Origin of the sequence: Exiguobacterium alkaliphilum, assembly GCF_018138125.1 — a bacterium.
GTDB classification, from domain to species: domain Bacteria; phylum Bacillota; class Bacilli; order Exiguobacteriales; family Exiguobacteriaceae; genus Exiguobacterium; species Exiguobacterium alkaliphilum.
Genome location: NZ_CP073101.1, coordinates 2,247,842 through 2,305,022 on the forward strand (window position 1 = coordinate 2,247,842; position 57,181 = coordinate 2,305,022).

Here is a 57,181-nt window from a genome sequence, read left to right on the forward strand (position 1 = left end):
CGTCTCAACATAACGCGTCTCAATCGCGCCGATTACTTCAAGCGGCCGGGCCGCGAGGCGGATCGCCTCTTGCCAATCACTTGCACGTTCCATCAACTGCACGTTGTCGTGCGTAATCAATTCATTTAACACTGGTTGTTCCCCCTCTGACCTCATCGGGTTTTGATTCGGATTGAGCAACGCCCGAAGCTCTCGTCTCAGTTGCCGTTCATTCGTAACCGTCGCGTGCTTCTCAATCACGTGCATCACGTCATCGAGTTGGAGCGGAACCTCTTGTACGTTGTGAAAGAAGCGCTTTCCGATTTCTCGCTTCAAGGCGACTTGTTCGAGCCGTGTCGGCAACGTCGGGACGAGCATGACGTGTGCGACCTGTTGCACGTCACGCGGGAGCGGCACCGTCGTGAAGACGATGTCGACAAGTGGCGCGAACCGCTCCACGTCACGCTGTGAAATCGGTGGCAAGAATACGAACTCCGGGAACTGGTTTTTCAGGATATAATCGAGCATATGCGAGACGCTCACCCCGCTCGGACAGACGACGATGGCCTTCATCTTGTCATCTAAGTGCTGTCCTTGACGATGGAGATGCGCCGCGAAGTGAAGCGTATAGTACATCACTTCGTGTTTCGGAATCACCTTGTCGATTCGTTTGCGAAACGGCTCGAGCGACTTGTCGACGAGCACGTTCAAGACTTGATGTTCTTTCATCACATAGCGCTCAAGCTCCCGAGGCGCCTCGAGGCCGGTGTACACACGCTGGAGCGTGGCCTTCGAATGAAGGACGAGCTTCTCACATAACGCCTCACGTTCGATGATGAACGTACAGCTCAACGCCTCGAACCGTTCGATGACTTCCATCATGACGAGCGACAAATCTTGCTGGACGTTCGCGTCCATCTCCTCTTCCATTTTTGGCCCGCTCTTGACGAGCATATCGAGCGTGACCCATAAATGAGGCACTTGGTTAAAATGTTCTCGTAGCGATTCATCCGTGTTCTCGAACAATATCACGTCTTCCTCGTCATGCGCTTCCGTCCGGGCGAGTCGGCTACCGAGCAACAAAAAGTAAGCGAGCTTCTCGCGATGACTTTCGACAAAACGAAACTGGTGTAGCTGTTCATACGACTCAATCTGTTTGATTAAACGGTCGCGGTCGGTCTGCCACGTGTCGATGACGGCACTGATCAACCGCTCTTTCGTCGACAGCTCGACCAAACGTTCGACCGCCCGATACAAGTAGAGGGCAATCGTCTGCGGATGTCCGTTGACGTGATAACCAGTACGCCGCGTATAGGCGAAGTCGAGCCCGAACTGGGCGGCACTCGCCTTGACGGCGTTCAAACTCTCTTGCACCGTGAACTTCGAGACGTCGAGCAGCTGTTGATAATGGACGCCCGACAAAAACTCGTCTGTCGTCAACGTGTAAAAGATGATTAACAGTTCGCGTTCATCTTCAGAGAAGAGTAGCTCGGCCCGTTCGACCTGCTCCTGAATGCGTGGGTCGTCGAGCAGTCGAATCGACGTCCCTTCCATCTCTAGACGTGGCAAATCGCGATCGCTCAGCCACTGCTGAATCCGTTCCAATTCATATTCAATCGTCCGTTTCGAATACGGCAACATCATTGTGAGCAATGGTAACGTCACGTCGTTCTCATGCATGAGAACTTGGATAATCCGTTTGCTTTTTTCATTTAGTAACATAGTAGAGGCCTCCTACACCTTCAGTATACGAGAGAAATCAGCCCTTTATGTAAGCGTTTACGACAGGATTTCCGGGCCGACCCTTCAAAAATTCTGTCTGACCGCTAGCGGACAGAAAAAGGCGAGGGATTCCCCTCGCCTCATCGATTCATTCCGCCGCCGGTGCTTGTTCGTTTCGTCGGTAAATCGTCACACCACCATGTTTCGCTTCCCCAACGACGTGAAACAACCACCCTTTCTCGACCAATAAGGAACGCACCGTCAAAAAGTCCTCTTTCGGGACGGTCACTTCCCCGATTTCACCGTCAAGCAGACGTTGCATCTGCGTTTCCCACTCGTTCATCTCACGCTCCCCTTTCCACTTCGGCATTGGCCCAAGCGAATAATCGTTGCCCGGTCGTGACGACGTCCCCGGGTACATATACGTCTTCCGGCACGCGAGACACAGCAGTCAAATCCAACCGGCTTGCCAAGACGATCTCGTCATCAAGCATTTCTTTCAAGTATTGAAGCGCAAACCCTAGAACGTCTTCGTCCGTCGTCTTCCCACTCATCGCGAGCGCTTTTTCGTATGCCGCATCCGACTCGTTCGCTCTCAACAGCACACGTCCCCCTTGAAGCAAAGCGAAAGGCGGCAATGCGTCGACATGGAACACTTCATACGCCTTATACGCGGTCTCGTCGCATGACAACAGCGGGATGAACGCGTTAGCCGCCGTCCATTTTTTCAACTGGAACAACGTCCGCATCGGGGTGAACGAACGGGCCCTGGTCTGGTCTTTCTCCACTAAAATCGTCGGGACGGCTGCCTGATCGGCTGTCAGTTGATCCATGAACAACCAACTCTCGACTTCTGTCACAAGTATCAATTCTGTTTCCTCCTCAACCACCACTCGGAGACGACGATGACGACGATTGCCACGAACCAGCCCCCGAGGACGTCACTAAAGTAATGAACGTTTAATACGACTCGGCTGAATGAGACGAAGACGACGAGCGTCATCGCCAACAAGACGAGTACGGACGAACGATTTGCCCGATAGAGCGAATAGGCAATCAACCCGTAGAGGGCGAGCGACCCTGAAGCGTGTCCGCTTGGGAAGCTATACGTCGTCGCATCGAGAGCAGCGTCGATGAGCGGACGTTCGATGCCATAGACGAGCTTTAGCAATTGCGTCAATAGGAGCGTGCCGATGACGACGATCGGCAAGCGGAATGCCTCGCCTCGATTGCCGCGCCATAGCCAGAACAACATCCCGACGAACGAGAGCCCGATCAAGACGCGCACGCTTCCGAGCTCCGTAATATAGGCGAACGTCGGCCCGGCGAGCGGCGCAAACCGTTCATAGACGAACGTATCGATTGGTGCGGCCGCCCCTAGAACGACAATCACCGAGACGAGGGCATAGCCCAGCGTCCCGGCGAAGAGGAGCAGTTTAGCTCGACGATCCATCAATATAATCCTTTTCGTTCGCGCATCTCGTCTTCTCCGAAATCGGTCATGTCACGCAAGCGGTGCGCGAGTCGACCAGAGGCGTTCGCGGCAATCGCGCCGACGAGGTCGTCCATGAACGTATGGACTTGACCATCCTCCATCTTCGTGTCGAGCTGCTTGATGATTCCGATTTTCGCTTTATCTAAGTAACCGAACGTCGTGACCGCAATCGAACCGTACGTGTTGACGGCCCCGATCGCGATTGTCTCGTCGACCCCGAACAAACCTTCGTCCGATGCGACGATGGACAAGAGCGGCTCCGACAACTGACCGCGCTCGGCCAAGATGTCGAGTTCAGATCCGACGAGGATGGCGTGCTGCAGTTCGCGTTTATCGAGCACGGCCTCGACCGAGTCCATGCAATCTTTTAACGTCAAGTGCGGCGAATAAGGCGCCTGCATCTGATAGACGATTTCACCGATTGATTCAATCGATACGCCTCGTTCAATCAAACGGGCCCGTGCGGCCTCGCGGACGTCTCGTGAGTGCGGTACATTTTTCATAATTAGGCGGGCGCTCGTCCCGCTCCACATCCTTTCCTCTCGAGGACATGATACGTCCTCATCGTACTTCCATTCCATTATACTGAAAAATCGAAAAAAAGACTAAGCCCGCTTTGACTTCCCTCCATAAATCGTTCATCATAAATGGGAAGACCACTATTAAAGGGGGAACTGGAATGAAGATTGGGGTAGTCTTATTTCCATCAAAACAAGTTCAAGATTTCGCCAACTCGTATCGGAAGCGTTACGATACAAAGTACGCGCTCATCTCACCACACGTGACGGTTAAAGAGCGTACGGAAGTAGACGAAGCCGACTTGCCGAGAGTGCTCGAATATTTGCAGCAAGTCGCCGACGAGACGAAGCCGATCCAATTGAAGATTGATGGTGTCCGCTCGTTCGCACCGACGAATAACGTCCTCTACTTAAAAGTGTTACCGACACGCGAATTGGCGACGCTCCAACAAAAATTACATGAAGGCGTCCTCAATCAGCCGCCGAAATACGAGTTCCTGCCGCATATCACAATCGGTCAAGACTTGGCCGATGCCGAGCTGTTCGATGTGCTCGAGCGTATGCGGATGGAACAAGTCCATTTCGAAGAGACGATCACACGGATGGCCGTCATGTATGAGCTTGAAAACGAAACGTGGAACGTCTATGAGACGTTCCGGTTCCGCGGATAATATTAGACGCTCCGGTCGATAAGACGACCGGGGCTTTTCTGTTGTTCGGCTTCTAACCATTCTTCTTGCCGAGGCCGAATCCGCTGTACCCGCTTGATGCGCGTCACCGGTTCGATGCTTGCCCGTTCAGTTGGTTGGACTTGGCGATTCCCGTATTGGACGACTGTGAAATCAACCTGATAAGGACCCATGACTTCCCCTCCCTCACAGGTCCTTACCCGAAACCGTTCCACGATAATACAAAAAAGGGCGCATTGCCGCACCCTTTCCCAAACTTATAAAATATGGTAGCCGCTATCGACGTGGATGACTTCTCCCGTCACGCCGCTGCCCATGCTAGACAAGAGGAACAATGCGGTCGATGCCACTTCTTCTGCCGAGACGTTGCGACGAAGTGGTGCCTTCTGCTCAAGTTCAGACAAGATGCTGTTGAAGTCACCGACGCCTTTTGCCGAAAGCGTGCGAATCGGACCAGCTGAAATGGCGTTGACGCGGACGCCTTGAGGGCCGTATTCGTTCGCCAAGTATGTGACGCTCGAGTCGAGCGCGGCTTTCGCGACGCCCATCAAGTTGTAGTTCGGCACGACGCGTTCTCCACCGAGATACGTAAGCGTGATGACCGCGGCGTCAGCGGCGAAATATGGTTTCGCTGCTTTGACGACAGCCGTCAAGCTGTAAGCCGAGATATCGAGCGCTTGGGCGAACTGCCCGCGCGTCATCTCAGAGAATTCACCCCGGAGCGCCTCTTTGTCCGCGAACGCGATCGAGTGCGCGATTCCTTGAATCTCGCCCGCTTGTTCATGGATCGTTTTGAACGTCGTGTCAATCGCTTCGTCATTCGTCACATCACACTCGAGCAGGAGCGCGTCTCCTTTAAGTTCAGCTGCGAGTGACTCGAGTCCCGACTTGAACCGTTCCGCGGCATACGTGAGCACGAGCTTCGCTCCGGCTTCGTCTAGCGTTTTGGCAATCGCCCAGGCGATTGAACGTTTATTGGCGATCCCCATGACGACGTATGTCTTGTTCGTTAACGTTGGATAGATTGACATTGTAAACTCCCCTTTTTTAGTACCTGGTTATAATATCTGTTATAAGATTACAGAACGGTGTCTGTTTTGTCAACCGACTCAGAACGTATTGCGATTTTTTTTAGTTAATGTAAGATAAAATACGTATAGAAAGGGTGACACGACTCCACATGAACCGCATTCAATCTTATTTTAAAAGTTTGGACACGACGCTGTTGACCATCGTCTTCATTTTGATGGTGATTAGCCTCGGAGCCATCTACACGGCCCAGCCGATGCTCCCTGTCCGCCTGCAAGGCATCAACTTTGCCGTCCAACAAGCCACTTGGTATGTCATCGGGTTCGTGGCGATGCTTGTCGTCATGACGATCGAATATGAACAGCTTCGAAAGATTCATTGGTTTTTATATGCGTTCGGTCTGATTTTACTCGGTGGGCTCATCCCGCTCCGCGACACGACGCTCGTCCCGAACATCAACGGGGCGTACGGCTGGTATAACTTGCCGGGATTCAGCTTCCAACCGGCAGAGTTCATGAAGTTGTTCTTATTGATCACGATGTCGACCATCATCTATGACCATAACAAACGATTCGGCACATCGCAGCTCGACACGTGGCTGTTGACGAAACTCGTGCTCGTGACGTTGCCGCCGCTCGGGCTCATCGTGACACAGCCTGACCTCGGGATTGGACTCGTCTTGATCACGATGCTCGGTGCGGTCATCATCGTCTCCGGGATCGGTTGGAAGTGGCTCCTCGGCCTGTTCACAGCGGCCGGAATCGCCATCGGCGGATTCATGTATCTGTTCTTCTTCCAGTTCGAGACGCTCTCGAAGATTTTCCCTGGTCACGCGCTCAACCGTTTTCAGGCCTGGATTTATCCGTACGAGTATTCGGACGATTTGGCGTTCCAGCTCATCAAATCGCTCCAAGCGATCGGCTCGGGACAAATGTTTGGGGCCGGTTACGGCCAAGGGCTCGTCTATTTGCCCGAATCCCAAACCGATTTTATCTTTGCCGTCATCGCCGAGCACTACGGCTTTATCGGTGCCGCGATCGTCATCATCGTCTTCTTCTTGTTCTTGTATCGCATGATCCATATCGCCCTCGAGTCGAGCAGCCCGTTCGGCAGCTATATCGTTACCGGCATCGTCGCCATGTTCACGTTCCAAGTGTTCCAAAACATCGGCATGACGATTGGGGTAGTTCCAATCACCGGTTTGCCACTCCCGTTCGTCAGTTACGGCGGGACGTCGTTACTCATGAACATGATTGCCGTCGGCCTCGTCATGAACGTTGCCTCGAAATCAAAAACGTATATGTTTGACGACGATTGACCAACAGCCCCGGACGCTCATTGCGCCGGGGCTGTTTTTATATGAGGAGCTGTCGAAAGTCCTCTGGTATCGGAGCTGTCACGGTCAGCAGTTCGTCCGTCAGCGGATGATGGAACGTGGCATCGAGGCTGTGGAGCGCATGCCGCGGAAGTCGCGTGTTGCCCCCGTACATCGTGTCCCCGATTAACGGATACCCGAGGTGCCGCAGATGCACTCGGATTTGATGTGTTCGTCCGGTCTCAAGCTGAATCGTCAAGGCGGATACGTCCCCGTGCGAGACGGTCTGTCGAACGTGGGTCACCGCACGCTGCCCGTCCGGTGTGACGACCCGTTCCATGATGGAATGTTCGGCTCGACCGATCGGAGCGTCAATCGTCTGCGGCTCGATTTCCCCTTCGATGAGCGCCGTGTACGTCCGGGTCAAACCGCCTTGTTTTTGCAACTCGCTAAAACGGTGGTGAACGTACGCGTACTTCGCGAACAAGACGACACCGCTCGTGTCCCGGTCGAGTCGATTGATGACGTGAATCGCCGAATCGAGCTGAATCGCTTGATAATAGCCGAGCACGGCGTTCGCGAGCGTATCGATTGGATGAAGCCGTGACGGGATCGTCGCGATTCCTGCCGGTTTATCGACGGCTAGCATCCATTCATCCTCATATAAGACTGTAAGCGGACGGCTTGAACGCACCATCGTCTCGGACGGCTGTTCGGAAGGGAAATGAACCGTCACTTCGTCACCGACCGATACCGTGTAGCGGACGGTCTTGGGCTCTCCGTTCACGAGGATGAGCCCCGCTTGCTTCACTTGGGCCAGCATCTTCCGCGAGATGCCGCAATCTATCATTAAAAAATCGCGAAGCAAGGCACTTGTCCCTACGACGCGACGCAACGTCAATCCATACATCGGTTACTTTCCTTCCTCGATAAACGATTCACGCACCCGCCGCCAAAACGGGAACGGCCGGAAGCGCGCGAACGTCACTTTTTCTTTCGCGACCGCACAACGGAGCGAGCGCACGTTTGACCATGACCCTGCCTCTTGATGGTCAAACGCGAGCTCGAATTCCGTCTTCGTATGCGGCGCGATCTTCACTTGGTGGTGTTTCGGCAACAACAGCGGCGAGCCGATCGTGCGATAGACGAGATTGTTGATCGACGCCATCTCGGTCACTTGAATCGCCTCGATTGACGGGTGAACGATCGCCCCGCCGAGCGCCTTGTTATAGGCCGTCGAGCCGGAAGGCGTCGAGATACAGAGCCCATCCCCGCGGAACGTCTCGAAATAATCGTCGCGAATCGACAAGTCACAGACGAGCGTCCGCTTATAGTTTTTAATCGTACATTCGTTCATGGCAAGATGGCGCTCTGTCGTTCCGTCCTCATAATCAATGAGCACCTCGACGAGCGGATACGATACCGGTTCGAACGCTTCGCTCGTAATCATATCCGTCAACTCGTCAAGTTCATCCGGTTGCCAGTCCGCATAAAAACCGAGATGTCCCGTATGAATCCCGACAAGGAGCACGTCATCGAGCCGGTCGCTGTATTCATGGAACGCTTGGAGCATCGTCCCGTCACCCCCGACGGAGACGACGATACGCGGCGCGATTGATTCCGTATGGCCGACTGTCGTCAATTTATCCGTCAACTCACGTGCGATTTCTGCGGATCGCGCGTCTCCCCTTGATACAATCGCAAACTGCATGGTCTATGCCCCCTAGTCTTGGTCCGTCTGGACGTTCATTTCTTTGTCGCGGAACACTTGCTGCGCGTCTTGAATCTCGACGCGGAGCTGACTCATCTCGGCATCGAGCAAGAAGGCCGCCTCGGCCGCTCGGCGCAGCCGTTCTTGCACTTCTTTAGGCATGTCCCCGTCATACTTATAGTTGAGTGAATGTTCAATCGTCGCCCAGAAGTTCATCGCGAGCGTCCGCACTTGGACTTCGACGAGCGTCGGGAATTCACCGTGAATCGTCTGGACCGGATACTCGATGATGATATGGTAAGACCGATAGCCCGACTCTTTTTGATGTGTGATGTAGTTTCGTTCCTCGACGATTTTGAAATCTGTCCGATGATGGAGCAACTCGAGGACATGAACGATGTCATCGACGAATTGGCACATAATCCGTAGACCCGCGATATCTTGCATCTCGGTCGCCAAGTTTTCGTAAGAAATTTGCTTTCGCTTCGCCTTCTCGAGGATACTTCCCATCGGTTTGACCCGTCCCGTCACGAACTCAATCGGGGAATGGTCATTTTGGGCGTTGAACTGCTTCCGAATCGCTTTAAACTTCACTTTCAGCTCTTCGACTGCGATTTGGTAAGGCACTAAAAATTGATCCCAATCCATCGGTTGCATAGGCTGTCACCACTTTCGTTCGTTTCGGAAAATCATGCTTTTTTCCGTATGTATCCGATAGTATGGTATCATAAACCAACAATTGTTCATAGAATGGAGCGACAACTTATGACCCAAGAAGTGGAAATTGAATTTAAATCGATGCTGACGAAAGAAGAATATGAGACGCTTCTCAGCGAGTACCGTCTCGCCGATCACATCAAGTGGCAAGCGAACGACTACTTCGACACGGCAACGTTTGAGCTTAAGAAACACGGCGCGGCGCTACGGATCCGCGAAACGAAAAAAGGACAAGTGTTGACGTTGAAGCAACCACACAATGTCGGCCTGCTCGAGACACATGCGGTCATCACCGAAGAGGAAGCCGAGAACTTGTTCAAATACGGTATCATCCGCGATGAGCAAATGCTTGCCGCGCTCGCCTCGTTTGACTTGACCGGACCGCTCGAACATCTCGGTCGCCTCGAGACGCGCCGGGCTGAAAAAGAGACGCCAGATGGCCTGCTCGTCCTTGACGAAAGTCATTATTTGGAGAAACGGGATTATGAAATAGAATTTGAAGTGACCGACGAGACAGCGGGCCGCATCGCTTTTGAACGGCTGTTGGCCGGACACGACATCCCGCTTCGTCCAGCAAAAAATAAAATCGTCCGATTCATGGAAGAAAAAATGAGCCGGAGTGAAGGTTGAGCAGATACATTGCCAACCTTTTTTTTTCGTTGCTACAATGAGCATACGATATATTTGATTTTTGTTTACGAGAGGAGGCGACACAATGGAACTAGAACAATGTAATGAGTCATCCTGTTCACTGGAAGAAATTCCTATTCAAGTCACATATAAACCATTAGAGTTATTCTATTTCGTGGACATATCGGACCCGGACGGTCTTCATGTGATGACACTCATTAAAAAGCTCGAGCTCGAATACGGACATATGATTCGTTTTCGGATGGTCTCGACAGTTCCAAGTTGTGTTGGCGGATGTCAAGAAGAGGTTCGCCTTCTCACGATGATTAAGGCTATGGAATTGCAAGGGAAGCGTCATGCGATGCGGTTTTTACGTCATCTGCATATTAACGACATCTTTTTGAATAACGAAGCGAATGAGACGGATCTTTGGGAGATTGCACGGTCGTTCACCGGGTACGGGCTCGACCTCGACGAGTTGGCAGCGGATATCCAGTCCAACCAATTGCTCAGCGCACTCGCCGTCGATCATCAAATTTTGAAAGATTGGGAGATTGAGTCGTTACCGGCCTTGACGTTCGTCACACGCGACGAAGCACTCAAGATTGAAGGCGTCTATCCGTACGACGTCTATCAGGCAGTCATGACCGAGCTGCTCGGCTACGTGCCGAACCGAGAGACGGACTGGACGGTCGAGAAAGTGCTTAGCCGTTACGACGCGTCAACAATCACCGAGCTCGCGTTCATTCTGGAGCTAGGCAAGCCAATAATCGAACGAGAACTGAAAAAACTGTCGCTCCAACAACGTTGCCGCCCCGTACCAGGGTGTAGCGGTGAAGCATGGGCGACAAAAAAACAAGGATAACAAAAAGCCCACGGCCGGGGAGCCGTGGGCTTTTGACGTCTCAAGCGGGGACAAGAGACATCGGACTCGACACCTGGGGAAGGCATCGAGATGGGAGAAAGTTTACGGTCAATAAAGGGGTTTGTGATTGATTTCACACTTATAATATACCGAGCATCCTTTCGGTTGACAAGCTGTTTGTGCATGATGTCACATAATGTTCACGCGTCGTGACGATTATGCGAACAGGAGCGACTCCATCTCATCGAGGACGGTTTCGAACTGGTCGAGCGCGGCGAGAACCGGAGCTTTCGTCGTCATGTCAACGCCTGCTGCTTTCAATACTTCAATCGGATAGTCACTCGACCCTGCTTTCAAGAAGCGATCGATGTAACGGCGGACGGCCGGCTCCCCTTCTTCCATGATCTGTTGTGACAAAGCGGCCGACGCCGAGATGCCCGTCGCATACTGATAGACGTAATAGTTGTAATAGAAGTGCGGGATACGGGCCCATTCGTAAGCGATTTCTTCATCGATGACGATGTCTTCTCCGAAGTACCGCTTGTTCAGCTCCAAATACGTCTCGTTCAAGTATTCAGGTGTGAGCGAGACGCCGTCTTGGGCCGCACGGTGAATCAAATGTTCGAACTCGGCGAACATCGTCTGCCGGAACAACGTCCCGCGGAACGTCTCGAGCTGGTTGTTCAGAAGATAGAGCCGCTCCGCCTTATCCGTCCGTGTCTTCAACAAATGATCGTTCAACAGCGCCTCGTTCGTCGTCGACGCGACTTCCGCGACGAAAATCGAATAGTCGCCATACGGATACGGTTGTGACGCCCGCGTATAGTGGCTATGGACCGAGTGGCCGAACTCATGGGCTAGCGTGAACAAGTTGTTGACGTTGTCTTGCCAGTTCATCAAGATGAACGGCTGTGTGTCGTACGCTCCAGAAGAGTAGGCACCACTTCGCTTCCCACGCGTCTCACGGACATCGACCCAACGCGAATCAAGACCGTCTTTGACGATTTGGACGTACTCGTCGCCGAGTGGGGCCAACCCGTCGACCATCAATTGCTTCGCTTCTTCATACGAGATGGTCATCTCGACGTCTTGAACGAGCGGTGTATACAAGTCATACATATGAAGTTCATCTACGCCGAGGGCACGTTTTCGCAGTGCGACGTAGCGATGGAGCAAGTCAAGCCGCTCGTTCACGGCCTCGATGAGCCCGTCATACACCGTCTCCGGGATCGCATTGTGATGCAAGGCCGCCTGACGGGCACTTTCAAACTTGCGGACCGTCGCGTAGAAGTTATCTTTTTTCACGCTGCCTGAAAGCGTCGAGGCGAACGTGTTCAAATATTGTTTGTACGTCCCGTACATCGCTTTGAACGCCGTCTCCCGGACGTCGCGGTTGCTCGACTCGAGGAACGTGATATAGCGGCCGTGCGTCAGTTCGACGTCTTCCCCTTTTTCGTTCTTCACTTTCGGGAACTTGAGATCGGCGTTGTTCAACATCCCAAACGTAGAACTCGATTGCCCGAGCACGTCGCCTGCCTGGGCGAGGAGCGACTCTTCAGCTTCCGTTAACACGTGCGGCCGCTCTTTCGCCAACTCGTCGAAGGCATGACGATAAACCGTCAGCTTTTCGTGTTGCGCCATGAACGATTCGATACGGCTCTCGTCGATCGCGAGCAACTCCGGTGTCATGAAAGCGAGTTGGGCCGACACTTGGGCAGCGAGTGATCCGGCGCGGTCGTTCAACGCCTGATAATGGCTGTTCGCCGTGTCCTCATCGTAGCGCATGTGCGCGTATGTATAGAGCTTATGAAGCTGGCGTGATAAGTCGTCACGTAAGCTGAGCGCGGCGAATAGCGTCTCCGCGTCCTCACCAAGCTTTCCTTTGTATGCCATCAAGTTCGGCACGTTTCCTTTGAGCGCCTCGAAATCGGCTTCCCAGGCTTGGTCATCGGCATAGATTGACTCTAGGCTCCATGTCTCCTCGACCGGAACTTGTTGTCGTGTAAGTACGTCTGACATATGTCCACTTCCTTTTCTTAGGTTATATACGATTTCGCCATGAATCGCTGAAACCCTTGAAACATTCGACGGTCATACTGAAGGGCGTCCTCGAGCGTCTTTGGGACCGTCCAGAGCCGCACCTTGCATGGCACGTCAAATACGTTCAAGAGCTGTTTCCATTGTACTTCAAAAGCTTGGACAAAGTCGCTCGTCGGGGTCACCCCGAACTGGCGACACGTCTTAACGACACTCCACGAGATTGAATCTGCCGGATGCATCCGGCGATTCAAGTACAGCACGACTTGAAAGTCGAGCGGATGGATGTGCACGCCCCAAAACACTGGCATCGGCAAATAGCACATCGTCGGCAACAGCGACGGCAACACGCCGAGCGGGTACAAGCGATTCAATATGAGACGACGATAGTCTTTCGTCGGATAAGGCGGGGTCATGCGACGACGGCGCACGAGCTGGCCCCACGCGTGGGCGTCGAATCGAAAGAACGGCTCAAACGGTGACACCGTCAAATCGTCGACTTTCACCCAACGGCCTTGTCCATATCGTAGTGAAGTCGGAAATCCGACGAAGCGATAAAGCGAACCATCGACAGGAATGAATAAGGCGTGACATCTCGCCAGCTCGGCTCGCATCCACGGGGTAAACCGAGGGATTGGGTCAGGACGGATTCCGCTCGACAACCAGACGACCGGATGGCCAAGCGCCTCATAGTGGGCGGTCCGTTCGTGGTACGTCTCCACATCGAGCGGTGAGGCTTGAATCTCGATGACGATCGACGACCCACCCTTTGACGCGACGAGGTCGGCCCGACGTCCGTCGAGCAAAACTTCTTGGTCGACGCGATAGCCGCGCCGTTGCAACCATTGCCGGACGTCCCATTTGTCCCGTTGATGCCCCGTCGACTCCCCGCGCCCGCACGCATGTCGATGAGCGAAGTGCAACCGTCGCTTTGTTCCTTGCTTCAACAGGACCGGACCGTGGCAATCCGGGCACGAAAATGGGGCAAACGTCTCAAGTTGCTTCCGGTTCAATGATTGGGTATCGACATAGTCCCCTGCCCGACCGATCGCAAATCGCATGACGTTTCCTCCTCATAATAGTGGTGAGAACATTCGAGCCAACGACTCGACTAACTTGATGAGAAATGGACGTTCCGAGAAAACGGCCAAATCCAATTCGTGTGAGCCTTCAAAGTCTTTGTACAAGTCTTGTTTCAGTTGATGCACCGAGTTCGTGTTGTAGAGGAGCGCGTTCACTTCGAAGTTCAAATGGAAGCTGCGGAAGTCCATGTTCGCCGTCCCGATTGTCGCGAGCCCGTCATCGACGACGATGACTTTCGAATGCATGAACCCTTCCTCGTATAAATAAATTTTGACGCCGGCGCTGAGCAACTCCTCATAATAGGAGCGGCTCGCGTAAAAGACGATCTTATGGTCAGGATAACTCGGCAAGACGATTCGGACATCGACCCCTGAGAGCGAGGCCGTCTTGAGCGCGCTCATGATATCTTCGTCCGGGATGAGGTACGGGGACGAGATATAAACCGACTTCTTCGCCGCGTTAATCAACGCGAAGTAGATCGACTTCATCGTCTCATATGGCTCATCCGGTCCGCTCGCCACGATTTGAACCCCCCCGCTCGCACTCCGGACCGTCTCGAGCGGCTCGAGATAAAACGGTGTGAACAGTCGCTCACCCGTCATATAATACCAGTCTTGGAGAAAGATGAGCTGCAGCTCCGACACCCCTTCCCCCCTGACGTATAGGTGGGTGTCCCGCCAAAAGCCGAACTTCGTATGCTCCCCCAGATATTCGTCGCCGACGTTCAGACCGCCTGTGAACGCTTCTGTGCCATCGATGACGACAATCTTTCGGTGGTTCCGGTAATTCGTCTTGCTCGAGACGAGCGGCAAGACGACGGGGAAGAACGCTTTGACCTGAACGCCGGCCTGACGCAACTCATCAAAGAAGGCCCCGCTCGTATGAATCGAGCCGACGGCGTCATATAAGAACCGCACCTCGACCCCGGCGCGCGCCTTATCCATCAAGATGCGTTGGATTTCCCGAGAAATACGATCTTCCCGGAAAATGTAATACTCAAGATGGATATGCCTCGTCGCCCCACGCAACGCCGGCAACAGCTTCGAGAACTTCTCTTGCCCGTTCGTCAAGATTTGCGTATACGTATTCGACGAAACCGGCAATTGGTTTAAAGATGACGTCAAATGCATGAGCTTCTCATAGTCGTCATGCGGGAACATAAGCGATGGCGAGTGTGTCATCGCCTTTTGCCGGTAAGCGAGGTACGTCTCTTCATCGAGCATCGCCTTCTCTTTGAACATGCGCTTGCGGCGATAGTTTTGGCCGAAGACGAAATAAGCGAACAAGCCGACGACGGGAAACCCGATCATCACGATTGCCCAGATGAGCGTCCGTTGCGGATTTCGGTTTTCGAGCAAAATGACGAGCAAGATGCTGAACGTCGTCAAGAAGACGAGAATCGAGAATAGGCCGATGACTTGTGAGCTCCAGTAATACGATAATACGGCAATGAGCCCTGCGAGCAAAATGAGGGATAAAAGAACTTGTATGCGTCGCAACATATTATAACCTGACCCCGTTTCTGTCATGTATTATCATTAATTATACAACGTAACGACATCTTTTAGAGGGGAGCGAATCAATTATGGGTACATTTCTCATCACAGGGGCAACGAGCGGCATCGGTCGGGCCGTCACAATACGGTTAGCTGAGGAAGGGCACGACGTTTACGGCATCGGACGAGACGAGGGACGCGGTGCGGACATCGAGGCCGCCTCGCCGCGCATCACGTTCATAAAGTGCGACCTTTCAAAAGACGAAGAGCTCGAGGCGGTGATGGACCGACTGAAAGCGATGGACGTCACGTTAGACGGACTATTCAATAATGCCGCCACGTTCGGACGGCCGGGGACACCGGAACGTCTGCCCTCGTCAGCGTTCGACGACGTGTTCGAGTTGAATCTGCTCGCGGCGAACCGGCTCATCCAACTGGCTGTTCCGTTGCTAACGAACGGGGCGAGCGTCGTCAATAACGCGGCAATCGTCGGGCACGTCAAATTTCCGCCGATGCTCGGGCCATACGCCGCATCGAAAGCGGCACTCATCGCCTTGACGAAGACGTTCGCCCATCGCATGAAAGGAAAAGTCCGCTTCAATGCCGTCTGCTTCGGCCCCGTCGACACACCGCTCAGCCATAAGCTATATGGCGGCGAGGCGAAGTTCCACGAGGCGATGTCGCATCATTTCCGGGGGAACGCAGCCAAGCCCGAGGAAGTCGCGCCGGTCGTCACGTTCTTATTGTCTGACTTGTCGAGCTACGTGAACGGCCAAGCGATCACGATTGACGGCGGCTATAGCCTATCTTAAATGGAAAAGCGACCACACGGGTCGCTTTTATGCTGTCTTTACCTTTTTCGCCTGCATCAATTTGTTCTCTAAAAAGGCGCGTTCTCGTTCTTGCAAGTCGTCCCAATCAATGACGTCCTCAAAGTAGCCTAGGATGCCCTCGTATGCCTCGAACGAGGACGGATGCGCCTCGAGCCGGGCGATCCGGATTGCTTCAAATACCGAGCCGATGACGAATATATCATGGCTTGCATACGTTTTAATCGGGGCGAACGCCTCGAACATTGTCGTCTCAAGGCTTTTCCGTTTGACGTGCCAATCCGATGAGCGGTTCGAGAACAGAAAGTCGCCTTCAGGCATCCGACTCAGTTCCCGTAAGATGTCGCCGATGTAATGGATGGCATGGATGGCCGTGTTCGGGTCGTTGATTCCCGGGGAAATTCCTTTTAGCGCAATCTCGCTCAGCTTCTCGATCGCGAAGGCCGGGTCTTGAATCGACGACCGCACTTCCCCGATTTGAAACGGTTCGATGTCCGCGTCGACCTCCTCACTCCAATAACCGAGTAAGTCCCCTTTGGCGACGAAGTCTCCGACGGCCACGACCGATTCAAAATGACAGGAATCCGACTCTTGTTTCTCGCTTGCGAACAGTTGGACATAGCCGGTACGCGGTGCATACACCGCATGCCCTTCGAACGGATGGACCGGGCGCTTCGGCACGATTTGGACTTCGTCTTTTTCGAGCGCGTCTTGTTGACTTTTGATGACGGAGAGTGCTTCCCGGTGTAGCGCCGACAAGAGGCGTTCGGCTTGAATGGAGACGCTAATCGTTTGAATAAATTTGACGAACGCCCAAATCGACCCGACGACGAGGAGGACGCTCACACCTGAGGCGAGCACAGCGTCATCATCTGCCGTCCGAATCAAAAACAAGTTCGTGATGCCGTACACGGTCGTCAGGATGAATAAGCCGAGCGTATGTTTCGCCGCAGCGTTCGTTAAGAAGTTGTTCACCGTCCGTGGCGAGAACTGTGACGAATACGTCGTGAGGACGACGAGAATCGTCGAGAAACTGAACGTCATCATCGTCATCAGGCTCGTGAAGGATGAGGACAATACGGTCGCCGCTGAATCTTTCTCCAAATATAGCACTTCCGGCAAAATCTCACGGAAGAACCCTCCAAAATATTGCGTCAAAAACGTCAACACGACGCCGCCGAACCCGTACAAGAACGGGATGAACCAAGCGCTGTCTGCTAACATCAACTGTATTCGTTTGAGCATCTCGTCACCTCATCTAATATGTATGCTAAAAAAATCGCCTGTCCGCAAGAACAGGCGATTTCAGTTTAAAAGTAGTGGCGTATTTTTCCGAAGACGTCGCCATCGAGGATAAGTTTGCCGTACTCTTCTAGCATCGCGAGTGTTTGCGTACTGAACGACAAGTACTCCGCGAGTAGACTCAAGGCATTCTCTTCTTCTTCTGGTTCCATTTCATCCGGGAAATCGATCCACAAGTAATAGCGGTTATCGTAATGGAAAAGTTTCAATGTTACGTTATGAAGCGTATCGCCGACTCGTTTACTGAGGGCAATCATCGATTCGAAATCATTCGTTTCCATCGCGAGTGGAGCCCACGCCTCCGTCTCAGCGTCAAGTTCATCGAGTTCACTCAATTGGTCGAGGACAGATTGTTGATCCCGGGCTTCGTCAATGGCTGAGCGAAGAAGCGAACCGAGTTCCGAATCATCTTCGGCATCAATCACATTCTTCGCGATTGTGACGGTCACTTCGAGACCTTTCTCAAAAGCTTGTACTTGTATCCATAGTGGACCATCAAACGAGATATCTTCCCGTTCGTGCGCCTCGTCCATCATTTGCCAGAACAGCTGCTCACCACGTTCACGGTTGTACCAGATTTCATCCCGGGCGAAACCGCGTTTCTCGATATCGACATAGGTGATGAAAAATTTGACGGTGTTGTCATTGATGCGCTCAATTTTCACGATTGTCCACTCCCTTCTCACCTCACTCCTACTTCGTACGTCAAGGAGGAGAGGGGAAATTGTCTTGTAATAATAGTACCCTCTTTTCAATGTGTCAATCTTATGATGATGGGGTTGTTACCACTATTTTATCGGAAAAACGGGATAATAAAAAGCACACTGCTTAGACAGTATGCTTCCTCATTCGTTGACAAGCCGTTGGGCTTCTTGAAGTTGGAACGTCCGGACCTTGCGCGGCAAGAAGCGACGAATCTCATCTTCGTTGTACCCGACTTGTAAACGTTTTTCATCAATCAAAATCGGACGGCGTAACAGCCCTGGATACTCTTGAATCAAATCGTAAAGTTGCTGGAGTGAGAGCGCGTCGACCGATACGTCAATTTTAGAGAAAACTTTTGAGCGGGTCGAAATGATTTCATCGGTCCCGTCTTCTGTCATACGTAAAATTTGTTTAATCTCGTTAAGTGAGAGCGGCTCTGAAAATATATTCCGTTCCGTGAAGGGGATATCATGTTCTTCGAGCCAAGCTCGCGCTTTACGGCACGATGTGCAGCTCGGAGACGTATAAAGTGTGACCATGTTCGTTCCTCCCTGATCAAATGTTCGTTCATCTTTTTCAAGTGACTCTATCTGTATACCCAAAAATGCGTTCACTTAATTATAATAATTCTTATTTATTCAAACATCAATGATATTCTTTCTCATTGAGGTAAGAAAAGAGGACGCACCTGTGAGAAAGATGCGACCTTGATCGACGTTCTAGGAAGCCGGTATTCGAGAAACCGGTTGTGACACCGTTTCTTTGCCAGGCTTCACTTGCAAGTCTTTCAATTTTTTCTTCAATACTTCTTTCAATAACTTTTTCTTTTGTTGCAACACTTTGTCACGCTCTTTCATGGTCTCTCACCCCCATCGCCATAAGGAAAAACCGACCATTACCGAATCTAAAAATCTTGAAATCGCACTAAATCTACACTTAAATTATAGCATATCTATATGAATAATGTTGCACATTCTCCAATTAAATTTATATTTCACACGTTACAAATTTGCTTTTCCTTTTCAATTCCCGTATAGTTAATAGAAATAACCTTTGAAATCACCAAGGAGGAGAGCGATCATGAGAATCACGTTAGAAACGATTATGCAGCACCCCGTCACCCAAAAATATTTGACGCGATCAGGCTTAAAACACGCGGTCGACGTCTGTGAGCGCGCTCTCGAATTGGCGACGCGACGAGGGCTTGACACGGATTTGGCGACGAAAGCCGCCCTACTTCACGATATCGGTCACTACGAGTGGTATACAGAAGGCAAGTGGAACTACGACCTATACCGTCAAAACGACATTCATGCCATTAAAGGGGCAGAACGCGCCCATAAGCTGTTGATTCGACTCGGCGAGAACCCTGCCCGAGCCAAAGAAATCACGGTCATGATTTTACTTCACACTGATTCGTATTTACCGCCGAGCCACATTCAGCGTACGCCGCTCCAGCAGCTCGTGCATGACGCCGATACGTTCGTCGAACAGCCGGGCGGATTGCATCACTATGAGACGATGGAAATCGAAGATGCGCTAAGCCGCGTCCGCGCCATCGATTCAGTTGTGGACCGGCTCTCGAACTTACCGCGCATCTCAAACGCCTGACACCCCGGAACGTTCCGGCGGTGTTTTTTTTGCGCAAAAAACACCCTGAACCGTGAAGTTCAGGGTGAATCGATTATACGAGTTGCGCTTTATACGCTTCGTATTCTGCATCCGTCAACGAGACAAAATGTCCTGGCTCGACTTCGCGGAGCGGTGGGATGCTTGAATCTTCATCCGAACGTCCGACGGCACCGAGTGACTTCGACTCGTAAATGATGCGTTTACGCGTCCGCTCGTGCTCTGGGTCCGGAAGCGGGATCGCAGAGAGGAGTGACTTCGTATACGCGTGAATCGGGTTTTCATAAAGTCGATCTGCCGGCGCGAGCTCGACGATATGACCTTGATACATAACGCCGATGCGGTCCGAGATGTACTTGACCATCGACAAGTCGTGAGCGATGAACAAGTACGTGAGATCGCGGTCACGTTGTAATTCTTTCATCAAGTTGACGACCTGAGCTTGAATCGATACGTCGAGTGCCGAGATCGGCTCATCGGCGATGATGAAGTCTGGCTCAACGGCGAGCGCGCGGGCAATCCCAATCCGCTGGCGTTGTCCGCCAGAGAATTCGTGCGGGTAACGGCTCGCGTGTTCTTTTGTGAGACCGACCGTCTCGAGAAGGTCGTAGACGCGGTTCATCCGGTCTTCTTTCGTCTTCGCGAGGCCGTGGATGTCAATCCCTTCGGCGATAATGTCAGCGACCGTCATCCGCGGGTTGAGCGAGGCGTATGGATCTTGGAAGATCATCTGCATCGCTCGGTTGAATTTCAACTTTTCCGCTTTTGATTTCTTGTCGTGGACGTTCTCGCCTTTGAAGATGACGTCTCCGTCTGTCGCATCGTAAAGACCGATAATCGTACGTCCAGTCGTCGACTTCCCACAACCAGACTCACCTACGAGACCGAGTACCTCACCTTTATAAATATCAAACGAGATGCCGTCGACCGCTTTGACGACGCGGCCTCGTCCGATTTTAAAGTGCTGCTTTAAGTCCCGTACTTCTAATAATTTTTCACGTTCCATTATTCAGCACCACCTTTCCCAATCGATTTCGCGAACGCGCTATCCGGACGATATTTGAGCGCGAGATCGATGATTGCCGATGGCGGCGTGACTTGCGGCGCTTGCGGGTGCAACAACCAGGTTGCTGCGTAGTGCGTGTCGCTAATTTGGAACATCGGTGGCTCTTTCTCAAAATCAATCTTCATCGCGTAAGGGTTACGCGCCGCGAACGCATCGCCTTTCGGCGGGTTCAACAAGTTCGGCGGTGTACCCGGGATAGCCGGGAGCGCCTGGTTCGGGTCATCCGTCGGACGCGGCATCGAGCCGAGCAGTCCCCATGCATACGGGTGGCGTGGCTCATAGAAGATCTCATCGACCGTCCCTTTTTCCACGATTTTCCCAGCGTACATGACGGCAACACGGTCAGCCATGTTCGCGACGACACCGAGGTCGTGCGTGATGAAGATAATCGCTGTGCCGGTCTTTTGTTGAATGTCTTTCAACAACTCAAGGATTTGGGCTTGAATCGTCACGTCAAGTGCCGTCGTCGGCTCATCGGCGATCAACACCTTCGGGTTACAGGCTAGCGCGATGGCGATGACGATCCGCTGACGCATCCCACCAGATAATTGGTGCGGATACTGTTTGAGACGAGCTTCAGGGTTCGGGATGCCGACGAGTGTGAGCAATTCGAGCGCACGCTTCTTCGCATCTTCTCCTCTGAGTCCTTGGTGTTGCTTCAAACCTTCAGCGATTTGTTTATAAATTGTCATCGTTGGGTTGAGCGACGTCATCGGATCTTGAAAAATCATCGCGATGTCGCGACCACGAATTTTAAGCATTTCTTTTTCTGAAAGCTTAGCCAAGTCTTTCCCATCAAACAAGATTTCTCCGTTTGTAATCTCACCTGGCGGGTTCGGGATGAGACGCATAATCGCTTTAGATGTGACGGATTTACCAGAACCCGACTCTCCAACGATTGCGAGCGTCTCGCCTTTTTTCAAATCAAACGATACATTGCGAACGGCTTGAACCGTTCCAGCATACGTATGGAACGAGACCGCTAAGTCTCGGACAGATAAAATCGTTTCCATGCACGAGTCCCCCTCTTTCTAAATTATTTACGCATTTTCGGGTCGAACGCATCACGCAAGCCGTCGGCGAGCAAGTTGAAGCTGACCATGAGCAAGACGATGATGGTCGACGGGACGACGAGGAGGTACGGGAACGTACGCAACTCTTTGTATCCATCGTTAATCAACGTACCGAGTGATGCTTGTGGTGGTTGAAGTCCGATCCCGATGAAGCTGAGGAACGCCTCGAAGAAGATGGCAGATGGAATCGTGAACATGAGCGTGATGATAATCGCACCGAGCGTGTTCGGAATCAAGTGTTTGAAAATCAAACGGTTACTTGACGCCCCGAGTGTACGCGCAGCCAAAACAAACTCTTGGTTTTTCAATTTCAAAATCTGACCGCGGACGAGTCGACTCATCCCAATCCAACCGGTAATCGTCATCGCCAAGATGATGGTGAACACCCCAGGGTCAAAGATCAAGATGAACAAGATAATCAAGATCAAGTTTGGTACACCTGTCAAAATCTCGACAATCCGTTGCATGATGTTATCGACACGGCCACCGAAGTAAGCCGAGACCCCACCATAGGCGACACCAATAACTGTGTCAATGATGGCGGCAACAAGCCCGATGAAGAGTGAAATGCGCGTCCCTTCCCAAACACGTGACCATAGATCACGGCCAAGATAGTCCGTTCCGAACCAGAAGTTCTCTTCGACGTTCTTTTGATCGTAGAAATCGATGTCACGGCCACCTAACGTCGCCATCCCGTCAAATCCTGCCCATTCGAGTCCTGTCACTTTTGGTGGAAGTTTTGCTTGCGCGATGTTTTGCGAGTAGGCATCACGGCCCGACAACATCGGTCCGAATAAAGCGAGCAATACTAAAATCAAAATAATTGAAAGCGAGAGGATGGCGGCTTTGTTTTTCTTTAGGCGCATCCATGCATCTTGCCAGAAGTTCAAACTTTTCCCTGCAATCCGTTCTGCGAGCTGTTCGTTCATTTCAACCGGTTGGAACATGTATTGGTCGAACTGCTCGTAATTCTTTTTATTTTCAATCATCAGTTATCCCCCCCAAGACGAATACGTGGGTCAACAACTCCGTAGAGCAAGTCGACAAGCAAAATAATCAAAATGAAGATCGCCGAGAAGAAGAGGGTCGTCCCCATGATGACCGAATAGTCATTCAACGTAATCGACGTTACGAACAATTCACCGAGTCCAGGAACGGCAAAAATTTTCTCAATTACAAATGTACCTGTCAACAACGCAGCCGTCATCGGTCCAAGGATTGTGATGGCTGGAATAATCGCATTACGCACCATGTGCTTCCAAACGATTGCATTCCCAGTCAACCCTTTTGCTTTCGCTAACGTGACGTAGTCTTGTCCGGTGACTTCAAGCATCTCTGTACGGACAAAACGGGCAATCGAAGCCGTTACACCGAGCGATAACGCAATCGTTGGTAAAATCGTATGGGCTGGCGAGTCCCAGAAGGCGACAGGCAAAACACCCCATCTAACGCCCACGTAGTACTGAAGGAGGGCCGCAAAGACGAATGATGGGACAGAAATCCCAATTACAGAGACGAACATCGCACCATAGTCCGCAATCGTGTTATGACGAATCGCTGCTAAAATACCGAGCAAGAGCCCACCGAGTGTCCCAAGAATCAACGCCTGGAGACCGAGTTGTGCCGATGGTCCGATTCGTTCCATGATCAAGTCCGTCACTGGCCGGTTGGCCGTACGGAACGACACACCGAGGTCACCTTGTACAAGGTTCCCCATGTACGTCGCATAACGAACTGGAAGCGGATCGTTAAGTCCGTAACGATCGTTTAAGATTTGGATTTGCGTTTCCGTCAGCTTTTCCTGGTTTTGATACGGTGACCCTGGTAACAGGTCCATCAGGAAAAATGTGAACGTCGCAATCAAGAAGAACGTGATGAGGCCGTAAGTCAGCCGCTGCAAAAGATAACGTCCCATAAATAAAAACCCCCTGTTTTTCTAAATATATGTCTATGCTTGCACCAACAGCATCACTATGACATATTTCCCTATTCTTGAATTCACAAAATGAAAGGAATTTTCTGAAAGAATAGGTCAAACGTCATCTCAAGGCTCTTAGTACAGCACATGAAAACCCAAAATATCAAACTTTGTGAAGTATTCTGAATTTTCACTGTTACTACATTATACTTTACCAACAAAACATTTGAATAGTGTTTTCTCTCAATTCCGATTTTTTTTTAGAAAACGGGGGACATGCGTTTGCATGCCCCCACGTTCTTTAATTGATGTCGACGTATTTGTACTGATAGTCAGCACCGAATAGTTGACGGTTGAAGTTTTCAACGTTTGGACGAATCAAGTACGCGACGCCGGCTTGATAAATCGGCATGATCGCTTGGTCTTGCTCGATCAAGAGTTGTTCTGCTTCTTTGAACTTGTCGTAACGTGCATCGATTGACGTTTCAGCTGATGCTTCGTCGATGAGACGGTCGTAATCGGCTGAGCTGTAGTTTATGTCGTTTTGACCGTTGTTCGACGTGAAGATGCCGAGGTTTGTAAGCGGATCTTGGTAGTCAGGTCCCCAAAGGGCGAATGACATCTGGTAGTCCCCGCTCGCTTCGCGCTCCAACTTGTTGTTGAACGGCTGTTGCGCGATCGTGACCGTCACGCCTGGCAAGTTCGTCTCGATTTGGTCTTTAATGTACTCCGAGATCTGTTTTGAAACTTCTGAGTCGAATGAAAGCAGTTCAATCGTCATCTCTTCGCCGCCAGTCGCTTCTTCCCAAAGTGATGCCGCTTCGTCTGTATTCGTTTCGAAGTATTGAAGCCCTTCCGTGTAATCCGTGCCGTCTTCATATTTGATGAAGTCTTTCGGGATGAACGACGTCGTGGCAATCGAACCGTTGTTCAAGAGCTGATCGATAATCCCAGTCGGATCAACGGCACGCGCGACCGCTTTACGGGCGTTCACATCAGCGAATACTTCGTCCTCATGGTTGAACTTGAAGTAGCCGACTGCCGAACGGAGTCCCGTGTTGAAGTCTTCACTGTCTTGGAAAGCCGCGACTTGTTCAGAAGCGAGGCCAGCGTAATCGACTTCCCCTGCTTCGTACAAGTTGACGACGGTTGATGTCTCTTTGACGACACGGACGTCGACCTTGTCGAGCGCGACGTTGGCGTTATCCCAATACGTATCGTTTTTCGTTAAAACGTAACCTTGTTCACGGTTCCATTCAGACCATGTGAACGGACCGTTGTAAAGGAGGTTGTCGACGTTCGTCGCGAAGTTTTCACCTTGTTCAGTCGCGAACGCTTCGTTGATTGGCGTGAACGTACCGAACGACGTGAGCGAGATGAACGATGGGTCTGGACGCTCAAGTGTGACTTCAAGCGTCTTCTCATCAATTGCTTGCACACCGAGATCTTCTTTTGGAAGGTCGCCGGCGTTAATCGCCTCTGCATTTTTAATCGTGTTCATGATGTAGGCGTACTGTGACCCTGTCTCCGGGTCGACGGCGCGCTGCCAAGCGTAAACGAAGTCGTTCGCTGTGACCGGCTCACCGTTTGACCACTCCGCATCGCGAAGTGTGAACGTGTAAACTGTCTCGTCTTCATTCAATTCCGGCTCGCCTGCTGCCATCGCTGGTACGGCTTGACCGTCTTTGTCTAAGCGGTAGAGGCCCTCCATCGTGTTGGCGATCAAATTGAATGCGACCGCATCCGTTGCCAAGGCCGGGTCGGCCGTCGTGATGTCAGACGTATCCGTCAAACGAAGTACTTTTTCTCCGTTCGAAGACGAACCGCCGTCAGAGTCTCCGCCAGTCGAGCAGGCGGCGAGTACTGAACCGAGTGCCAAGATGAGCGTCATCATGAGCAAAATCGATTTTTTCTTCATCGTAATTGTCCCCTTTCAGAATCTATGTAGTTAGCGTATCGCCGGATGCAACATCTTATTTTTTCTTTTATTTTCTGAATATTTCATAAAGTATCCGACGAAAGAACGTTAGGGCTATTGTAAAAAATTTTTAATCTAACTGTCAACTAATTGATGAAACATAATATTTTTCTGAACTTCACTCTCGCCATAACGTCACATCAACAGGTATCATAGAGCCATGTAGGGTGAAGTCGTGTTCGACGCTTCACGTTGAAAGGAGTTTGACACATTGAAAAAGTTTAGAGCGATATTAATCGTTTTGGGAATTGTCACAATCGGCTATACGATTTGGTCGTATGCATCGTATTATCGACCGGAGACGTTTTTGTTCCACATCAGTGGCGGGCTGTTCGTCGGTGGGATGATCGTCTTCGCGATCGGCATGTTCTCTGAGATGGGGGCATCCGGTTTATTCGACGGGTTCATGTACGGGTTCAAACGAAATCGTCGGGCCAAACTGAAAGAAATCGACCCTGACTATGAGGAAGACGAGGAAGTGACACCAGAAGAACGGACCGAGCGGAAACAGAGCGCCCGACGTTGGATCTTGGTCGGGGTCGCCGCCGTCATCTTGTCGTATGTCCTATCGTTCGTTTGACCTTCCCGTCTTTTCAACCTTATGCTAAACTGAAGACATCATCTAGAAAAACATGATGAAGAAGACAAGTAAATCGAACCCCCTTCCCCCAGAGAGTCTACGTTGCTGCGAGTAGATGGAAGTGATTCGGTTGAATGGACTTTGGAATGGTTCGCCTGAAATTTGAGTATGGCGAGACGGCTCACGCCCGTTAACGCGTTCAAGTGGCATGGAAGCATGCAAATTTGGGTGGCACCGCGGTTATTCGTCCCGATTATTCGGGCGGGAGACCGCGGTTTTTTATATTCTTTGGAGGTGCAATCATGGCAAAAATCTTTTCAGGCATTAAACCGACCGGCGTCGTGACGCTCGGGAACTACTTAGGGGCGATGAAACAGTTCGTCGATCTTCAAGACGAGCACGATGCATTTTACTGCGTCGTCGATCTTCACTCCATCACCGTCCCGCTTGACCGTCTTGAACTGATGGACAACACACGGAAACTCGCAGCGCTTTATCTCGCGTGCGGGCTCGACCCTGAGAAAGCGACGATTTTCGTTCAATCAGAAGTGAAAGCGCACGCCCAGCTCGGCTGGATGTTGACATGTATTTCTGGCATGGGCGAACTCGGACGAATGACGCAATATAAAGACAAATCGCAAGGCGGCGATAACGTCGGGGCTGGTCTGTTCATCTATCCGACACTCATGGCAGCGGACATCCTCCTGTATGGCACCGAGCTCGTCCCGGTCGGCGATGATCAAAAGCAGCATGTCGAGCTGACGCGCGATTTGGCGGAGCGGTTCAATAAACGCTACTATGAGACGTTCACGATTCCGGAGCCGCTCATTCAAAAAGAAGGCGCCCGCATCATGAGCTTGACGAATCCTGTGAAGAAGATGTCGAAGTCCGATGCGAACGCAAAAGGCTATATCTCGATGCTCGATGAGCCGAACGTCATCCGTAAAAAAATCAAGAGTGCCGTGACCGATTCGAGCGGTGTCATTAGTTTCGACCGCGAGAACAAGCCGGGCATCTCGAACTTGCTCGAAATCTATTCGCTCTCGACGAACACACCGCTCGACGAACTCGTCGAGCGCTATAAAGACTCGAATTATGGAACGTTCAAACAAGATGTTGCTGAAGCCGTCGTCTCGTTACTCGAACCGATTCAAGCCCGTTATTATGAACTTGTCGATTCAGCCGAACTCGATGCAATCCTGGATGCTGGACGCGAGAAAGCAGAAGCGGTCGCGAACAAGAATCTCGCAAAAATCGAGAAAGCGATGGGTCTCAGCCGTAAACGCGCCAAAGTGAAGTAACCAAAACCGTCACCAACATCGTGGTGACGGTTTTTTATCGCATAAAAAAAGAGAGACAGGCGTCCCTGTCTCTCTTTTGAAAATATTTGATTATTCTTTGCCTTCGATGTAAGCCCACTTGTACGAGTAGTCAGCGCCGAACGCGTGTTCAACGATGTCTTTGACGTATGGCTTCGTAAGACGAGCCGATCCACGTTGGTAAACTGGTGAGATTGCGCTCTCTTCAAGAACGATTTTCTCTGCTGCCGCGAGGTCAGCCCAACGCTGCTCAGCATCTGTGCTTGATTTCGCAGACTCGATGAGGGCATCGAATTCTTCATTCGACCACTTACCACGGTTGTATGGTCCGTCAGTGACGAAGAGGTCAACGAACGTCATTGGATCCTGGTAGTCAGGTCCCCAACCAGCGAACGACATTTCGAATTCGCCTTTGCTTTCAAGGTCAAGTTTGTTGTTGAACGGTTGTTGCTTGATTGTGACAGAGATTCCTTCGAGGTTCTTCTCGAGTTCACCTTTAATGAACTCACCGATTTGCTTCGCAGTCTCTGAGTCATAGTTCAAGAACTCAAGTTCAACTGTGTCTGTACCGAGCTCTTCAAGACCAGCTTCCCAAAGTTGCTTCGCTTCTTCTGGGTCGTAGCCACCGATGTCTCCATTGATGTCACGGAAGTCGTTGCCGTCAGGACCTGTTACGAAGTCTTTCGGTACGAGGTAGTTCGCAGGAATCGATCCGTTCGCGAGGAGCGTCTCTGAGATTGCTGCTTTATCGTATGCGCGATCGATCGCGTTACGGATGTTTTGGTTGTCAAGCGCTTCTACAGCCGAGTTGAATTGGAGGTAGAAGAGTGTAGGTTCAACGACAGTTGAGAAGTCTTCGCTGTCTTGGAACTGGGCAACGAGCTCAGAAGTCAAGCCAGTGCGGTCAACGTCACCGTTTTCGTACAAGTTAACGCCCGTTTGGACTTCTTTAACGACGCGGAAGTTGATCTCGTCAAGTTTGACTGATTCTGCATCCCAGTACTCTTCGTTTTTAACCATTTTCCAGCCTTGTTCGCGCTCCCAGCTTTCGAGTTTGAACGGTCCGTTGTAAAGAGTTGTCTCTGCAGACGTACCGAGGTTCTCGCCTTGCTCTTGGTCGAACGACTCAAGTTTAGGCATAAATACGCCGAAGCTTGTGAGGCCGAGGAAGTAATCAGCCGGAGCTGTCAATTTAACTTCAAGTGTTTGCTCGTCGACAGCTGTGACACCGACAGCGTCACGCTCGCCTTCGCCTAAGTTGTAAGCTTCAGCGCCTTCGATGACTGACATAACGTAAGCATATTGTGAACCGTTGTCTGGGTTGAGTACTTCTTTCCAACCGTATTCGAAGTCGTTAGCCGTTACAGGCTCTCCGTTAGACCAAGTAGCGCCTTCACGGATTTTGAACGTGTACGTCAAGCCGTCTTCTGATACTTCGTGCGACTCAGCCATACCTGGTGTTGGGTTGTCTTCTTCGTCCATGCGATAAAGACCTTCCATAACGTTGTTCAATACGTTGAACGATACTGAGTCAGTAGCGAGCGTCGGGTTTAGTGAAGGAATATCTGAACCTTCGAGCAAGTTGAGGACTTGCGCTTCATCCGGCGTACCTTCTGAACCAGATCCGTTTGAACCTGTTTCGTTGTTTGTTGTATCTTCCCCACCCGAGCAAGCTGCTAGAAACGCACTCGAGATGAGCGTTACTGACGTTGCTAAAGCAAAACCTTTTTTCTTATTCATTGCGATGACCCCCTGATTTTTTTCGGTTTAACAGAATGAACGATGGTAGAAAATTCAGTCATTTTTCACTTTACAAAATTTGCTACCACAATCCCGTTGAAGCAATAATACAATATTCTGATAATTTTGCAAAGTATTTATTTTGATTTTTCTAAAAAATTTTTACCATAGTCGAAAAGCCCGCCTAAATAGACGGGCTTTTTACTCATTTTTTATATACTTTCGAAAAATGTAGGACGTACGAAGGACCGATGACTGGAAAACCGATTTCCTCATATTGGTCATCGACGGCATACGTTCTTCCAGCTTGATAGATTGGAATAACGACGGCTTGTTCAAGCAAGTGTCGTTCGGCTTGACGATACGCTTCGTCGCGTGCTTGTTTCGACTCGGTCGCCTGCGCTTCTGTCATCAGTCGGTCGAACGTGTCGTCTGCATAGCCGCTCGAATTTAACACGTTGTCCGTCTCGAACTGGGTCAAATAAGCACGGAGCGACGGATAATCTGGCTGCCACCCGGATAACGAAATCGCATAGTCCCCTGCGACTTCTTTCCTAACTTTCTCGCCGAGCGGAAGTTCGACGATGTTGACGGTGAGCTCATCGAGTTGCTCAAGATTTTGTTTGATGGACTGGGCAATTTGTCTTGCTTCATCATCGACGAAACTGAGAAGCCCAATCTCAATCGTTTCTTGCTGCAACCGTTCCTTTACGGACTCGAACGTCTCGACCGCTTCTCCATCAACGGTCGTGTTCGCTTCCGTCTCATCGATGACGAGCAAGCGTTCAGTCGTTCGTTCGGCCCGGGCGAGTTTCGGTGAAATCGCGTCCCGATCGACGGCGAGAGCAAGGCTCCGTCTAAATTCCACATCGTCGAACGGATACTCTTCGACGTTTGGCTTCAAATAGAAGATGCCGCTACGCGGGATGTCGACGAGTTTCCCTTCCCATGACTCGAGATCGGCCTCATCGGTTCCATACGGGACAGGATGCATCCCGTTCGTTTCAGTCGCGAGCGCCGTTTCCGTTCGGACGACGACGCGTTCGATCGTGACGTCCTCTGCCGCGTGATAGTTCTCATTTTTCACGAGCGTCACTTGTGCCGCGTCCATCGACTCGATATGGAACGGGCCATTGCCGTCAAGCGCAGTCCATTCGCCAACCGCCGGCTGTGGCAAGAAGGCCGGCATGGCGAGTATTTCCTCGAACCCTTCCATCGGTCGCTCGAGGGTCACTTCAAGTGTCGAATCATCGATCGCCGTCACGCCGAGCGTCTCCGGCTCTGCCGTGCCGAGGCTGACCGCTTTCCCGTTCACGACATCTTCTAAGAAGAAACTGAACGGCGAATTCGTATCATCGTCTGCGAGCGTCCGGAAATGATTGACGAACGTTTCCGCCGTGACGGCTTCTCCGCTTGACGTCTGACTGTCCTTTAACGTGAACGTATATGTCGTCCCGTCGTCCGAGCGCGCCATCGTTTCCACGAGCCCCGGCTCGATCATCCCGTCTTTCCCGAAACGATATAATCCTTCATATAAATGCGATAAAATCGTCTGCGAACTCGGGTCGATGGCGAGCAATACGTTCGGTTGCTCCGGGAGCGTCTCCCCGTGAATCCTCACGACTTGCTCTTCAGGTGGTGCTAGTTCTTTTGCCGCGTCTCGTTGTCCGTTCCAAAGAAAGAAAAAAAGGATAAGGACTGAAACTAACAAGGCGGCACCGATGAAAAATCGTTTCATCACGCATTCTCCTCTCTGTTAGTCCAACCCTTATACCCTACCCGTTTCTGTAACGAATTTCTACTATTAGTCTGTCACTTTCGCGAACGCGAGCGTCGCGTTGTGGCCCCCGAAGCCAAGTGAGTTACTAAGTGCATATTGGATGTCAAGTTCCCGATTTCCGTCTCGAACGTAGTCGAGGTCACAGTCGGGTGCAGGTGACGCACAGTTGATCGTTGGGTGAATCTTGCCTTCATGAATCGACAACGCCGTGATGACGGCCTCGACGCCGCCTGCTGCCCCGAGCAAATGCCCGATCATCGATTTCGACGAGTTGACCGCGAGGTTGTCGGCGTGTTCCCCGAACACGTTCCGAATCGCTTTCGTCTCAAGCATATCGTTGAGCGGTGTGCTCGTACCGTGAGCGTTGATGTATTGAACGTCCTCCGGGCGAATGCCCGCGTCACGAAGCGCCTCACTCATCGCTTTCGAACCGCCTTCGGCTTCTGGTGACGGTGCCGTGATGTGGTACGCGTCCGAGCTCATGCCGTAACCGACGACTTCCGCATAAATCTTCGCGCCACGCGCTTTCGCATGCTCGTATTCCTCGAGAACGAGCACGCCGGCACCCTCGCCCATGATGAAGCCGTCTCGGTTCTCATCGAACGGACGACATGCCGTCTCAGGGTCCGGGTTTGTCGACAGCGCCTTGTTCGCACAGAATCCTGCGAACGAGAGTGGCGTGATCGGTGCTTCCGCACCGCCGGCGAACATCGCGAGCGCGTCGCCGCGCTGAATGACGCGGAACGCTTCCCCAATCGAGTTCGTCCCCGACGCACATGCTGTGACCGAACAGTTGCTCGGCCCTTTCGCCCCGAGATAAATCGACACTTGGCCGCTCGCCATGTTCGGAATCATCATCGGGATGAAGAACGGGCTGATGCGGCGCGGTCCACGTTCGTGAAGGACCGTCGACTGTTTGTCGATCGTCTCGACCCCGCCAATGCCGCTCCCAATCCACGTTCCGACTTGATTCGGGATGGCCGCTACGTCGAGGCCGCTATCTTTATGGGCGGCGTCTGCTGCTAAAATCGAGTATTGAATGAACGAGTCCATCTTGCGGATCTCTTTTGGCTCCACCAAATGGCTGATGTCCCACGACTTGACCTCGGCCCCGACTTTTGCCGGATATTGGTCGATATCGATCTTTGTCAACGTGTCGACGGCGTTGTCCCCGTTCAATAACCGTCCCCACATCTCGTTGACGTCGTTGCCTAGCGGTGATACAACACCTAACCCTGTAATGACTACTCGTTTCATGTCCTAATCTCCTCCGTGATGTTAGCGTTATTCCAAGTTAAACAGCTCGCTCCCCAAGTGAGCCCGGCACCGAAGCCGGCGATGACGACCGTCTGACCGGCCGTGATTTTTCCGCTCTTCACCGCCTCGGCAAGTGCGAGCGGGATTGAGGCGGCCGACGTGTTCGCATGGTCTTGAATCGTGACGACGACTTTCTCTTCAGCTAGCCCTAACCGCTCGATCGCCGCCTCGATGATACGGCGGTTCGCTTGGTGCGGGACGAGCACGTCCATATCTTGAATCGTCTTGCCTGCTTGTTCGAGCGCCTCGACGACGATGTCTGGCATTTTACGGACGGCGAACTTGAACACTTCGCGACCGTTCATAACAATTTTGCCTTCGTCGTTCTCATATAAATACTTCCCACCCGTCCCGTCGCTGCCGAGAATGATGGAGTCGACCGAGGCGACCTCGTCCTCGCCTAAGACGACGGCACCGGCCCCGTCTCCGAACAAGACGGCCGTCGATCGATCGTCCCAATCGATGAGATTGCCCATCTTCTCGGCGCCAATGACGAGCGTCTTTTTAAAGCCTTTCGACGCCATCAAGCCTTTCGCCGTATCCATCGCGAAGATGAAGCCGCTACAAGCCGCGCTGACGTCGAAGGCGACGGCACGCTTGGCGCCAAGGTTCGCTTGGACGAGACACGCGGTCGCTGGGAATGACGGTGCTGTCGCGGTCGCACAGACGATGGCGTCGATATCTTCGATTGAGACGCCCGCGCTCTTAAGTGCACGTTCCGCTGCGTGGGTGGCCATGTCGGCTACCGTCAAATCCGAATCGGCCAAGTGTCTCGCTTCAATCCCCGTCCGGGTCCGAATCCATTCGTCGCTCGTATCCATTCGTTTTTCCAAATCGACGTTCGTGACACGGTTTGTCGGAAGGAACGAACCGATGCCGATGATCCCAATGTTCATAATGATGACCCCTATTCTTAGTATCTGGTACTAATATAAGGGAATAAAAAAGGGATGTCAACGCATCCCTCTCAATTATTCACCTTGACCGAGTCGTTTCGTCACGGCCATGACCATTTTCGCAGAGTTAATCGAAGCCGTTTCTAAAAATTCATCAAACGACAAATTCGCTTCCTCGTCAGCACTATCCGAGATGGAGCGCGTGACGACGAACGGGACACCGAACTGATAGCACGTCTGGGCGATCGGCGCGGCTTCCATCTCGACGGCGGCGACACCGTCAAAATGTCCGAGAATCTCGGCGACACGTTTCGAGTCGTTGATAAACGAATCCCCTGTGACGATGAGTCCGGTATGCACGTTCACGTCAGGCAAGTTCTCAATCACTTCTTTACAGACGTCCATGAGTCGCGCATCAGCCGGATACGCCGCTGGCATGCCTGGTACTTGTCCGTACTCGTAACCGAACGCCGTCACGTCGACGTCGTGATGTCTTACTTCTGTCGAGACGACGACGTCTCCGACTTTCATTCCTTTTTTGAAACCGCCCGCTGAGCCGGTGTTGATGACGACGTCCGGCTTGAACTTGTCGATGAGAAGCGTCGTGCCGATGGCCGCGTTCACTTTCCCGATGCCCGACTTCAAAATGACGACCTCGACGTTGCCGAGGTAGCCTTCATAGAAGTGATAGCTCGCGATCTCCGTGTCCGTACGCTCTGTCAATTCGTTACGAAGCAAGTTCACTTCTTCTTCCATTGCTCCGATAATCCCGATTTTCATGTCCATTCCTCCTCAGAAAGAGAGCGACGTCCAAATGGATGTCGCTCGTTTGCGTTACTTGATTTCTTTGATTTCGACGACCATGTCGCCGCCAGGTGTCTGTACGTTGACGACATCCCCGACCGTACGGCCAAGAAGCGCCTTCGCGATTGGTGATTCGTTCGAGATTTTGCCTGTGAACGGATCGGCCTCTGCGCCACCGACGATTGTGTACGTCTCATCTTCGTTGTCTTCTTGGATGAAGAACGTCACCGTCTTGCCGATCGCGACCATCGAGTTGTCCGCCACATCGTCTTGAATGATGACCGCGTTCCGGAGCATCTCTTCAAGTTGCGCGATTCGGCCTTCGACCATCGCTTGTTCTTCTTTTGCAGCGTCGTACTCAGCGTTCTCCGACAAATCGCCGAAGTCACGTGCGATTTTAATATTTTCAACGACTTCTTTACGGCGTACCGTCTTCAGTTCGTTCAATTCATTCTCGATTTTCGCTTTTCCGTCTAACGTCATGTAATGTTGTTTTTCAGCCATTTCTGTCACTCCTTCATTGTCTCCTAGTATATTACAGCTAGGCATAAATTGAAAACGATTTATTTATTAGGCGCGATTGCGCTCCGTGAGCACCCAACGAATCTTCGTCACGAGCAAATCGATGGCGACGAAGTTCTCGCCGCCTTCTGGGACGATGATATCCGCGTAACGCTTCGTCGGCTCGCAAAACTGCAAGTGCATCGGACGGACGACGTTCGTGTACTGGGCGACGACCGAGTCGATCGAGCGGCCCCGCTCATTCAAGTCGCGTTGCATCCGGCGTAAGATGCGGACGTCGGCATCGGTATCGACGAACACTTTAATGTCCATCAAGTCACGGAGACGGTCGTCCTCGAGCGCCAAAATCCCTTCGACGATGACGACGTCGACCGGTTCGATCAAAATCGTCTTGTCCGAGCGCGTGTGGGCCGCATAATCATATACCGGCTTCTCGATCGCTCTGTGCTCTTGTAGCTGCTGAATATGCTCAATCAATAGATCGTTGTCGAAGGCGAACGGGTGGTCATAGTTCGTCTTATACCGTTCCTCCATCGTCATCTCCGATTGATCTTTATAGTACGCGTCTTGCTCGATCATGACGACCGATTGTCCTTTGAACGCATCCACGAGCGCGCGGGCAACGGTCGTCTTTCCTGACCCGGTCCCCCCGGCCACGCCGATAATGACGGGTTTATGTTGCATCAAAGTTGAATCCTCCTCATCGTAATTTACGACTGATTGCTAGGCCATCACCAAGGGGCAAAATTGCGGTATGATAATCGGTCCGTGCCATCAATTGCTCAGTAAACTCTTTCACGAGACGGACGAGCCTGCGGCGGCGGCGGTCAAGCACCGACACGTCTTCAAGCAAGACGTCGCCTCGTAAAAATAAATTATCGCTGTAAATCGTACCACCAATCGGTACTAAAGCGCCATACCCATCGAAAAACTTTTGATACTGTCCTTTCGCCGCATCGATGAAGACGGCGTCGAACGGCCCTTCAATCGAACCGATTAACTCGACGGCATCGCCATGGATGACCGTGATTCGGTCCTTCACGTCAGAGCGACCGATGAACGATAACGCCTCTTCATGGCGACGCGCGTTCCGTTCGATCGTGACGATTTCAGCGGACGGCAACAGCTCCGCCATCCGGATGGCCGAATAGCCGATGGCCGTCCCGACCTCAAGAATCCGGACCGGACGCTGCATCGCGAGGAGCGACAACAGCACTTCCGACCCGGTCAAGTCCATGATTGGCACGTGATGGATGCGGGCGAACTCCTCCATCTCCGCTAAGAGCGGCGACCGAGGCGTGACCAACTGTTCCACATAGCCTTCATAGGATGCATGTTCCACTTTCTGACACCTCTACCTCTCTATTCATTCAAACGACCGGAAGCGAGTGCTTCCGGTCGATGCCGTCAATTGTTGTTTGCTGCTTCGAACGCTTCCCATTCCGGACGGTACTGGTTCACGTTCTGCTGGTGTTCCTCGTACGTCACTTCAAACAATACTTCGCCGTTCGGGAACCCCTCACGAGGCGGCCGTGCATAGAAATAGAAGTTTGCTGTGTCGTTCGGGTTGAGCGTCGCGGCGAACGCGTCCCGGCTGACCGATGCGATTGGACCGATCGGGATGCCGGCATACTTGTACGTGTTATAAAGCGAATCGTTTTGTAAGTCGTTGAACGATGTGAAGATCGACGTCTCTCCCGTCCCGTACCAAACGGTCGGGTCCGACTGGAGCCGCATGCCGTCCGCTAGACGGTTTTCGAACACACCGGCGATCTCTTGACGGTCTTCCGTCGAGACCGCTTCTTTTTCGACGACTGACGCGAGCGCGAGCGTCTCATGGAACGTCCGTCCCGCTGCTTCGAGCGCCGCCTTGTTCTCGTTGTAGAGCTGTTCGGTCGGCTTTAACATCTCATCGATGATCTGCGTGAGCGTGACCCCTTTATCGAACTCGTACGTTGCCGGGAACAAGTAACCTTCTAACGGATGGTAAATGCCTTCCGCTAACACTTCGTCTGTCAACATCTCGTGTTCCGCGACAAGAGAAGCGATATACTCCTTGTCACTCAATTGAGCCGAAATTTCTTCTTCTGGAATCTCAGCGACGTTCGCAAGCCGTTTGATGACTTGGTCAATCGTGAACCCTTCTGGAATTGTCAATCGGATATCTGGAACGACGATCACTTTGCCGGTCTTCAGCGTTGCGATCATCTCGTCAAGCGACTGTGACGGGGATAACGTGTACGTCCCCGCTTGGAACGATGATTCATTTTTAAACCGTGTGTAAAGACGGAAAATCGTGCTATTCCTCACGAGTCCATTCTCTTCGAGTAGTTCGCCAATGTACCCTGAGCCTGCACCGAGTGGCACCTCGACTTCGACCGTTTCAGTCGATGTCGGGTCCACGGGCTCAAGTGACCGTTTTACGAATGCGTACGAGACGGCAGCACCGGTGGCGATGACAAGAAGAAAGACAGCAAGGATAATCACCGTGATACGACGAACGATCCGGCTTCGTGCACGCTTCTCATCTGACATCGATGAATAGTTCATGCATGTTCTCCCCTGTTCTTCTTTTATGAAGATGGGCGACGAGGGTTTCCCCTAGCCGCCCGTCCACGTATTAGTCTAAACCGACTTCGTCGTTGACGATGTCGAATGCTTCCATGACTTCTTCGAAGTCGTCATCGTCTTCGACGAGCTTCAAGATGAATTCGCCATCTTCAAGTTCTTCGATTTCGAACGCGTATACTTCGATTGTATCTTCATCTTCTGTCTCCGGGTTGCCAACCGGCTCGAGAACGACAAACGTCTTCTTCGAGCGGTCGCTCGTCATCCGGAAAATTTCTGCAAATAAATGCTCGTCTCCATTTTCATCTGGAATACGGTACATTTCTTCTTCACGACGGATTTCTGCCATGAGTAATTCCTCCTTATTTCCCTGAACGATCCAGGTAGTTTTGTAAAATCATGACCGCCGCCATCTTGTCGATGACCGCTTTTCTCTTTTTGCGGCTGACGTCTGCTGAGATGAGCATCCGCTCCGCTTGCATCGTCGTCAGGCGCTCATCGACTAAAATCGTCGGTAAGCCCGTGGCCTCGGTGAGGGCAGCGGCAAACGCCTCTGACGCCTCGCCTCGCGGCCCGATCGTCCCGTTCATGTTCTTCGGGAGACCGACAACGACTTCTTTCACTTCGTACTGCTCGATGATTGGTCGGAGCAGGCGGACGGCCTCGTCAAAGTCCGGCTCGGTCCAGTAGACCGTCTCCACACCTTGTGCCGTCCAGCCCATGAGGTCGCTCACGGCGACCCCAATCGTCTTCGACCCGACATCAAGCCCCATGACTCGCTTCATATTAATCCTCTCTACGATCGTTCAAATACGATTTGACCAGCTCTTCGAGCAGTTCGTCTCGTTCGATTTTGCGAATCAAGTTTCGCGCATCGTTATGACGCGGGATGTAGGCAGGGTCACCTGACAACAAATATCCGACGATTTGATTGATCGGTTGGTAGCCTTTTTCCTCGAGCGCTTTATACACCGTGATCAGTGTCTCCCGAGTGTTGGCTCGATTATCATCTTCTGGAAAATTGAATTGCATCGTGCGATCCATTTGGCTCACAAGAATCCACCTCTTTCCGTTTGCACTTCACATTCTATTATGCCAGTGATTCGACGTAATGTGAAGCAAACTTCAATGCTTCATCGAGTTTTGTCGCATCACGGCCTCCGGCTTGCGCCATATCAGGGCGACCGCCACCGCCGCCACCGCAACGTGTCGCGACTTCTTTAATCAGTTTTCCGGCGTGGAAGCCACGGTCGTTCAAGTCTTTCGTCACACCGGCGACGAGATTGACTTTGTCGCCGTTCGCCGAGCCGAGGATGATCACGGCTGAGCCGAGCTTGCCTTTCAACTCATCGACCATGCCGCGGAGCGCGTCCATGTCTTGGCCGTCGACGCGTTTGGCAATCAACTGGACCCCTTGAATCGTTTCAAGCGCATCCGTGAGTGACGCCGCTTCGATGTTCGCGAGCTTCGCTTTGAGCGACTCGTTCGCACGTTCCACGTCTTTCAACTCGGTTTGGAGCGCCTGGACACGTGTCGGCACTTCAAGCGGTTTTGTCTTGAGCAGTTTTGCTGCCGATTCGAGCGTCTCGATTTGCTGGTTCATGACTTCGTATGCGCCCGCTCCTGTGACGGCCTCGATGCGTCGTGTACCGGCACCGATCCCTGACTCCGACAAGATTTTGAAGAGTCCGATTTCAGCCGTGTTGCCGACGTGGCAACCACCGCAAAGCTCGACCGAGTCTCCGGCCGCGACGACGCGGACGACGTCCCCATACTTCTCACCGAAGAGCGCCATCGCACCTTTCGCTTTCGCGTCGGCGATGTTCATCTCTTCGATGTCGACACCAATCGATGCCCAGATGCGTTCGTTCACTTGACGTTCAATCGCCTGAAGCTCTTCTGCCGTCACTTGACCGAAGTGCGAGAAGTCGAAGCGGAGACGATCCGCCGTCACAAGGGAACCGGCTTGGTTGACGTGCTCGCCGAGCGTGTCTTTCAAGGCACGATGCAACAAGTGTGTCGCCGTGTGGTTCTTGATAATCGCTTGACGTGCGTCTTTATCGACCGTTGCCGTCACTGCGACTTCCGCCTTAGCGATGCCCGACGTGACCGTGACCGTATGCAAGTTTTGACCGTTCGGCGCTTTCGAGACGTCTTTGACGTGAAGGACGAAGTCCGACCCGACGATTTGACCTTTGTCACCGATTTGACCGCCGCTCTCCGCATAAAATGGCGTCTGGTCGAGGATGACTTGGGCTTCCTCTCCGGCTGCGACGACGTCGACGAGCTCACCGTCATGAATCAAGCTGACGATTTTCGCCTCTGTACCGAGATTCGTATAGCCGATGAACGACGATTCGAGCGTGATGTCTGCGAGTACACCCGATTGGATTTGCATCGATTCGACGTCAGCGCGCGCCATGCGGGCCCGCTCACGCTGTGCGTTCATCGCTTGTTTGAAGCCCTCCTCGTCAACCGAGAGGTTATGGTCTTCCGCGTACTCGATCGTCAACTCGAGCGGGAAGCCGTACGTGTCGTAAAGACGGAACGCGTCTTCACCGCTAATGACGTTCGAACCTGCCGCTTTTTGCGCTTTCGCGACTTCATTCAAGATGGCAAGACCGTCATGAAGCGTCTCGTGGAACCGTTCTTCTTCGTTTTTGACGACTTTCTTGATGAAGTCTTTCTTCTCACGGACCTCAGGGTAGAAGTCGACCATGATGTCCCCAACGACGTCGACGAGCTCGTACATGAACGGACGCTCGATTCCGAGCATCTTCGCGTAACGAACGGCACGACGGAGGAGACGACGGAGCACGTAGCCACGGCCTTCGTTCGATGGAAGCGCACCATCCCCGATCGCGAACGACACAGTCCGGATATGGTCGGCTATGACTTTGAACGCCACGTCTTTACTGCTGTCAGCACGATACGTCTCGCCGCTGATTTTCTCTGTCTCGCGAATAATCGGCATAAACAGGTCTGTGTCGAAGTTCGTCGGCACGTCTTGCATGACGCTCGCCATTCGCTCAAGACCCATCCCCGTATCAATGTTTTTCCGTGGGAGCTCGGTATAGTTGCCGTGCCCGTCATGGTTGAACTGACTGAAGACGATGTTCCAAATCTCGAGGTAGCGCTCGTTCTCGCCGCCCGGGTAGAGTTCCGGGTCGGTCGGGTCGTCACCGAACGACGGGCCGCGGTCGAAGAAGATTTCCGTGTTCGGGCCAGACGGGCCTTCCCCGATTTCCCAGAAGTTTTCTTCGAGCGGGATGATGCGGTCAGCCGGAACGCCGAGCTCGATCCAGATACGTTTCGCTTCTTCGTCTTCCGGGTGAATCGTCACGGAGAGGCGGTCCGGGTCGAGTCCGTACCACTCATCGCTCGTGAGAAGTTCCCAGCCCCACTTGATCGCATCTTCACGGAAGTACTCCCCGACCGAGAAGTTTCCGAGCATCTCGAAGAACGTATGGTGACGAGCCGTCTTTCCGACGTTCTCGATGTCGTTCGTCCGAATCGACTTCTGTGCGTTGACGATTCGCGGGTTGGCTGGAATGACGCGACCATCGAAATATTTTTTAAGCGTCGCGACGCCCGAGTTGATCCAAAGCAGTGTCGGGTCCTCGACCGGTACGAGCGAAGCGCTCGGTTCGACCGAATGTCCTTTTGATTTGAAGAAATCTAAATACATTTGGCGAATCTGTGCGCCAGTTAATGGTTTGAGCGGTTTCATCAACAATTCCTCCTTATTCTGAACGAAACGAAAAAAAGCGATGTCCATCCCTATGGAAAGGGACGAAAGCATCGCTTCGTGGTACCACCCTCGTTCGCACGGCAAAGCCGTGCCTCGAACATCCGATAACGTGGATGAGGCGCCCAGGATGAGTGGGGACTCCAGACTAGCTTCGGTCGGCCGACCCCCATCTTCTCGCAGCCTAGGAAGATGTCTCTGATGAGGCGGTGACGACGTACTCGGTTCTTTCATCGTCTTTAATCGTTTCAGTTTTCTATTGGTCATTATCACACGTGTTCAAGCGTTCGTCAAGACTTGCCGCCGAGCCGTTCAACGAGCTTCGTCCGGCGCACCGGCTCTTCTTCCCGTGTCGCCGCTTCGAGTGCGCGAACGTCGCCGAAGAGGAGTAAACTCTTCTTCGCGCGCGTGACGGCCGTATAAATCAAGTTGCGCGACGAGCGGAACCCACCGTTGAAGAAGACGGGCATGAGGACGATCGGGAACTCGGACCCTTGTGACTTATGGATCGTGATGGCGTAGGCGTGGGTGAACTGGTCCCATTCGCTCCGATTGTACTCGACCTCGATTTGGTCGAAGCGGATGTAAATCTTATCGACCTTGTCGACGTTCTCTTTCGCGTAAAAGATGTTTGTGATCTCCCCGATGTCCCCATTATAGACGTTCTCCTCGGCGTTATTGACGAGCTGGAGCACTTTGTCCCCGTTCCGATACGTCCGGTTACCGTGCTTCACTTCCCTCGCCGCCGACTTCGGATTGAACACGTTTTGAAGCGCCTCGTTCAGTCCATCGATGCCGCAGACGCCACGATACGTCGGCGCAAGAATCTGGATATCAAACGGTGAATAGCCTTTTCGGAGTGCAGCCCCGGCCATCTGACAGATCGCTTGGAGCGCCGTCTCTTGGTTCGCCGTATAGAAGCGCCGGTCCGGGAGCGCCGCCAGTAAGTCGTCCGGCATCTGTTTCGCGTTGAGCGCATGCGCCAAACGGAGGATGCTCGACTCGGACGCCTGCCGATGGACGACATCGAGACGGACGACCGGGATACCGTCGGTCGACATCAAATCGGCGAGCACTTGACCAGGCCCGACCGAAGGGAGTTGGTCGCGGTCACCGACGAAAAGAATCTTCATCCCGTTCGGCACGGCCCGGAGCAGGCTCCGGAACAAGAAGATGTCAATCATCGACGCCTCGTCGACGATGAGCACTTTCCCGACGAGCGGGTTCGTGTCATCGACTTGGAACGAACTGCCATCGAACTTTAACAACCGGTGAATCGTCGAAGCCGGGAGCCCGGTCGATTCACTGAGCCGTTTCGCGGCCCGTCCGGTCGGTGCGGCGAGGACGAACGGGAACGGCTGGTTCGGTACCGGTTCAAGTTTCCAGTCGAAGACGTCGCTCAGCGCGTGAATAATCCCGCGCACGACCGTCGTCTTCCCCGTTCCCGGTCCGCCGGTAAGCACCATGAGCGGCGATTTCAACGCGAGCTCGATTGCCTCGCGCTGTTGTTTCGCGTACTCGATGGAGAACATCTCCTCGACGCGACCGACGGCATCGAAAATTGTCGCCATATCGACGTCTTCCGTCGTCGAGGTCGACATGATGCGGGCAAGTTCTTCGGCCGCTTTTCGTTCAGCCCGATACACGCGAGGATGGTAGACGACCCCATCTTCAACGATGATGCGTTCGTCTTGGGCGAGCGTCTCGAGCGCGGCCACGAGCGCATCGCCCGGGTCACCGCCAATGATACGTGGCATCTCACGGTGGAGCTGGTCCGACGTGACGAACAAGTGCCCGTTCCCTTGCTCGAGTTCGAGCACGTACAAGACGGCGGCGGCGATCCGCTCCGGATGGATGCCTTGAATGCCAAAATATGCCGCGATGGCGTCGGCCGTCTTGAAGCCGATTCCTGGCACATCGTACATGAGCGCATAAGGGTTCTTCTCGATCGTCTCCATCGCCCGTCCTTCATATTCTTTATGAATCTTCGAGGCGAGCCGTGGCGTCACGTCGAACGGGGCCAAGAACAACAGCAATTGGTCGACGCCATACAAGACGTTCAACCGTTCCGTGATGACACGGGCTTGTTTCTCTTTCAATCCGTCGACGTTCGAGAGGACGCTCGGATGTTTGACGATTTGGTCGATGCAGTCGTCACCGAGCGTGTCGGCGATCTTTTGCGCCGTCTTTTGCCCGATGCCCGGGAACGAACCGTTCGTCAAAAAGCGGACGGCCGCTCGTTTCGTCATCGGGACGACGCGGCGAATCCAATCCGCCTTCATCTGTTTGCCGAACCGTGGATGATCGACGAGACGGCCGTGCGCCTTATACGTCTCGCCCTTCTCGATTCCGACACCGACCCCGGCGATGACCATCTCGGTCTCGTCAGTCTCAAAGTTTTTTTCTTTTATACGTACAAGCGCGATCGTATGCGCTTCTTCTTCCGATTGAAACAGGACGCGGATGACTTTTCCTGTCAACTCGTAAGGTGCTGCCATCATGTGAGCCACCCCCAGCTAGTTTTCCATCCCCCATTATAGCCCGATTCGGAAGAGGAGAACAAATGGCCTAACCGAACAAGTTGAGGATGCGCTCGAGTTGGTCGAGGTTGACCCGTTCAAAGATGCGAATCAATTGGTCGATGTCGACCCGATTCAACAGCCGCTCGAGCTGGTCGATGTCGACTGTATTGAACAAGCGCTCGAGTTGGGCCACGTCGACTCGTTCGAGCAACCGTTCGAACCGTTCCAGTTCGCCTGTATTGACGTAGCCTTGTAAGCGTTCGAGCAGCTCGGTCCGCTCGACCCGGAACAGCTTTTCAAGCGAAGGGCGTTGAATGAGCAGGACGAGCCCGCTCGCTGCGATGTGAATCCCCCAGTTCAAGACGACGTGTCCGAGCCGCAACGTTTGGCCGATGAACGGGATGAGCGGAATGAACGAGAATTGCAAGACGAGTAGCCCGAGTTGGATATACGGGTTCGGGACGATCCACGCGATGATGGCGAGCGCGAGCGGGACCGTCCATCCGATGCCGACGACGCCAAGCGATTGGCGGAACGACCGAATCGTCGAAAGCAACCAATGCATAAGAAGCCCGATGACGAAAAACGTCGCAAACAAGATGAGCAACGTCGTCGTCGCCCGTTCCGATTCGATGATGACGCGATAGAACACGTTATTCGTCCATTCCCCTGCCGCCAATCGGTTGTCGATCGCGGTGAACATGCGCCCAAGCACGAACCATTCAACGACAAAAAATAAGATAACGCTTAGTAGACTGATGATTCGCATAATGTCTCTCCTCCCTATTATCCCTTATGCATTTCCCGAACATTCGGACGGCTACGCACGTTTTTCAGCTAATCAAACGGGGAACTGTTCGAGTGAACCTATGAAGGAGGAATGACACATGACAAAACGAATCCCGGTAACCGGACTATGTGAACTCGTACTAGAAGTGACCGACATGGCCGAAGCCGTAGACTTTTGGCATGGAAAGCTCGGTCTCCCAATCGTCGAACAATGGGTCGGTGACGACGCCGAACCGAGCGAGGCGCAAGAACACGCGGACGAGCCTTGGGCGACGTGGTTATACGTCGGCGGTAACACGCGTCTCGGGCTATGGTTAAAGCGCGACTTCACAGAAGAAGAAGACGCGAACCGACGACGAGACGTAACCGAATGGGAGACGTTGTATGACGAAGGAGGCGCTCACGTCCATTGCGCTTTTTATGTCCCGATGGATTCCTTTGAACAGGCGCTCGACGTATTAAACGATTCCGGTATTCCGACGAAGCTACGGACGTGGGACGAAGATGAGACCGTAAACGGGAAAGAACGTTCCGCCTACTTTAAAGATCCAAGTAAAAACGTCATCGAGCTGTATACGAAAAATATGGACGAGGCGTATGAGAAGTTCGGCGGGGAGCCGGTGAAAATCACGACGAAACAGCTATAAAATAAATAGAGGTCGAACGGGGCGCATGATATGATGAGAGAAAATGGAAAAGGTTGTGCTTCATGAGATATGTCGCTCTATCGCTTGTAATTGGTTTAGGTTTATGGACTTACTCACTTTATTTTGTAGTCTATTCATTTCCTCTACTCGATCGACCCGCTTCGTTCTTCTTTCTTACAATCATGTCTGTCATCGTTTCGCTACTTGTTTTGATTGATAGCGTGAGAAAAGCAAGTACAGGTACAACGATCTGGTGGAATGCGCTCGCCATCGTCGGGGCGGTACTCCTCTCCGCGATAAACGGTCTCGTTTTGTTCTTGGGAGGGTTGTTCGCATGACACTCATCCTACCTGAATGCATCACCGGATTCTCATACGGTGACTGCCCGGCTCCTGGATCCGAAGTAAGGTTATTTCAAACGATTTGTTTCGATTACGCTCGTCAGAAAGGTGGAACGTGTACCATCATTCTCGGAGACTCGATCACCCCGAACTACCACCAAGCGACGATCACTATCCGTGGACGCAGCATCTATGTGCTACTCAGTAGATCTTATCCCATCATCGGTATCTCAAAGTATGAACCGTTTTCGTACGAGTACATTGATGTACCCGAGTTGACTAACCTGTTTCCTACACCGTACCAAGTTCCGATAGCGGCGGAGTTGAACGAACGATTTGACGTGACGCTGCAGCCGTTTCTGAACGACGCAGAGCGTGGAGAGATTGACTATTGGGAGCCGGAGACGATTGGTAACGTCATCTTCCACTATTGGGACTAACAAAAAAGCCTTTGCGAAAAAATTGATATGCTCCCCAATAGGTAGACAGATGAAATAACAAATCTGTTTATTCTTATCGGGGAGTGTTTTTTATGGCGAGAAGTCGGCATTCGATTGAACAAAAACTGAGTGCGCTACGTATGATGGAAGAAGGGACATACACCTGGAAGGAAATCGAGGAGGCCCATCACGTCTTTGAGAATACCCTCCGGGTGTGGAAAGTGAAATTCGATACCGGTGGGATCGATGCGTTGAAGGAGTCGAAGACATGGAAACATTACACCAAGGAACAGAAGATTGCGGCCGTACGTGACTATCTCGATGGGTTCACTAAAATGGAGGTTCTCTCCAAATATCATATTAGTAGTTGGTCGGTTCTATATCGGTGGATCAAGAAGTATACTGGTCATAGCGAGTTAACAGATTCGAGAAAAGGGATGGATCGAGCTATGGCCAAAGGGAGAAAGACAACATTCGAGGAACGCATGGAGATCGTCAGGTATTGCCTGGACAACGGACGGAACTATCAAAGGACGGCCGAGATATTCGCCGTGTCGTACCAGCAGGTCTACGGCTGGACGAAAAAATATGACGCCGACGGCGTGCACGGGCTCGAGGACCGGCGCGGACGGACAAAGCAAGAAGAGGAACTGACCAACGAGGAGAAGCTCGAACGTCGCATCCAACAGATTGAACGGGAGAATGAGCGCCTTCGGGCCGAGAATCTGTTCCTAAAAAAGTTAGAGGAGATCGAGAGGAGAGGTTGATCAGCCAGATCCGGCTACAATTGCGGTACATGGCCATCAAGGAAATGTCGACAAGCGACACGTTCCCGGTCGTGCTCCTATGCGAGATCGCGCAGGTCTCACGGGCCGCCTATTATAAATGGTTAAAACGTACCGTCTCGGTACGCGAGGAAGAAAACTCGAGTCTACTGGAGGACATCCGTCTCCTCTACGACCAGGTGAATGGGACCTACGGGTATCGACGGATCACCATGACGGTCAATCGCAGACGACGCCAGCATGGCCTGCCGGCATACAACGAGAAGCGCATCTATCGTCTCATGCGCATCCATGAGATCCGTTCGGTCATCCGCCAGAAACGAAAGCGGTACAAAAAGTCGTCACCGCAGCATGTGGCCGAGAACCTGATGAACCGGGAATTCAGCGCGTCACGACCGGACGAGAAATGGTGCACCGACGTCACCGAGTTCAAATATGGCGCCGGGAGGAAGGCGTATCTGAGCGCGATTATCGACCTGTATGACGGCTCAATCGTCGCCTATCGCATCGGGAAATCCAACAACAACGCGCTCGTCTTCCAGACGATGATGCCAGCGATCGCGGGGCTCCGTACAGGAGCGAGTCCGATGATCCATAGTGACCGAGGATATCAATACACATCGAGAGGGTTCAAACGCATGGTGGAAGACGCGGGGCTGACCCACAGCATGTCCCGGGTCGGACGTTGCATCGACAACGCCCCGATCGAGGGCTTTTGGGGCACCCTGAAAGTCGAGATGTACTACCTGCGTGAGTTCCAGGCCTATAACGAACTCACATCGGCCATCGAGGCCTACATATCGTTCTACAACCATGACCGTTTCCAGAAACGGCTAAACGGCTTGAGCCCTGTCGAATACAGGACTCAAGCCGCCTAGTTTGGTTTTCATTATTTGCCCTGTCTACTTGACGGGGAGCAGTTCAAATCGCAAAGGCTTTTTTAACATTTAGTTCCCGAGCAACTCGTCCATTTTCGCTTTCGCGTCATACGCGAGCGCGTGGTCCGGTTGCAATTCGAGCACACGTTCGAGCTCGGCGTACGTCTTGTCTTGTTCACCGAGGAACGCATAGGCAATCGCCAAGTTGTAGCGCGCGTCCGTGTGGCTCGCGTCGAGGTCGAGCGTGTGCTCGAGCGCCTCGACGGCCAAATCGAGCTGTTCGTTCTGTGCGAGCGCGAGTCCGTACTGGAACGAAATCTCGACGTCTTCTGGCGACTGTGCTTGCGCTTCCTTCAGACGTGGCAAGGCGCGGACGAAGTCGCCCATCGCCTTGTACGTCAAACCGAGCATGAAGTGCAGGTCCGCGTCGTTCATCCCGGCAAGGAGCGCCTGGCGAAGTGACGCCTCGGCCAAGTCGAGCTGCTCGAGCTCATAGGCGAGTGCGCCTTTCGCATAGTGGGCCGCGCCGAACGCGTTGTCGAGTTCGAGCGCCTTGTCGTAAAAGACGACGGCCCGCTCGTGGTCCCCGATCGCTTGAAGGAGCGTCCCCATGTTGACGTAACCGGTCGGGTCCGCGGGGGCGGCTTCAATCGCAGCGTTGAACTGCTTCGCCGCTTGTTCAAACTCGCCTTGCTGCATCGCTTGGATGCCTAATTCGTTTGCGTTCATCGTCATCACCTCATCCGATATAGTCGAGTCGTTTTCCAGATCGATACGCTTCATCAATCGTCGCACCGCCGAGGCAGATATCGCCGTCATAGAAGACGACGGCCTGGCCTGGCGTGATGGCGCGTTGCGGCTCGTCGAACTTGACGAGCACTTCGCCGTTCTCGAGCGGCGCGATTGTCACCGGTACGTCTTGTTGACGGTAGCGGAACTTCGCCGTCGCCCGGAACTCCGTTGCTGGAACGGTACCCGTCCACGACAGTTTCGAGGCGAGGAGCGCGTCTGAATAGAGCGCGTCGTGATGGAACCCTTGGCCGACGTACAAAATGTTCTCCTTGACGTTCTTGCCGACGACGAACCACGGGTCCCCGTCGCCACCGATGCCGAGACCATGGCGTTGACCGAGCGTGTAATACATGAGCCCGTCGTGACGCCCTTTGACGACACCGTCGAGCGTCTGCATCTCGCCTGGTTGTGACGGCAAATACTCCGAGAGGAACTCTTTGAAGTTCCGCTCGCCGATGAAGCAGATGCCCGTCGAGTCTTTCTTCTTCGCCGTCGCGAGGCCCGCCTCTTCGGCGATGACGCGGACGTCTTTCTTGTCCATATGCCCGATTGGGAACATCGTCCGTGCGAGCTGGTCTTGGGACAACTGGTTCAAGAAGTAGGTTTGGTCTTTATTGTCGTCTTTTCCGCGCAAGAGACGGTGTTCACCGTCGACGTAGTCGACGCGTGCATAATGGCCCGTCGCGACGAAGTCGGCACCGAGGCGGAGCGCATGATCAAGGAACGCCTTGAACTTGATTTCCTTGTTACACATGACGTCCGGGTTCGGTGTCCGGCCAAGACGATACTCGGCCAAGAAATATTCGAACACGCGGTTCCAATATTCTTTCTCGAAATTGACCGCATAATACGGGATTCCGATTTGGTTCGCCACGGCGATGACGTCTTCATAGTCTTCGGTTGCGGTACACACACCGTTTTCGTCCGTGTCGTCCCAGTTTTTCATAAAGATTCCGATGACGTTGTACCCTTGCTCTTTTAAAAGATGGGCCGTCACCGATGAATCGACGCCGCCTGACATCCCGACGACGACCGTCGTCTCTCCAGGGGCTTTCGTTCGTAAATTCATTTCCTCACTCCGTTCGTGAATGTCGAGACGACATCAGCAAGCCGTTCCGCGAGTTGCTCCACGTCGTGCATCGTATTGCCTTGTCCGAAACTGATCCGGACCGATTGTTTCGTCCGCTCCGACGCGCCGAACATGGCCGTCAAGACGTGCGATGGTTCAATCGACCCGGCCGTGCAGGCGCTTCCGCTCGAGATGGCGACGCCACGCATGTCCATCATGATCAGGAACGGTTCGAGGTCGATGCCCGGTAGGTACAAGTTGACGATATGCGGCAGACGGTTCGCACCGTTCACCTCATAGTCCACCCCGAGAAGGTCGAGACGCTGAAGCAACGTCTCGGCCAACTGATGATACTCGGCCACCCGCTCTGAACGCTCGGCCATGATGAGCGCTGCTGCTGTTTTGAATCCGACGGCACCCGGAACGTTTTCCGTGCCGGCTCGACGTTTCCGTTCTTGTTGGCCACCAAAAGAACGCGTCGCTAATTTTACACCTGTTTTCATAAAAAGAAAACCGATACCTTTCGGCCCGTTGATTTTATGGGCCGAGGCCGACAATAAATCGACACCGAGCGCCTTGACGTCAATCGTTTCCGTCCCGAGTGCTTGGACGGCGTCGGTATGGAAGAGCGCTTGGTGGTCGCGTAGCACCTCACCGATTTCCACGATCGGTTGAATCGTGCCGACCTCATTGTTCCCATACATGACGGAGACGAGAATCGTATCGTCCCGTAGCGCCGCCCGAACCGCCTCGACCGAGACAGCACCCGTCGAATCGACGTCGAGATACGTCACGTCGAACCCATCGCGCTCAAGCTGTTCCATCGCATGGAGGACGGCGTGATGCTCGACTTTCGTCGTGACGAGATGCTTCCCTTTATGCGCATTCGCCTCGGCCGCACCGAACAACGCATAGTTGTCCGACTCGGTCCCACCCGACGTGAACACGATCTCGTTCGGCGTCGCCCCGATGAAACGGGCGAGCGTGCGGCGTGACTCGTCGAGCGCGGCCCGGGCCGTCCGTCCGATCCCATGGATGCTCGACGGGTTGCCGTATTGTTCTAGAAAGTATGGCGTCATCGCCTCGAGCACTTCAGGACGCATCGGGGTCGTGGCGGCGTGATCAAAGTAATTCATTTTTTTCACCTCATCCTTAAATGTAAAACATGTAGCCGTTCGTGTCTTCTTCGGCCAGATCGGCGAGCGTCGTCTCGTCGAGAACGGTCTCAATCGCCACTTTGATTTTATCCCACAGTTTGCGTTTGACGGCATCGTCCGCTTCTGAGTCTTCGACGATTGTGAGCGGTCCTTCGAGCAAACGGATAATCTCACCGGCCGTGATCTCTTCTGCCGGCTTGACGAGCTGGTAGCCGCCATAAGCGCCGCGCACGCTCTTGACAAGCCCGCCGTTACGGAGCGGTCCAATCAATTGCTCCAAATAATGCTCGGGCAGCTCGTGGCGGGTTGCGATCTTCTTCAAACTGAGCGGTTTATTGTCAGTCTCACGGGCGAGCGCAATCATAATCGTCAACCCGTAGCGACCTTTTGTAGATATTTTCATCTTCATGTCTCCTTCTGTTATACTGTTCGAACAAACGTTTGTCGAAAGGAAAGTGTGCGTATGAGTGATTTATTCCAGCAATCTAATAGCGGCCCGCTCGCCAATCGGATGCGTCCCGAGACGTTAGACGAAGTCATCGGTCAGCGGCACATCATCGGCGAAGGCAAGTTGCTACGCCGCGCCATCGAGGCCGACCGGCTCGGCACGATTATCCTCTATGGACCACCGGGCACCGGCAAGACGACGCTCGCTCGTGTCATCTCGAACTATACGAAAGCGACGTTCGTCCAATTGAACGCCGTCACGGCGAAACTCGATGAACTGAGAAGTGTCATTCGTGAAGCCGAATCGCGCTTTGACTTTGAGAATGAACGGACGATCCTCTTCCTCGACGAGATTCATCGATTCAACAAGTTGCAACAAGACGCCCTGCTCCCGGCACTTGAGGCCGGGAAGCTCGTCTTGATCGGAGCGACGACCGAAAACCCGAGTTTTGAAGTGAACGCGGCGTTACTTTCCCGCGCGACGGTGTTTCGGCTCGAACCGCCCGGACCAGACGAACTGCGCGTCGTCCTCGAACGTGCGCTCGTCGACAAGCGAGGGTTTGGCAACTATACGGTCAAGATGGACGATGCGGCTGTTGACCATTATATCAAAATGGCGGACGGTGACTACCGTGTCCTCTTGAACGGGCTCGAACTCGCCGTCTTGACGACACCCGAGGTCGATGGGGTGATTCACATCACGCTCGACGTCGCCGAAGAGTCGGTGCAACAAAAAGCGATCAAATACGATAAGACGGGCGACCGCCATTATGACGTCATCTCGGCGTTCATCAAATCGATTCGCGGCTCCGACCCGGACGCCGCCCTCTATTGGCTCGCCGTCATGATCGAGGCCGGTGAGTCACCGCGCTTCATTTTACGGCGCCTCTACGTCCATGCGGCCGAAGACATTGGCATGAGCGACCCGAACGCGTTGTTGATTGTCGATGCGGCCGCCCGGGCGAGCGAGTATGTCGGCTTCCCGGAAGCACGGATCCCAATCGCCGAGGCCGTCCTCTACTTGGCGACGGCACCGAAGTCGAACGCCGTCATCACCGCGATCGACAAGGCGCTCCATCACGTGCGGACGATTGAAGGCGGGCCAGTCCCCGTTCACTTACGGGACGCGCACAGCCCCGGGGCCCGTGAACTCGGGAACGGTGCCGGCTATAAATATCCGCATGACGAGAAGGACGGCTACGTGCCACAAAACTACTGGCCCGAAAACTTGGCCCGGAAACGTCCGAAATATTATACGCCGACACCCCGCGGCTTCGAACAGCAAGTGCAAAAGCGGCTCGACTATTGGGAAAAACGACGCTGACTCATCTGAGCCGGCGTCGTTTTTTTATTTCTGGATGCGGTTGATCTCGACACCCGCTGTCTCGAGCATTTCATTGATAACATAACCGGCTGCGACGAGCCCTGCGACCGATGGCACGAACGCGTTCGAGCTCGGTGGCATCTTCGCCTTACGAATCGGCGCGTCCTTCTTCCCGACGACTTCGTTCACGTCTTCCCGCGTGACAATCGGCGACTCGTCCGAGAAGACGACCGGCACGCCTTTATGGATTCGTTCTTTCCGGAGACGGGTCCGGACCATCTTCGCGATCGGGTCGTACGTCGTGTCTTTAATGTCGACGACCTTGATTCGCGTCGGGTCCATCTTGTTGGCCATGCCCATACTTGAGATGACCGGGATGCCGCGGCGTTTACATTCGACGATCAAGTGAATCTTATAGATGATCGTGTCCGATGCATCGATGACGAAATCGAGGTCTTGTGCGAAGAACTCTTCGAACGTCTCTTCAGTATAGAACATCTTTAGTTTGACGAGCTCAAGCTCGGGATTGATGTCGAGGAGTCGTGTCCCCATCGCTTCGACTTTCGGTTGTCCGACCGTCGAGAGGAGCGCGTGGATTTGACGGTTGACGTTCGTGATGTCGATGTCGTCCTTATCGACGAGCACGATACGACCGACGCCGCTCCGGGCGAGTGCTTCGGCTGCGAACGAGCCGACACCGCCGACGCCGAGGATGGCGACCGTCTTTCCTTTTAATGTGTCTAAACCTTCTTGCCCGATGGCCAATTCATTTCGTGAAAACTGGTGTAACATACTCTTCCTCCAAATTAATTCTATTTTCTCACACTATTTTACTCGGAATTACAAACAAAAAAAAGACGTCTAGCGACGTTTTAATAAAAAATCGATGGGGCCCGGAGTGCCGTGACGATGCCCTGCTTTTGAACCTGCTTAAGCAGGTGGGTGACCTAGCGTCCCCTTCACAAGTCCTCCTGCACGTGATGAGGCAGTTGATCCGGATGGCAGTTCGGTCTCCCGTATTCAAAGTGTTGGCTCAAAATAACGAAGGCGGCTCTCGTACACCTCAGGTATCCCATCTGTTGATTTAACTATAGCTTGTCTGTAAAAAGAAGTCAATCAGAAACCATGACTTCTCGTGACAGTTTCGTCATAACCACGTGTTACGAAACGCACCGTTCGGGTCGTACGTTTCTTGTTGGCGCGCGATATTGAAGCGGCGGTCGCGCGAGTCGTTACCGACGCCCGCCTGATACGCCCAGTTCCCATAATTGCTCGCCACGTCGTAGTCAATGAGCCGCGATTCGAAATACGCCGCCCCGTAACGCCAATCTTGTCCGAGCTCTTTCGCAAAGTAGCTCGCGACGATTTGACGCCCTCGGTTTGACATCCATCCGGTCGCGTTCAGCTCGCGCATGAAACTATCGACGAAGTCGACGCCTGTCTCTCCTCGTTGCCAGCGGGTGATCACGTCTTCCTCGACGCGCCACGACTTTTCCTTCGAGCGGATGCCTTGGGCCCGGAAAAGCCGCTTACCCTGTTCGAGGGCCACCCATTGGAAGAACTCGCGCCAAAGCAACTCAAAATAAAGCCAATACGTCGACTCGTTCGCCCCGTGCGACGCCTCGTGTCGCTCGAGCTCATGCAGGACACGACGTGGCGACAGCGACCCGTTCGCAAGGTAAGCGGATAGTTTCGACGAATCGTCGACGCCAAACCCGTTGCGCGTCTCTTTGTACGTCCGAACCGGTCCGTTTACATAATGGGCCAATCGTTTCCGCCCGGCTTGTTCCCCGCCTCGAAACGGGAACGCCGAACGTTCGTCGATTTCCATCGGCTTCACGTCGACTGGAAACGCGACGGATGGTGTTGCATGTTGAAACGCGCGTTCAATCAAACGAGCCGGCTCAGATTCCATCTCGACTTTCTTTCGAAACTCGGTGAATAAAAAAGGCATCCGCTCAAAGGGAATTTCGTCCCGCGGATAAAGTGTGAATCCATCGAACGCTTGCCACTCGCCTTGCCAAGCCGTTGTCACTTCTCGTTCAATTTGACGTTCGTTGTAACCGATTGAGGATTGGAATAGTAGTCGATCGTTTGGATCAAAGACGTCTAGCGGATACCCGACATGGACGTAAAGCGGAATACTTAACACCTTCAAGGAACCGGACAAGTCATCGAGTGTCTCTTTTAAAAATTGAAGGCGGTGTCGTCCGAGTGGGACAACCCCATACGCGTTCTCCATCAACTCGTCCGGCCGGATAAAATAATGACCTTCAATCGGGTCGTCGTATCGGAGCGCCTCCTCGAGCGGTAAGTGATCATCGACACGAAGGTCGTTTCCATACCAAATGATTGTCTTCATCGTTACACCTCCACTCTCATTATGACGCCATCGTCAAACGACGAAACGGTCAAACCTGCAACGGATATGTTTTCAATTCTGCAACTCGTGGAATATATGTCTTTAGAAGAGAAAGGGGTGCTACAACATGGCTAGAAAAGGGAAATTCGGTACATTGATTAAAGTCGCGACGGCGGTCGCACCGTTCGTCTACGATTATTATAAAAAGAACAAGGCGAAAAAATCGCCGACACCTAAAAAATAATCACGAACGTTTCAGACTTCGTCTGAGGCGTTTTTTTCTTGCCTGCCGTTCGAATGTGATATGATGATGGAACATTTTAGGGAATCGAGGCGACACACATGCAGGCGGTATGGGTTCAATCTTTACGCATCACATTGAAGTGGACATTATTCATGGGCGGCTTGTTCCTGCTCGCCCTCGGGTCATCGATGATGATCACGGCCAATCTCGGCGTGTCGACATGGGACGTGCTCCATCTCGGCCTCGCCCGTCATACCCCCATCTCGGTCGGGACGATCATTCTGCTCGTCGGGCTACTGCTCGTCTTCGTCAAATATCTGCTCGACCGCATCCGTCCGCAGTTCGGGACCCTCGTCAACGCCATCTTCGTCGGGGTGTTCATGAACCTCATCCTCGACCACCATTGGCTGCCGCGACTTGACGGCATCGCCTTGAACGTCGGGTGGCTCGTCCTCGGCATCTTCGTGATTGGGATGGGGGCCGGACTTTACGTCGCCATCGGTTATGGAGCCGGCCCGCGTGACGGGTTGACGCTTGCCTTAGCGGACCGCTTCCAAACATCGGTCCGTATGATGCGGACGTGGATGGAACTGTCGGCCTGTCTGATCGGTTGGGTGCTCGGGGGACCGGTCTTCTTCGGGACGGTGCTCTCGATTTTCTTAATCGGTCCGTTCTTTCAGTTTTGGCTCGAACAGTTTCGTCGGCTCGTCTCCTTCATCGATCGGGCAAAAGTGGATCCGGCATAATAAAGAGAGGAAATCGGCTGTCGTCCGATTTCCTCTCTTTTGGTTCGAGAATCATTACAGATTATACGAGCAGGAAAGCCCATACCGGGCATAGCCCGCCTTTAGGCATGGGATGAACGTGAGTTCGGATGTGAAAAACATCCGACATTCGGGTATATATATCCCATAGACAAGTACAAGTCTCTAAAACGCCCGTGTCCATCGCTCCTTGAGAATCGTATCCGGTTCGGTCACGAAACCATGTGACCGGTAAAACGATGCCTGTCGTCATGCAAAAGACGCTAAAACATCAGGTGGACACACCTGTAACGACCTGTGGTTGATGGTAACAGTCAATCAGCCTGAGAACCTATATGGTCTGTCTCAGGAGGGGTGATGGCACACCCTCATCTGAAGGCTTGAGTAAAACAGAAATGGACTGCGCTCGCACAAGCACTTCAGAATCCCACTGCTTTAGCTGTGGGAGTGTCAAGATCTTTGCAAACTTGCTTAAAAACGTTATAACTGTTGGCGTCTCAAAAGTCCGGCGAAGACGCCACCTTGTTCACTCAGTTCGTCATGCGTCCCGTCCTCGACGATGCCGTCTGCCGTGACGACGAGGATGCGGTCCGCGTTCTTGACCGTCGCTAATCGGTGCGCGATGATGAGCGTCGTGCGATCAGCCGCGAGTTCATTGAGCGAGTCTTGAATAATCGCTTCTGTCTCGGTATCGAGCGCCGACGTCGCTTCATCTAGAATCAAAATCGGTGGATTTTTGAGGAACATCCGGGCGATGGCAATCCGTTGTTTCTGTCCGCCAGAAAGTTTTAAGCCTCGTTCGCCGATTTGTGTATCAAGCCCATACTGTAACTCGTCAACGAGCGAGTTCAAGTGCGCCTTCTCGACCGCATGCATGATTTCCTCGTCCGTCGCGTCGAGCTTGCCGTAGGCGATATTCTCACGGAGCGTCCCGGCGAACAAGAAGACGTCTTGTTGCACGATCCCAATTTGACGGCGGAGGCTCTCTTTCGTCATGTCACGGATGTCCATGCCGTCAATCGTGATTGCACCACCCGTGACGTCATAAAAACGTGGGATGAGCGAACAAATCGTCGTCTTCCCGGCACCGCTCGTACCAACGAGGGCGACCGTCGTCCCAGCCTGAATGTCGAGGTCGATATTCGTCAACACTTGGCGGTAGTCTGAATAGCCGAACGAGACGTTTTGGAAAGCGATATCGCCTTTCAGTGTCTTCACGTCGACCGCGTCCGGACGGTTCTCGATGTCCGGCGCCTCATCCAACAGTTGCGTGAAGCGTTTGAAGCCGGCCATCCCTTTCGGATACATCTCGAGGAGCGCCGTGATCTTCTCGATCGGTTTGATGAGCAGGTTCATGTAGAGGATGAACCCGACGAGCTGTCCATAAGACAGTTGACCTTGATACGTCAAGTACGCCCCGTAGACGAGGACGAGTAACGTCATGAGTCGCGTCGTGATATAAATGCCCGCGAGCGACTTACTCATGACACGGTACGCCTCGATCTTCGAGCCGCGATAGAAGTTGTTGTCTTTTTGGAACCGGTTGATCTCGAACGTCT

57 protein-coding genes, 1 other RNA gene and 1 other annotated feature (2 of these 59 cut by a window edge) are annotated in these 57,181 nt (G+C 52.8%); of the genes, 13 read left to right on the top strand and 45 right to left on the bottom strand.

Going from position 1 to position 57,181, the window contains the following annotated elements; genetic code table 11:
- The 5 genes from KB235_RS11620 to KB235_RS11640 all read right to left on the bottom strand — a co-directional run.
- A protein-coding gene (locus KB235_RS11620) for a BglG family transcription antiterminator (protein WP_211779703.1) crosses the window boundary here: on the bottom strand, positions 1-1,701 show its 5' portion. 318 nt of this gene lie to the left of the window's left edge; the window shows 1,701 of its 2,019 coding nt (coding positions 1-1,701); it begins with the start codon at positions 1,699-1,701; the stop codon falls past the left edge of the window.
- Between the two features lie 148 nt (positions 1,702-1,849).
- Entirely contained in the window at positions 1,850-2,044 is a 195-nt protein-coding gene (locus tag KB235_RS11625; RefSeq protein WP_034818007.1) for a hypothetical protein, read from the bottom strand.
- A gap of 1 nt (position 2,045) precedes the next feature.
- Positions 2,046-2,570, bottom strand: coding sequence for a hypothetical protein (locus KB235_RS11630; RefSeq protein ID WP_211779704.1), 525 nt, complete (start codon positions 2,568-2,570; stop codon positions 2,046-2,048).
- Positions 2,567-3,154: a phosphatase PAP2 family protein gene (locus tag KB235_RS11635; protein WP_211779705.1), complete on the bottom strand. Its 588-nt coding sequence runs from the start codon at positions 3,152-3,154 to the stop codon at positions 2,567-2,569. The genes KB235_RS11630 and KB235_RS11635 overlap by 4 nt, the downstream gene beginning before the upstream one ends.
- Positions 3,154-3,699 (bottom strand): phosphatidylglycerophosphatase A family protein, encoded by a 546-nt coding sequence (locus KB235_RS11640; protein ID WP_034818033.1) that lies wholly within the window; start codon positions 3,697-3,699, stop codon positions 3,154-3,156. Before KB235_RS11640 ends, KB235_RS11635 begins: the two co-directional genes overlap by 1 nt.
- 176 nt (positions 3,700-3,875) lie before the next feature.
- Here KB235_RS11640 and KB235_RS11645 point away from each other — a divergent pair, with 176 nt between their 5' ends.
- Positions 3,876-4,385 (top strand): YjcG family protein, encoded by a 510-nt coding sequence (locus KB235_RS11645; protein WP_034818006.1) that lies wholly within the window; start codon positions 3,876-3,878, stop codon positions 4,383-4,385.
- 2 nt (positions 4,386-4,387) lie between these two features.
- Here the strand turns inward: KB235_RS11645 and KB235_RS11650 are convergent, their stop codons facing one another.
- Together KB235_RS11650 and fabI are read right to left on the bottom strand one after the other, a co-directional pair.
- Entirely contained in the window at positions 4,388-4,576 is a 189-nt protein-coding gene (locus KB235_RS11650; protein WP_211779706.1) for a hypothetical protein, read from the bottom strand.
- An 84-nt stretch (positions 4,577-4,660) separates the two neighbouring features.
- Positions 4,661-5,434, bottom strand: a complete 774-nt coding sequence (gene fabI, locus KB235_RS11655; RefSeq protein ID WP_034809575.1) for an enoyl-ACP reductase FabI — start codon at positions 5,432-5,434, stop codon at positions 4,661-4,663.
- Positions 5,435-5,583: 149 nt separating this feature from the next.
- Here fabI and KB235_RS11660 point away from each other — a divergent pair, with 149 nt between their 5' ends.
- The gene (locus KB235_RS11660) at positions 5,584-6,750 is read left to right on the top strand and encodes an FtsW/RodA/SpoVE family cell cycle protein (RefSeq protein ID WP_211779707.1); all 1,167 of its coding nucleotides are present in this window, start codon (positions 5,584-5,586) and stop codon (positions 6,748-6,750) included.
- 37 nt (positions 6,751-6,787) lie between these two features.
- Here the strand turns inward: KB235_RS11660 and KB235_RS11665 are convergent, their stop codons facing one another.
- The 3 genes from KB235_RS11665 to yjbM are packed head-to-tail and all read right to left on the bottom strand — an operon-like array spanning position 6,788 to position 9,115.
- Positions 6,788-7,657: an RluA family pseudouridine synthase gene (locus KB235_RS11665; RefSeq protein WP_051622737.1), complete on the bottom strand. Its 870-nt coding sequence runs from the start codon at positions 7,655-7,657 to the stop codon at positions 6,788-6,790.
- 3 nt (positions 7,658-7,660) lie between these two features.
- Positions 7,661-8,458, bottom strand: coding sequence for an NAD kinase (locus KB235_RS11670; protein ID WP_211779708.1), 798 nt, complete (start codon positions 8,456-8,458; stop codon positions 7,661-7,663).
- Positions 8,459-8,470: 12 nt separating this feature from the next.
- Positions 8,471-9,115, bottom strand: coding sequence for a GTP diphosphokinase (gene yjbM / locus KB235_RS11675; protein WP_034809583.1), 645 nt, complete (start codon positions 9,113-9,115; stop codon positions 8,471-8,473).
- A gap of 108 nt (positions 9,116-9,223) precedes the next feature.
- On the opposite strand from yjbM, the gene KB235_RS11680 reads away from it, so the two are divergent.
- Positions 9,224-9,805, top strand: a complete 582-nt coding sequence (locus KB235_RS11680; RefSeq protein WP_034818004.1) for a CYTH domain-containing protein — start codon at positions 9,224-9,226, stop codon at positions 9,803-9,805.
- 322 nt (positions 9,806-10,127) lie between these two features.
- The gene (locus KB235_RS11685; protein ID WP_246514196.1) at positions 10,128-10,670 is read left to right on the top strand and encodes a DsbA family protein; all 543 of its coding nucleotides are present in this window, start codon (positions 10,128-10,130) and stop codon (positions 10,668-10,670) included.
- Positions 10,671-10,886: 216 nt separating this feature from the next.
- Here the strand turns inward: KB235_RS11685 and pepF are convergent, their stop codons facing one another.
- Genes pepF through cls form a run of 3 tightly spaced genes read right to left on the bottom strand, consistent with a single transcriptional unit; the run spans position 10,887 to position 15,292 of the window.
- Positions 10,887-12,689: an oligoendopeptidase F gene (gene pepF / locus KB235_RS11690; RefSeq protein ID WP_211779710.1), complete on the bottom strand. Its 1,803-nt coding sequence runs from the start codon at positions 12,687-12,689 to the stop codon at positions 10,887-10,889.
- A gap of 17 nt (positions 12,690-12,706) precedes the next feature.
- A complete protein-coding gene (locus KB235_RS11695) occupies positions 12,707-13,768 on the bottom strand; it encodes a competence protein CoiA (protein WP_211779711.1) in 1,062 nt (353 codons plus the stop codon).
- 12 nt (positions 13,769-13,780) lie between these two features.
- The gene (gene cls, locus KB235_RS11700) at positions 13,781-15,292 is read right to left on the bottom strand and encodes a cardiolipin synthase (RefSeq protein WP_034818002.1); all 1,512 of its coding nucleotides are present in this window, start codon (positions 15,290-15,292) and stop codon (positions 13,781-13,783) included.
- A gap of 83 nt (positions 15,293-15,375) precedes the next feature.
- Between cls and KB235_RS11705 the strand changes: the two genes are divergently transcribed.
- Positions 15,376-16,098 (top strand): SDR family NAD(P)-dependent oxidoreductase, encoded by a 723-nt coding sequence (locus KB235_RS11705; protein ID WP_211779712.1) that lies wholly within the window; start codon positions 15,376-15,378, stop codon positions 16,096-16,098.
- A gap of 27 nt (positions 16,099-16,125) precedes the next feature.
- Here the strand turns inward: KB235_RS11705 and KB235_RS11710 are convergent, their stop codons facing one another.
- The 4 genes from KB235_RS11710 to KB235_RS11725 all read right to left on the bottom strand — a co-directional run bounded on the left by KB235_RS11710 (position 16,126) and on the right by KB235_RS11725 (position 18,980).
- Positions 16,126-17,361 (bottom strand): DUF2254 domain-containing protein, encoded by a 1,236-nt coding sequence (locus KB235_RS11710; protein WP_034818000.1) that lies wholly within the window; start codon positions 17,359-17,361, stop codon positions 16,126-16,128.
- Between the two features lie 65 nt (positions 17,362-17,426).
- Positions 17,427-18,083, bottom strand: a complete 657-nt coding sequence (gene mecA / locus KB235_RS11715) for an adaptor protein MecA (protein WP_034809600.1) — start codon at positions 18,081-18,083, stop codon at positions 17,427-17,429.
- A gap of 180 nt (positions 18,084-18,263) precedes the next feature.
- The gene (gene spxA / locus KB235_RS11720) at positions 18,264-18,662 is read right to left on the bottom strand and encodes a transcriptional regulator SpxA (protein ID WP_015881217.1); all 399 of its coding nucleotides are present in this window, start codon (positions 18,660-18,662) and stop codon (positions 18,264-18,266) included.
- A 180-nt stretch (positions 18,663-18,842) separates the two neighbouring features.
- Entirely contained in the window at positions 18,843-18,980 is a 138-nt protein-coding gene (locus tag KB235_RS11725; protein ID WP_167331259.1) for a hypothetical protein, read from the bottom strand.
- Between the two features lie 223 nt (positions 18,981-19,203).
- Here KB235_RS11725 and KB235_RS11730 point away from each other — a divergent pair, with 223 nt between their 5' ends.
- Positions 19,204-19,734 carry an HD domain-containing protein gene (locus KB235_RS11730; protein WP_420842144.1) on the top strand — a complete coding sequence of 177 codons (531 nt, stop codon included), beginning with the start codon at positions 19,204-19,206 and terminating at the stop codon, positions 19,732-19,734.
- 73 nt (positions 19,735-19,807) lie between these two features.
- On the opposite strand, the gene KB235_RS11735 is transcribed toward KB235_RS11730, so the two are convergent.
- The 5 genes from KB235_RS11735 to KB235_RS11755 form a co-directional block, all read right to left on the bottom strand.
- A complete protein-coding gene (locus KB235_RS11735) occupies positions 19,808-20,758 on the bottom strand; it encodes an ABC transporter ATP-binding protein (RefSeq protein WP_034809604.1) in 951 nt (316 codons plus the stop codon).
- A complete protein-coding gene (locus KB235_RS11740; protein ID WP_211779713.1) occupies positions 20,758-21,831 on the bottom strand; it encodes an ABC transporter ATP-binding protein in 1,074 nt (357 codons plus the stop codon). Before KB235_RS11740 ends, KB235_RS11735 begins: the two co-directional genes overlap by 1 nt.
- A 23-nt stretch (positions 21,832-21,854) precedes the next feature.
- Positions 21,855-22,880, bottom strand: coding sequence for an oligopeptide ABC transporter permease (gene opp3C, locus KB235_RS11745; protein WP_420842145.1), 1,026 nt, complete (start codon positions 22,878-22,880; stop codon positions 21,855-21,857).
- Positions 22,880-23,806, bottom strand: coding sequence for an oligopeptide ABC transporter permease (opp3b, locus tag KB235_RS11750; protein WP_211779714.1), 927 nt, complete (start codon positions 23,804-23,806; stop codon positions 22,880-22,882). Before opp3b ends, opp3C begins: the two co-directional genes overlap by 1 nt.
- A gap of 304 nt (positions 23,807-24,110) precedes the next feature.
- On the bottom strand, positions 24,111-25,727 hold the full coding sequence (locus KB235_RS11755; RefSeq protein ID WP_211779715.1) for a peptide ABC transporter substrate-binding protein: 1,617 nt from the start codon (positions 25,725-25,727) through the stop codon (positions 24,111-24,113).
- Positions 25,728-25,998: 271 nt separating this feature from the next.
- On the opposite strand from KB235_RS11755, the gene KB235_RS11760 reads away from it, so the two are divergent.
- Complete coding sequence (locus tag KB235_RS11760; protein WP_211779716.1) at positions 25,999-26,367, top strand: DUF3899 domain-containing protein; 369 nt, start codon at positions 25,999-26,001, stop codon at positions 26,365-26,367.
- A gap of 46 nt (positions 26,368-26,413) precedes the next feature.
- Positions 26,414-26,622, top strand: a binding site (T-box leader).
- Between the two features lie 47 nt (positions 26,623-26,669).
- Positions 26,670-27,668: a tryptophan--tRNA ligase gene (gene trpS, locus KB235_RS11765; RefSeq protein WP_211779717.1), complete on the top strand. Its 999-nt coding sequence runs from the start codon at positions 26,670-26,672 to the stop codon at positions 27,666-27,668.
- A 90-nt stretch (positions 27,669-27,758) separates the two neighbouring features.
- Here trpS and KB235_RS11770 read toward each other — a convergent pair whose 3' ends face one another.
- The 15 genes from KB235_RS11770 to KB235_RS11840 form a co-directional block, all read right to left on the bottom strand.
- Complete coding sequence (locus tag KB235_RS11770) at positions 27,759-29,426, bottom strand: peptide ABC transporter substrate-binding protein (protein ID WP_211779718.1); 1,668 nt, start codon at positions 29,424-29,426, stop codon at positions 27,759-27,761.
- A 205-nt stretch (positions 29,427-29,631) separates the two neighbouring features.
- On the bottom strand, positions 29,632-31,164 hold the full coding sequence (locus KB235_RS11775) for a peptide ABC transporter substrate-binding protein (protein ID WP_211779719.1): 1,533 nt from the start codon (positions 31,162-31,164) through the stop codon (positions 29,632-29,634).
- A gap of 66 nt (positions 31,165-31,230) precedes the next feature.
- Positions 31,231-32,463 (bottom strand): beta-ketoacyl-ACP synthase II, encoded by a 1,233-nt coding sequence (gene fabF / locus KB235_RS11780; RefSeq protein ID WP_034809614.1) that lies wholly within the window; start codon positions 32,461-32,463, stop codon positions 31,231-31,233.
- A complete protein-coding gene (locus tag KB235_RS11785) occupies positions 32,460-33,419 on the bottom strand; it encodes a beta-ketoacyl-ACP synthase III (RefSeq protein ID WP_211779720.1) in 960 nt (319 codons plus the stop codon). The genes fabF and KB235_RS11785 overlap by 4 nt, the downstream gene beginning before the upstream one ends.
- Before the next feature lie 75 nt (positions 33,420-33,494).
- A complete protein-coding gene (gene mtnN, locus KB235_RS11790; RefSeq protein ID WP_211779721.1) occupies positions 33,495-34,199 on the bottom strand; it encodes a 5'-methylthioadenosine/S-adenosylhomocysteine nucleosidase in 705 nt (234 codons plus the stop codon).
- Positions 34,200-34,253: 54 nt separating this feature from the next.
- The gene (greA, locus tag KB235_RS11795; RefSeq protein WP_029595793.1) at positions 34,254-34,727 is read right to left on the bottom strand and encodes a transcription elongation factor GreA; all 474 of its coding nucleotides are present in this window, start codon (positions 34,725-34,727) and stop codon (positions 34,254-34,256) included.
- 66 nt (positions 34,728-34,793) lie between these two features.
- A complete protein-coding gene (udk, locus tag KB235_RS11800) occupies positions 34,794-35,429 on the bottom strand; it encodes a uridine kinase (protein WP_211780965.1) in 636 nt (211 codons plus the stop codon).
- Positions 35,430-35,445: 16 nt separating this feature from the next.
- Positions 35,446-36,087 carry an O-methyltransferase gene (locus KB235_RS11805; RefSeq protein ID WP_211779722.1) on the bottom strand — a complete coding sequence of 214 codons (642 nt, stop codon included), beginning with the start codon at positions 36,085-36,087 and terminating at the stop codon, positions 35,446-35,448.
- 65 nt (positions 36,088-36,152) lie between these two features.
- Positions 36,153-37,295 carry an endolytic transglycosylase MltG gene (mltG, locus tag KB235_RS11810; protein ID WP_211779723.1) on the bottom strand — a complete coding sequence of 381 codons (1,143 nt, stop codon included), beginning with the start codon at positions 37,293-37,295 and terminating at the stop codon, positions 36,153-36,155.
- Positions 37,296-37,365: 70 nt separating this feature from the next.
- Complete coding sequence (locus KB235_RS11815; RefSeq protein WP_024369916.1) at positions 37,366-37,662, bottom strand: DUF1292 domain-containing protein; 297 nt, start codon at positions 37,660-37,662, stop codon at positions 37,366-37,368.
- Positions 37,663-37,675: 13 nt separating this feature from the next.
- Positions 37,676-38,098: a Holliday junction resolvase RuvX gene (ruvX, locus tag KB235_RS11820; RefSeq protein ID WP_024369915.1), complete on the bottom strand. Its 423-nt coding sequence runs from the start codon at positions 38,096-38,098 to the stop codon at positions 37,676-37,678.
- Position 38,099: 1 nt separating this feature from the next.
- Positions 38,100-38,366, bottom strand: a complete 267-nt coding sequence (locus KB235_RS11825; RefSeq protein WP_024369914.1) for an IreB family regulatory phosphoprotein — start codon at positions 38,364-38,366, stop codon at positions 38,100-38,102.
- Between the two features lie 37 nt (positions 38,367-38,403).
- Complete coding sequence (alaS, locus tag KB235_RS11830) at positions 38,404-41,043, bottom strand: alanine--tRNA ligase (RefSeq protein ID WP_211779724.1); 2,640 nt, start codon at positions 41,041-41,043, stop codon at positions 38,404-38,406.
- Between the two features lie 308 nt (positions 41,044-41,351).
- On the bottom strand, positions 41,352-43,562 hold the full coding sequence (recD2, locus tag KB235_RS11835) for an SF1B family DNA helicase RecD2 (RefSeq protein ID WP_211779725.1): 2,211 nt from the start codon (positions 43,560-43,562) through the stop codon (positions 41,352-41,354).
- Positions 43,563-43,629: 67 nt separating this feature from the next.
- Positions 43,630-44,352 (bottom strand): hypothetical protein, encoded by a 723-nt coding sequence (locus KB235_RS11840; protein ID WP_211779726.1) that lies wholly within the window; start codon positions 44,350-44,352, stop codon positions 43,630-43,632.
- Positions 44,353-44,470: 118 nt separating this feature from the next.
- On the opposite strand from KB235_RS11840, the gene KB235_RS11845 reads away from it, so the two are divergent.
- The 3 genes from KB235_RS11845 (at position 44,471) to KB235_RS11855 (ending at position 47,463) form a co-directional block, all read left to right on the top strand.
- On the top strand, positions 44,471-45,019 hold the full coding sequence (locus tag KB235_RS11845) for a VOC family protein (protein ID WP_211779727.1): 549 nt from the start codon (positions 44,471-44,473) through the stop codon (positions 45,017-45,019).
- A 334-nt stretch (positions 45,020-45,353) separates the two neighbouring features.
- Positions 45,354-45,800, top strand: a complete 447-nt coding sequence (locus tag KB235_RS11850; RefSeq protein ID WP_211779728.1) for a hypothetical protein — start codon at positions 45,354-45,356, stop codon at positions 45,798-45,800.
- 92 nt (positions 45,801-45,892) lie between these two features.
- Positions 45,893-47,463 (top strand): IS3 family transposase gene (locus KB235_RS11855; protein ID WP_211779729.1). Its coding sequence is split into 2 segments (ribosomal slippage): positions 45,893-46,532 and positions 46,532-47,463, totalling 1,572 coding nucleotides; the frame shifts between segments, so codons are not numbered across the junction.
- Positions 47,464-47,532: 69 nt separating this feature from the next.
- Here KB235_RS11855 and KB235_RS11860 read toward each other — a convergent pair.
- From KB235_RS11860 to cymR, 4 genes are read right to left on the bottom strand one after another with little or no spacing between them, the layout of a single operon-like run.
- A complete protein-coding gene (locus KB235_RS11860; RefSeq protein ID WP_211779730.1) occupies positions 47,533-48,192 on the bottom strand; it encodes a tetratricopeptide repeat protein in 660 nt (219 codons plus the stop codon).
- 10 nt (positions 48,193-48,202) lie between these two features.
- Positions 48,203-49,324, bottom strand: coding sequence for a tRNA 2-thiouridine(34) synthase MnmA (gene mnmA, locus KB235_RS11865; RefSeq protein ID WP_211779731.1), 1,122 nt, complete (start codon positions 49,322-49,324; stop codon positions 48,203-48,205).
- Positions 49,321-50,460 carry a cysteine desulfurase family protein gene (locus KB235_RS11870; RefSeq protein ID WP_211779732.1) on the bottom strand — a complete coding sequence of 380 codons (1,140 nt, stop codon included), beginning with the start codon at positions 50,458-50,460 and terminating at the stop codon, positions 49,321-49,323. Before KB235_RS11870 ends, mnmA begins: the two co-directional genes overlap by 4 nt.
- A gap of 16 nt (positions 50,461-50,476) precedes the next feature.
- The gene (cymR, locus tag KB235_RS11875; protein WP_211779733.1) at positions 50,477-50,884 is read right to left on the bottom strand and encodes a cysteine metabolism transcriptional regulator CymR; all 408 of its coding nucleotides are present in this window, start codon (positions 50,882-50,884) and stop codon (positions 50,477-50,479) included.
- A 60-nt stretch (positions 50,885-50,944) separates the two neighbouring features.
- On the opposite strand from cymR, the gene KB235_RS11880 reads away from it, so the two are divergent.
- The gene (locus tag KB235_RS11880; RefSeq protein WP_034809637.1) at positions 50,945-52,252 is read left to right on the top strand and encodes a replication-associated recombination protein A; all 1,308 of its coding nucleotides are present in this window, start codon (positions 50,945-50,947) and stop codon (positions 52,250-52,252) included.
- Between the two features lie 24 nt (positions 52,253-52,276).
- Here KB235_RS11880 and KB235_RS11885 read toward each other — a convergent pair whose 3' ends face one another.
- From KB235_RS11885 to KB235_RS11895, 3 genes are all read right to left on the bottom strand, one after another.
- Entirely contained in the window at positions 52,277-53,044 is a 768-nt protein-coding gene (locus tag KB235_RS11885; protein ID WP_034809640.1) for a tRNA threonylcarbamoyladenosine dehydratase, read from the bottom strand.
- A 94-nt stretch (positions 53,045-53,138) separates the two neighbouring features.
- Positions 53,139-53,325: non-coding RNA, 6S RNA (gene ssrS / locus KB235_RS11890), on the bottom strand.
- Positions 53,326-53,399: 74 nt separating this feature from the next.
- Positions 53,400-54,614, bottom strand: coding sequence for a DASH family cryptochrome (locus tag KB235_RS11895; protein WP_211779734.1), 1,215 nt, complete (start codon positions 54,612-54,614; stop codon positions 53,400-53,402).
- 342 nt (positions 54,615-54,956) lie between these two features.
- Here KB235_RS11895 and KB235_RS11900 point away from each other — a divergent pair, with 342 nt between their 5' ends.
- Entirely contained in the window at positions 54,957-55,604 is a 648-nt protein-coding gene (locus KB235_RS11900) for a YczE/YyaS/YitT family protein (RefSeq protein ID WP_211779735.1), read from the top strand.
- A gap of 498 nt (positions 55,605-56,102) precedes the next feature.
- On the opposite strand, the gene KB235_RS11905 is transcribed toward KB235_RS11900, so the two are convergent.
- Positions 56,103-57,181: the 3' portion of an ABC transporter ATP-binding protein gene (locus tag KB235_RS11905; protein WP_211779736.1), read on the bottom strand. It continues 634 nt past the right edge of the window; only the last 1,079 of its 1,713 coding nucleotides appear in the window; its start codon lies off the right edge, out of view — the gene reads right to left on this strand; the stop codon is at positions 56,103-56,105.

What these genes read in the sequence shown, in the direction of transcription:
- KB235_RS11705 (WP_211779712.1), top strand. Translation starts at nt 15,376, where the DNA reads ATGGGTACATTTCTCATCACAGGGGCAACGAGCGGCATCGGTCGGGCC.
- KB235_RS11880 (WP_034809637.1), top strand. Translation starts at nt 50,945, where the DNA reads ATGAGTGATTTATTCCAGCAATCTAATAGCGGCCCGCTCGCCAATCGG.
- KB235_RS11680 (WP_034818004.1), top strand. Translation starts at nt 9,224, where the DNA reads ATGACCCAAGAAGTGGAAATTGAATTTAAATCGATGCTGACGAAAGAA.
- KB235_RS11650 (WP_211779706.1), bottom strand. Translation starts at nt 4,576, where the DNA reads ATGGGTCCTTATCAGGTTGATTTCACAGTCGTCCAATACGGGAATCGC.
- trpS (WP_211779717.1), top strand. Translation starts at nt 26,670, where the DNA reads ATGGCAAAAATCTTTTCAGGCATTAAACCGACCGGCGTCGTGACGCTC.
- opp3b (WP_211779714.1), bottom strand. Translation starts at nt 23,806, where the DNA reads ATGGGACGTTATCTTTTGCAGCGGCTGACTTACGGCCTCATCACGTTC.
- greA (WP_029595793.1), bottom strand. Translation starts at nt 34,727, where the DNA reads ATGGCTGAAAAACAACATTACATGACGTTAGACGGAAAAGCGAAAATC.
- KB235_RS11740 (WP_211779713.1), bottom strand. Translation starts at nt 21,831, where the DNA reads ATGGAAACGATTTTATCTGTCCGAGACTTAGCGGTCTCGTTCCATACG.
- mtnN (WP_211779721.1), bottom strand. Translation starts at nt 34,199, where the DNA reads ATGAAAATCGGGATTATCGGAGCAATGGAAGAAGAAGTGAACTTGCTT.
- pepF (WP_211779710.1), bottom strand. Translation starts at nt 12,689, where the DNA reads ATGTCAGACGTACTTACACGACAACAAGTTCCGGTCGAGGAGACATGG.
- KB235_RS11670 (WP_211779708.1), bottom strand. Translation starts at nt 8,458, where the DNA reads ATGCAGTTTGCGATTGTATCAAGGGGAGACGCGCGATCCGCAGAAATC.
- KB235_RS11660 (WP_211779707.1), top strand. Translation starts at nt 5,584, where the DNA reads ATGAACCGCATTCAATCTTATTTTAAAAGTTTGGACACGACGCTGTTG.
- KB235_RS11840 (WP_211779726.1), bottom strand. Translation starts at nt 44,352, where the DNA reads ATGCGAATCATCAGTCTACTAAGCGTTATCTTATTTTTTGTCGTTGAA.
- cymR (WP_211779733.1), bottom strand. Translation starts at nt 50,884, where the DNA reads ATGAAAATATCTACAAAAGGTCGCTACGGGTTGACGATTATGATTGCG.
- mltG (WP_211779723.1), bottom strand. Translation starts at nt 37,295, where the DNA reads ATGAACTATTCATCGATGTCAGATGAGAAGCGTGCACGAAGCCGGATC.
- KB235_RS11785 (WP_211779720.1), bottom strand. Translation starts at nt 33,419, where the DNA reads ATGAACATTGGGATCATCGGCATCGGTTCGTTCCTTCCGACAAACCGT.
- KB235_RS11860 (WP_211779730.1), bottom strand. Translation starts at nt 48,192, where the DNA reads ATGAACGCAAACGAATTAGGCATCCAAGCGATGCAGCAAGGCGAGTTT.
- yjbM (WP_034809583.1), bottom strand. Translation starts at nt 9,115, where the DNA reads ATGCAACCGATGGATTGGGATCAATTTTTAGTGCCTTACCAAATCGCA.
- KB235_RS11640 (WP_034818033.1), bottom strand. Translation starts at nt 3,699, where the DNA reads ATGAAAAATGTACCGCACTCACGAGACGTCCGCGAGGCCGCACGGGCC.
- KB235_RS11645 (WP_034818006.1), top strand. Translation starts at nt 3,876, where the DNA reads ATGAAGATTGGGGTAGTCTTATTTCCATCAAAACAAGTTCAAGATTTC.
- KB235_RS11710 (WP_034818000.1), bottom strand. Translation starts at nt 17,361, where the DNA reads ATGCTCAAACGAATACAGTTGATGTTAGCAGACAGCGCTTGGTTCATC.
- KB235_RS11685 (WP_246514196.1), top strand. Translation starts at nt 10,128, where the DNA reads ATGATTAAGGCTATGGAATTGCAAGGGAAGCGTCATGCGATGCGGTTT.
- KB235_RS11815 (WP_024369916.1), bottom strand. Translation starts at nt 37,662, where the DNA reads ATGGCAGAAATCCGTCGTGAAGAAGAAATGTACCGTATTCCAGATGAA.
- KB235_RS11850 (WP_211779728.1), top strand. Translation starts at nt 45,354, where the DNA reads ATGACACTCATCCTACCTGAATGCATCACCGGATTCTCATACGGTGAC.
- ruvX (WP_024369915.1), bottom strand. Translation starts at nt 38,098, where the DNA reads ATGAAGCGAGTCATGGGGCTTGATGTCGGGTCGAAGACGATTGGGGTC.
- KB235_RS11695 (WP_211779711.1), bottom strand. Translation starts at nt 13,768, where the DNA reads ATGCGATTTGCGATCGGTCGGGCAGGGGACTATGTCGATACCCAATCA.
- KB235_RS11770 (WP_211779718.1), bottom strand. Translation starts at nt 29,426, where the DNA reads ATGAATAAGAAAAAAGGTTTTGCTTTAGCAACGTCAGTAACGCTCATC.
- cls (WP_034818002.1), bottom strand. Translation starts at nt 15,292, where the DNA reads ATGTTGCGACGCATACAAGTTCTTTTATCCCTCATTTTGCTCGCAGGG.
- KB235_RS11755 (WP_211779715.1), bottom strand. Translation starts at nt 25,727, where the DNA reads ATGAAGAAAAAATCGATTTTGCTCATGATGACGCTCATCTTGGCACTC.
- KB235_RS11885 (WP_034809640.1), bottom strand. Translation starts at nt 53,044, where the DNA reads ATGTTACACCAGTTTTCACGAAATGAATTGGCCATCGGGCAAGAAGGT.
- KB235_RS11735 (WP_034809604.1), bottom strand. Translation starts at nt 20,758, where the DNA reads ATGGAACGTGAAAAATTATTAGAAGTACGGGACTTAAAGCAGCACTTT.
- KB235_RS11730 (WP_420842144.1), top strand. Translation starts at nt 19,204, where the DNA reads ATGAGAATCACGTTAGAAACGATTATGCAGCACCCCGTCACCCAAAAA.
- KB235_RS11775 (WP_211779719.1), bottom strand. Translation starts at nt 31,164, where the DNA reads ATGAAACGATTTTTCATCGGTGCCGCCTTGTTAGTTTCAGTCCTTATC.
- opp3C (WP_420842145.1), bottom strand. Translation starts at nt 22,880, where the DNA reads ATGATTGAAAATAAAAAGAATTACGAGCAGTTCGACCAATACATGTTC.
- KB235_RS11870 (WP_211779732.1), bottom strand. Translation starts at nt 50,460, where the DNA reads ATGAATTACTTTGATCACGCCGCCACGACCCCGATGCGTCCTGAAGTG.
- fabF (WP_034809614.1), bottom strand. Translation starts at nt 32,463, where the DNA reads ATGAAACGAGTAGTCATTACAGGGTTAGGTGTTGTATCACCGCTAGGC.
- KB235_RS11665 (WP_051622737.1), bottom strand. Translation starts at nt 7,657, where the DNA reads ATGTATGGATTGACGTTGCGTCGCGTCGTAGGGACAAGTGCCTTGCTT.
- KB235_RS11845 (WP_211779727.1), top strand. Translation starts at nt 44,471, where the DNA reads ATGACAAAACGAATCCCGGTAACCGGACTATGTGAACTCGTACTAGAA.
- spxA (WP_015881217.1), bottom strand. Translation starts at nt 18,662, where the DNA reads ATGGTCACACTTTATACGTCTCCGAGCTGCACATCGTGCCGTAAAGCG.
- KB235_RS11895 (WP_211779734.1), bottom strand. Translation starts at nt 54,614, where the DNA reads ATGAAGACAATCATTTGGTATGGAAACGACCTTCGTGTCGATGATCAC.
- KB235_RS11635 (WP_211779705.1), bottom strand. Translation starts at nt 3,154, where the DNA reads ATGGATCGTCGAGCTAAACTGCTCCTCTTCGCCGGGACGCTGGGCTAT.
- fabI (WP_034809575.1), bottom strand. Translation starts at nt 5,434, where the DNA reads ATGTCAATCTATCCAACGTTAACGAACAAGACATACGTCGTCATGGGG.
- alaS (WP_211779724.1), bottom strand. Translation starts at nt 41,043, where the DNA reads ATGAAACCGCTCAAACCATTAACTGGCGCACAGATTCGCCAAATGTAT.
- mnmA (WP_211779731.1), bottom strand. Translation starts at nt 49,324, where the DNA reads ATGAATTTACGAACGAAAGCCCCTGGAGAGACGACGGTCGTCGTCGGG.
- udk (WP_211780965.1), bottom strand. Translation starts at nt 35,429, where the DNA reads ATGCAACATAAACCCGTCATTATCGGCGTGGCCGGGGGGACCGGGTCA.
- KB235_RS11725 (WP_167331259.1), bottom strand. Translation starts at nt 18,980, where the DNA reads ATGAAAGAGCGTGACAAAGTGTTGCAACAAAAGAAAAAGTTATTGAAA.
- KB235_RS11625 (WP_034818007.1), bottom strand. Translation starts at nt 2,044, where the DNA reads ATGAACGAGTGGGAAACGCAGATGCAACGTCTGCTTGACGGTGAAATC.
- recD2 (WP_211779725.1), bottom strand. Translation starts at nt 43,562, where the DNA reads ATGATGGCAGCACCTTACGAGTTGACAGGAAAAGTCATCCGCGTCCTG.
- KB235_RS11900 (WP_211779735.1), top strand. Translation starts at nt 54,957, where the DNA reads ATGCAGGCGGTATGGGTTCAATCTTTACGCATCACATTGAAGTGGACA.